Source organism: Flavivirga amylovorans, assembly GCF_030540875.1.
GTDB classification, from domain to species: domain Bacteria; phylum Bacteroidota; class Bacteroidia; order Flavobacteriales; family Flavobacteriaceae; genus Flavivirga; species Flavivirga amylovorans.
In genome coordinates, this window is record NZ_JAUOEM010000006.1 from 288357 (window position 1) to 346027 (window position 57671).

General features: G+C 31.9%; 53 protein-coding genes and 1 tRNA gene (2 of these 54 cut by a window edge). 14 read left to right on the plus strand and 40 right to left on the minus strand.

Translation table 11 applies throughout. From position 1 onward, the window contains the following. On the minus strand, positions 1-1296 hold the 5' portion of the coding sequence (locus Q4Q39_RS17350; RefSeq protein ID WP_303283822.1) for a peptide MFS transporter. Its footprint begins 90 nt before the window's first position; the window shows 1296 of its 1386 coding nt (coding positions 1-1296); its start codon is at positions 1294-1296; its stop codon lies beyond the left edge, outside the window. Between the two features lie 19 nt (positions 1297-1315). Further along, positions 1316-3547, minus strand: a complete 2232-nt coding sequence (locus Q4Q39_RS17355) for a S9 family peptidase (protein ID WP_303283823.1) — start codon at positions 3545-3547, stop codon at positions 1316-1318. A gap of 151 nt (positions 3548-3698) precedes the next feature. Here Q4Q39_RS17355 and Q4Q39_RS17360 point away from each other — a divergent pair, with 151 nt between their 5' ends. Together Q4Q39_RS17360 and Q4Q39_RS17365 are read left to right on the plus strand one after the other, a co-directional pair. Continuing rightward, complete coding sequence (locus tag Q4Q39_RS17360; protein ID WP_303283824.1) at positions 3699-5021, plus strand: hydroxymethylglutaryl-CoA reductase, degradative; 1323 nt, start codon at positions 3699-3701, stop codon at positions 5019-5021. Beyond that, entirely contained in the window at positions 5022-5933 is a 912-nt protein-coding gene (locus Q4Q39_RS17365) for a GYDIA family GHMP kinase (protein WP_303283825.1), read from the plus strand. It begins immediately after the preceding gene. A gap of 391 nt (positions 5934-6324) precedes the next feature. Here the strand turns inward: Q4Q39_RS17365 and Q4Q39_RS17370 are convergent, their stop codons facing one another. From Q4Q39_RS17370 to Q4Q39_RS17400, 7 genes are all read right to left on the minus strand, one after another. After that, complete coding sequence (locus tag Q4Q39_RS17370; RefSeq protein WP_303283826.1) at positions 6325-8448, minus strand: peptidylprolyl isomerase; 2124 nt, start codon at positions 8446-8448, stop codon at positions 6325-6327. Between the two features lie 222 nt (positions 8449-8670). Further along, positions 8671-9960, minus strand: coding sequence for a hemolysin family protein (locus Q4Q39_RS17375; protein ID WP_303283828.1), 1290 nt, complete (start codon positions 9958-9960; stop codon positions 8671-8673). Next, complete coding sequence (locus tag Q4Q39_RS17380; protein ID WP_303283829.1) at positions 9961-10155, minus strand: hypothetical protein; 195 nt, start codon at positions 10153-10155, stop codon at positions 9961-9963. It abuts the gene before it with no gap. Between the two features lie 157 nt (positions 10156-10312). Continuing rightward, positions 10313-10870: an LPS export ABC transporter periplasmic protein LptC gene (lptC, locus tag Q4Q39_RS17385; RefSeq protein WP_303283830.1), complete on the minus strand. Its 558-nt coding sequence runs from the start codon at positions 10868-10870 to the stop codon at positions 10313-10315. Beyond that, a complete protein-coding gene (locus Q4Q39_RS17390) occupies positions 10870-12252 on the minus strand; it encodes a tetratricopeptide repeat protein (protein ID WP_303283831.1) in 1383 nt (460 codons plus the stop codon). Before Q4Q39_RS17390 ends, lptC begins: the two co-directional genes overlap by 1 nt. A gap of 18 nt (positions 12253-12270) precedes the next feature. After that, positions 12271-13590, minus strand: coding sequence for a BamG family beta-barrel-assembly machinery protein (gene bamG / locus Q4Q39_RS17395; RefSeq protein WP_303283832.1), 1320 nt, complete (start codon positions 13588-13590; stop codon positions 12271-12273). After that, on the minus strand, positions 13587-14318 hold the full coding sequence (locus tag Q4Q39_RS17400; protein ID WP_303283833.1) for a type III pantothenate kinase: 732 nt from the start codon (positions 14316-14318) through the stop codon (positions 13587-13589). The genes bamG and Q4Q39_RS17400 overlap by 4 nt, the downstream gene beginning before the upstream one ends. 162 nt (positions 14319-14480) lie before the next feature. On the opposite strand from Q4Q39_RS17400, the gene Q4Q39_RS17405 reads away from it, so the two are divergent. Beyond that, positions 14481-14553 (plus strand) — tRNA-Phe (locus Q4Q39_RS17405). A 108-nt stretch (positions 14554-14661) separates the two neighbouring features. Here Q4Q39_RS17405 and Q4Q39_RS17410 read toward each other — a convergent pair. Further along, positions 14662-14841 carry a hypothetical protein gene (locus Q4Q39_RS17410; RefSeq protein WP_303283834.1) on the minus strand — a complete coding sequence of 60 codons (180 nt, stop codon included), beginning with the start codon at positions 14839-14841 and terminating at the stop codon, positions 14662-14664. Between the two features lie 366 nt (positions 14842-15207). On the opposite strand from Q4Q39_RS17410, the gene Q4Q39_RS17415 reads away from it, so the two are divergent. After that, positions 15208-16113: an ion channel gene (locus tag Q4Q39_RS17415; protein ID WP_303283835.1), complete on the plus strand. Its 906-nt coding sequence runs from the start codon at positions 15208-15210 to the stop codon at positions 16111-16113. A gap of 24 nt (positions 16114-16137) precedes the next feature. Here Q4Q39_RS17415 and Q4Q39_RS17420 read toward each other — a convergent pair whose 3' ends face one another. Beyond that, positions 16138-16839, minus strand: a complete 702-nt coding sequence (locus Q4Q39_RS17420; RefSeq protein WP_303283836.1) for a hypothetical protein — start codon at positions 16837-16839, stop codon at positions 16138-16140. A gap of 105 nt (positions 16840-16944) precedes the next feature. On the opposite strand from Q4Q39_RS17420, the gene Q4Q39_RS17425 reads away from it, so the two are divergent. Then, positions 16945-17196: a helix-turn-helix domain-containing protein gene (locus tag Q4Q39_RS17425; RefSeq protein WP_303283837.1), complete on the plus strand. Its 252-nt coding sequence runs from the start codon at positions 16945-16947 to the stop codon at positions 17194-17196. 48 nt (positions 17197-17244) lie between these two features. Next, on the plus strand, positions 17245-18702 hold the full coding sequence (locus tag Q4Q39_RS17430) for an ApeA N-terminal domain 1-containing protein (RefSeq protein ID WP_303283838.1): 1458 nt from the start codon (positions 17245-17247) through the stop codon (positions 18700-18702). Between the two features lie 14 nt (positions 18703-18716). On the opposite strand, the gene Q4Q39_RS17435 is transcribed toward Q4Q39_RS17430, so the two are convergent. The 4 genes from Q4Q39_RS17435 to Q4Q39_RS17450 all read right to left on the minus strand — a co-directional run bounded on the left by Q4Q39_RS17435 (position 18717) and on the right by Q4Q39_RS17450 (position 22213). Beyond that, complete coding sequence (locus Q4Q39_RS17435; RefSeq protein ID WP_303283839.1) at positions 18717-21086, minus strand: hypothetical protein; 2370 nt, start codon at positions 21084-21086, stop codon at positions 18717-18719. Positions 21087-21152: 66 nt separating this feature from the next. Further along, positions 21153-21314 carry a hypothetical protein gene (locus Q4Q39_RS17440; RefSeq protein ID WP_303283841.1) on the minus strand — a complete coding sequence of 54 codons (162 nt, stop codon included), beginning with the start codon at positions 21312-21314 and terminating at the stop codon, positions 21153-21155. Positions 21315-21516: 202 nt separating this feature from the next. Next, entirely contained in the window at positions 21517-21753 is a 237-nt protein-coding gene (locus Q4Q39_RS17445) for a hypothetical protein (protein WP_303283842.1), read from the minus strand. Between the two features lie 28 nt (positions 21754-21781). Beyond that, entirely contained in the window at positions 21782-22213 is a 432-nt protein-coding gene (locus Q4Q39_RS17450; RefSeq protein WP_303283843.1) for a hypothetical protein, read from the minus strand. Positions 22214-22535: 322 nt separating this feature from the next. Here Q4Q39_RS17450 and Q4Q39_RS17455 point away from each other — a divergent pair, with 322 nt between their 5' ends. Together Q4Q39_RS17455 and Q4Q39_RS17460 are read left to right on the plus strand one after the other, a co-directional pair. Then, positions 22536-22934 carry a hypothetical protein gene (locus Q4Q39_RS17455; protein WP_303283844.1) on the plus strand — a complete coding sequence of 133 codons (399 nt, stop codon included), beginning with the start codon at positions 22536-22538 and terminating at the stop codon, positions 22932-22934. 12 nt (positions 22935-22946) lie between these two features. Further along, positions 22947-24083, plus strand: coding sequence for a capsid protein p24 (locus Q4Q39_RS17460; RefSeq protein WP_303283845.1), 1137 nt, complete (start codon positions 22947-22949; stop codon positions 24081-24083). On the opposite strand, the gene Q4Q39_RS17465 is transcribed toward Q4Q39_RS17460, so the two are convergent. The 25 genes from Q4Q39_RS17465 to Q4Q39_RS17580 all read right to left on the minus strand — a co-directional run bounded on the left by Q4Q39_RS17465 (position 24073) and on the right by Q4Q39_RS17580 (position 54126). Continuing rightward, positions 24073-25002, minus strand: coding sequence for a site-specific integrase (locus Q4Q39_RS17465; protein ID WP_303283846.1), 930 nt, complete (start codon positions 25000-25002; stop codon positions 24073-24075). The two genes, Q4Q39_RS17460 and Q4Q39_RS17465, sit on opposite strands and share 11 nt — an antisense overlap. Before the next feature lie 23 nt (positions 25003-25025). Next, complete coding sequence (locus tag Q4Q39_RS17470) at positions 25026-25544, minus strand: hypothetical protein (RefSeq protein ID WP_303283848.1); 519 nt, start codon at positions 25542-25544, stop codon at positions 25026-25028. Between the two features lie 734 nt (positions 25545-26278). Then, the gene (locus Q4Q39_RS20645) at positions 26279-26359 is read right to left on the minus strand and encodes a hypothetical protein (protein WP_367892721.1); all 81 of its coding nucleotides are present in this window, start codon (positions 26357-26359) and stop codon (positions 26279-26281) included. Between the two features lie 8 nt (positions 26360-26367). Next, on the minus strand, positions 26368-26523 hold the full coding sequence (locus Q4Q39_RS17475; protein WP_303283849.1) for an SDR family oxidoreductase: 156 nt from the start codon (positions 26521-26523) through the stop codon (positions 26368-26370). Beyond that, positions 26508-27032: an SDR family NAD(P)-dependent oxidoreductase gene (locus Q4Q39_RS17480; protein ID WP_303283850.1), complete on the minus strand. Its 525-nt coding sequence runs from the start codon at positions 27030-27032 to the stop codon at positions 26508-26510. Before Q4Q39_RS17480 ends, Q4Q39_RS17475 begins: the two co-directional genes overlap by 16 nt. 65 nt (positions 27033-27097) lie before the next feature. Next, positions 27098-27862 (minus strand): SDR family NAD(P)-dependent oxidoreductase, encoded by a 765-nt coding sequence (locus tag Q4Q39_RS17485; protein WP_303283851.1) that lies wholly within the window; start codon positions 27860-27862, stop codon positions 27098-27100. A 37-nt stretch (positions 27863-27899) separates the two neighbouring features. Then, positions 27900-29198, minus strand: coding sequence for an MFS transporter (locus Q4Q39_RS17490; RefSeq protein ID WP_303283852.1), 1299 nt, complete (start codon positions 29196-29198; stop codon positions 27900-27902). 180 nt (positions 29199-29378) lie between these two features. After that, positions 29379-30080, minus strand: a complete 702-nt coding sequence (locus tag Q4Q39_RS17495) for a FadR/GntR family transcriptional regulator (protein WP_303283853.1) — start codon at positions 30078-30080, stop codon at positions 29379-29381. Between the two features lie 167 nt (positions 30081-30247). Further along, entirely contained in the window at positions 30248-31111 is an 864-nt protein-coding gene (locus tag Q4Q39_RS17500) for a polysaccharide lyase family 7 protein (protein ID WP_303283854.1), read from the minus strand. A 52-nt stretch (positions 31112-31163) separates the two neighbouring features. Continuing rightward, positions 31164-32087: a polysaccharide lyase family 7 protein gene (locus Q4Q39_RS17505; RefSeq protein WP_303283855.1), complete on the minus strand. Its 924-nt coding sequence runs from the start codon at positions 32085-32087 to the stop codon at positions 31164-31166. 9 nt (positions 32088-32096) lie between these two features. Then, positions 32097-33863, minus strand: a complete 1767-nt coding sequence (locus tag Q4Q39_RS17510; RefSeq protein WP_303283856.1) for a PKD domain-containing protein — start codon at positions 33861-33863, stop codon at positions 32097-32099. Positions 33864-33890: 27 nt separating this feature from the next. Continuing rightward, positions 33891-34874, minus strand: coding sequence for a hypothetical protein (locus Q4Q39_RS17515; RefSeq protein ID WP_303283857.1), 984 nt, complete (start codon positions 34872-34874; stop codon positions 33891-33893). A gap of 21 nt (positions 34875-34895) precedes the next feature. After that, positions 34896-36443 carry a RagB/SusD family nutrient uptake outer membrane protein gene (locus tag Q4Q39_RS17520; RefSeq protein WP_303283858.1) on the minus strand — a complete coding sequence of 516 codons (1548 nt, stop codon included), beginning with the start codon at positions 36441-36443 and terminating at the stop codon, positions 34896-34898. A 17-nt stretch (positions 36444-36460) separates the two neighbouring features. After that, entirely contained in the window at positions 36461-39550 is a 3090-nt protein-coding gene (locus Q4Q39_RS17525) for a SusC/RagA family TonB-linked outer membrane protein (protein WP_303283859.1), read from the minus strand. A 389-nt stretch (positions 39551-39939) separates the two neighbouring features. Then, positions 39940-40287 (minus strand): cupin domain-containing protein, encoded by a 348-nt coding sequence (locus Q4Q39_RS17530; RefSeq protein WP_303283860.1) that lies wholly within the window; start codon positions 40285-40287, stop codon positions 39940-39942. A gap of 10 nt (positions 40288-40297) precedes the next feature. After that, the gene (locus tag Q4Q39_RS17535) at positions 40298-42571 is read right to left on the minus strand and encodes a heparinase II/III domain-containing protein (protein ID WP_303283861.1); all 2274 of its coding nucleotides are present in this window, start codon (positions 42569-42571) and stop codon (positions 40298-40300) included. Next, a complete protein-coding gene (locus tag Q4Q39_RS17540) occupies positions 42564-43607 on the minus strand; it encodes a polysaccharide lyase family 7 protein (protein ID WP_303283862.1) in 1044 nt (347 codons plus the stop codon). Before Q4Q39_RS17540 ends, Q4Q39_RS17535 begins: the two co-directional genes overlap by 8 nt. A 73-nt stretch (positions 43608-43680) precedes the next feature. Beyond that, positions 43681-44682, minus strand: coding sequence for a sugar kinase (locus Q4Q39_RS17545; protein WP_303283864.1), 1002 nt, complete (start codon positions 44680-44682; stop codon positions 43681-43683). 4 nt (positions 44683-44686) lie between these two features. Beyond that, on the minus strand, positions 44687-46990 hold the full coding sequence (locus Q4Q39_RS17550) for a chondroitinase-B domain-containing protein (protein WP_303283865.1): 2304 nt from the start codon (positions 46988-46990) through the stop codon (positions 44687-44689). A gap of 964 nt (positions 46991-47954) precedes the next feature. Further along, positions 47955-49361 (minus strand): TolC family protein, encoded by a 1407-nt coding sequence (locus tag Q4Q39_RS17555; RefSeq protein WP_303283866.1) that lies wholly within the window; start codon positions 49359-49361, stop codon positions 47955-47957. 4 nt (positions 49362-49365) lie between these two features. Beyond that, a complete protein-coding gene (locus Q4Q39_RS17560; protein ID WP_303283867.1) occupies positions 49366-50724 on the minus strand; it encodes an HlyD family secretion protein in 1359 nt (452 codons plus the stop codon). Then, positions 50717-52393 (minus strand): peptidase domain-containing ABC transporter, encoded by a 1677-nt coding sequence (locus tag Q4Q39_RS17565; RefSeq protein ID WP_303283868.1) that lies wholly within the window; start codon positions 52391-52393, stop codon positions 50717-50719. Before Q4Q39_RS17565 ends, Q4Q39_RS17560 begins: the two co-directional genes overlap by 8 nt. A 122-nt stretch (positions 52394-52515) precedes the next feature. After that, a complete protein-coding gene (locus Q4Q39_RS17570; protein ID WP_303283869.1) occupies positions 52516-52785 on the minus strand; it encodes a hypothetical protein in 270 nt (89 codons plus the stop codon). A 50-nt stretch (positions 52786-52835) separates the two neighbouring features. Next, the gene (locus Q4Q39_RS17575) at positions 52836-53510 is read right to left on the minus strand and encodes a TetR/AcrR family transcriptional regulator (protein WP_303283870.1); all 675 of its coding nucleotides are present in this window, start codon (positions 53508-53510) and stop codon (positions 52836-52838) included. Positions 53511-53628: 118 nt separating this feature from the next. Next, positions 53629-54126 (minus strand): CIA30 family protein, encoded by a 498-nt coding sequence (locus Q4Q39_RS17580; protein ID WP_303283871.1) that lies wholly within the window; start codon positions 54124-54126, stop codon positions 53629-53631. A gap of 159 nt (positions 54127-54285) precedes the next feature. Between Q4Q39_RS17580 and Q4Q39_RS17585 the strand changes: the two genes are divergently transcribed. The 6 genes in view from Q4Q39_RS17585 to Q4Q39_RS17610 are tightly spaced (at most 25 nt apart) and all read left to right on the plus strand, a layout consistent with a single transcriptional unit that may run on beyond the window. Beyond that, the gene (locus tag Q4Q39_RS17585) at positions 54286-55704 is read left to right on the plus strand and encodes an SDR family oxidoreductase (protein WP_303283872.1); all 1419 of its coding nucleotides are present in this window, start codon (positions 54286-54288) and stop codon (positions 55702-55704) included. A gap of 25 nt (positions 55705-55729) precedes the next feature. Beyond that, positions 55730-56191, plus strand: a complete 462-nt coding sequence (locus Q4Q39_RS17590) for a TspO/MBR family protein (RefSeq protein ID WP_303283873.1) — start codon at positions 55730-55732, stop codon at positions 56189-56191. Positions 56192-56201: 10 nt separating this feature from the next. Then, positions 56202-56378 (plus strand): Lacal_2735 family protein, encoded by a 177-nt coding sequence (locus Q4Q39_RS17595; protein WP_303283874.1) that lies wholly within the window; start codon positions 56202-56204, stop codon positions 56376-56378. A gap of 3 nt (positions 56379-56381) precedes the next feature. Next, on the plus strand, positions 56382-56879 hold the full coding sequence (locus Q4Q39_RS17600; RefSeq protein WP_303283875.1) for an SRPBCC family protein: 498 nt from the start codon (positions 56382-56384) through the stop codon (positions 56877-56879). Continuing rightward, on the plus strand, positions 56880-57569 hold the full coding sequence (locus tag Q4Q39_RS17605; protein WP_303283876.1) for an SDR family NAD(P)-dependent oxidoreductase: 690 nt from the start codon (positions 56880-56882) through the stop codon (positions 57567-57569). Further along, a protein-coding gene (locus tag Q4Q39_RS17610; protein WP_303283877.1) for a cryptochrome/photolyase family protein crosses the window boundary here: on the plus strand, positions 57570-57671 show its 5' portion. It continues 1203 nt past the right edge of the window; only the first 102 of its 1305 coding nucleotides appear in the window; the start codon lies at positions 57570-57572; the stop codon falls past the right edge of the window. It abuts the gene before it with no gap.

A 57671-nucleotide genomic window follows, 5' to 3' on the forward strand; every position in this document is an offset into this window, starting at 1 on the left:
GCGGAATACCATAACTAAACTACCAAATAGTACACAAAAAACAGCAATTCCAGTAAATACTGTAAATTCGCCTAAACCTTCAGCAGACTCCCCTAAAAGTCCTGCTAGTTTATTGCCAAAACCAGTCATAGCAAAATAGACACCCATCATTAATGATGCATATTTAACTGGAGCTAGTTTTGTGATATAAGACAATGCTACTGGCGAAATACATAATTCCCCAACGGTATGAAACAAGTACGCTAAAACTAACCAGTACATAGCAGAAGCTCCTGTGCTATTAAATTCTGATGCTGCTGCAGACATAAAGAAGAATCCTGTCCCCATGATAATTAATCCAATTATCATTTTAAATAAAGACGTAGAGATTTTTCCTTTTAATTTTCTATTTGCCCAATATAATGCTACTGATGTCCCTAAAAATATAATAAACATTGCATTTAATGACTGGAACCAGGAAGCTGGTACTTCCCACCCCATTAACATTCTATTAGTATTCTCCTTAGCATATATATTCATTAAACCACCTGCTTGCTCAAAAGCTCCCCAGAATACAATTACTAGTAAAAAAGATATAAATAACACTACCACTCTATCTTTTTCTATGGCTGTTAAAGGCTTTTTCATGGCTTCCTTTTCTTCTAGATTTTCAGAAGCTCCTAAAAAATTCCCAACGTGTTTCAAATGTTTTTGCCCTACAACATATTGTATTAACCCTAAAGCCATACCTATTCCTGCCAATCCAAAACCATAATGCCAACCATGTACTTCTCCGACATAACCAACTATTAAACTTGATAAAAAAGCACCAACATTAATACCTATATAAAAAATGGTAAACCCTTTATCTCTTCTTATATCTCCTTGCTGGTATAAACCTCCAACCATTGTTGAAATATTTGGTTTTAACATCCCTACTCCGGCAATAATTAAACCTAAACCAGTATAAAACGCCCACATTTCTTCTACCGCTAATATACTATGACCAGCAACTAGAAGTAAACCTCCGTAAAGAACAGATTTTTTTTGACCTAAAAACTTGTCTGCAATCCAACCTCCCGGTATAGACATCACATATACTAACATTGTATAAGTACCATAAAGCGATAAGGCATCACCATTAGTCCATCCTAATCCGGCATTTCCTGATTGAGTTTCTGCCACCAAGTACAGCACCAATATTGCTCGCATTCCATAATACGAGAAACGTTCCCACATTTCAGTAAAAAATAGCACATACAATCCTATCGGATGCCCAAATAATTCCTTTTGCTTTATTGTAGTTGAATTTGACATAAATTTATAATTAGTTAGTTTATCCTTTTATCTTTATTTTTTTTACTTCGTTTTCTTTTTGCTTTTCAATTTTATCACCAAGCTTATCATTGATAAAATTTGTCATTTTTTTAAACAGATGTAGTCTGGTGTTACCTCCATAAATACCATGATTTTTATCTGGATATACCGCCCAATCAAATTGCTTATCTGCTTGAATTAATGCTTCTGCTAAACGCATGGTATTTTGTAGATGGACATTATCATCTCCTGACCCATGTACCAATAAAAAATCCCCTTTTAATTTATCTACATGATTTATTGGGGAATTATCATCATAACCACTTGCATTTTCCTGAGGTGTTGTCATATAACGCTCTGTATAAATAGTATCGTAAAAACGCCAGCTACTTACTGGAGCCACAGCAATAGCCATTTTAAACACATCGTTTCCTTTAAACAAACAATTACTACTCATAAAGCCGCCATAACTCCATCCCCAGATTCCTATTCTGGAAGCATCAATATAAGGGCGTTCCCCTAATTGTTTTGCCGCTGCTATTTGATCCTCTACTTCGTATTTACCAAGTTCGTTTTGAGTTACTTTTTTAAACGCAGCGCCTTTTAAACCTGTTCCACGGCCATCAACACATACAATAACATAGCCTTGTTGTGCTAAATGCTGAAACCAATAATCATTCGCACTATTCCAACTATTCGAAACAGACTGAGAGCCTGGTCCCGAATATTGCGTCATAAATAGTGGATATTGTTTTGATTCATCAAAATCTGCTGGTTTAATCATCCACATATTAAGGTCGTTACCATTGACATGAATCGTACTAAATTCTTTCTTTGATGTCTTATAATCTGAAAGCTTTTGAGATAATACATCATTATCCTTTATACTTTTTATTAAATTTCCAGAAGCTGCACTATTTAAAGTATATTCTGGTGGTGTAGTGGCACTTGAAAATGTGTTAATGAAGTAAGAGAAATCAGCACTAAAAGAGGCTTTATTAGTCCCTTCACTTTTTGTTAATCTTGTTTTATTGCGCCCATTTAATTTAATGGAGTATACATCGCGATTGATGGAACCATTTTCAACCGATTGGTAGAAGATTCTATTCGTATTTTTATCATAACCATAATAGTTAGTAACCTCCCAGTTCCCTTTGGTTATTTGATTGATAAGCTTACCATTTTTATCATAGTGATAAATATGATTAAATCCATCTTTTTCACTTGTCCAAATAAAACTATTGTCCTTTAAAAAAGTTAGATTATCTGTAATGTCAATATAGGCAGCATCTCTTTCTTCTAAAACTAAATTTGCTGTATTTGATTTTGAATTTATCATCCATAAATCCAATTCGTTTTGGTGCCTGTTCATATAATGAGCACTCAAAATATCTGAATTGTTAGTCCATTTTATACGTGGAATATAAACATCCTTATAATCTTTATCTACTTTTACTTCTTTTGTTTCATTTGTACTTAGATCATGAATATGTAATGAGACTATAGAATTGGCTTCTCCAGCTTTAGGATATTTAAACACTTGCTGTGTTTGATAAAGTCCTTCACCATAAACATCCATTGAAAACTCTGGCACATTGGCTTCATCAAATCGTATAAATGCTATTTTATCACTTGCGGCATTCCACTCAAAAGCACGTACAAACGAAAACTCTTCCTCATAAACCCAATCTGTTATTCCATTTATAATAACATTCTTTTTGCCATCAAAAGTTATTTGAGTCGTTTCACCAGATTGTAAATCTTTTACATATAAATTGTTATTCTTCGCAAAGGCAACTTTATTTCCGTCTGGTGAAAATGTAGGCTCTTGAATTTTATCTTCAGTAATTAACGTTAAGGATGCGTCATTTACATTATAAACATAGTAGTTCCCCAAGGTAGAGCGACGAAAAATTGAAGTTTCGTTTGTTGCTAAAATCACTTGATTTTCATCATCACTAAAAGTATAATCGGTAAAATATGCTATGCCATCAAGGGAATCTGAATTCACTAATGTTTTAACTTTTTTCAAAGTCTTATAATCGTAAATATCAATAGTTGTAATTCGTGATTGTCTATCGAAGTTTAAAACGGAGTATTCCTGTCCGTTTTTCATAGAGTGTAAAACATCCATTCTTTCAGTTCTATAGGAACCATTCCAAATGGATTCAAGGGAAATTTCTTTCGTTTGTGCTATTAAAAAAAATGTTGTGAAAAAGCAAACACAAAAAGACAATTTTAGGTATTTCATTAAAAAAAATATTTATTTCATAAAATGATGTCAAGTTTACTAAAAATTCTGCAAAAAACCGTCATTATTAACACTTAAATAACCTTGCATAAATCAAGATATTCAATATTCATACCAAGAGTAGTATCTTTGCATTGTAAATTATCATGTTATGAGTAAATCTATTGCCGGCTTTTCTAAACTATCTAAATCTAAAAAAATCGATTGGATCGTTGAGACTTATTTTTCTAATAAAGAAGATGCAAATCGTATTTTAAAACAATATTGGAATACCGATGAAAAGCTACAACAACTTCACGACGAATTTATTGAAAACACTATAACAAATTATTATTTACCACTTGGTGTAGCTCCTAATTTTTTAATAAATGATACGTTGTATACCATCCCTATGGCTATTGAAGAAAGTTCGGTAGTAGCAGCGGCTAGTAAAGCAGCTAAATTTTGGCTGGAACGAGGTGGTTTTAAAACACGTGTTATTTCTACAACTAAAATTGGTCAGGTTCACTTTATTTACAAAGGAGATTTTAATAAATTAAAACAGTTTTTCGACAAAACAAAGCCCAAGCTCATTAAAGACTCTAAAGCTATTACTGCGAACATGGAAAAACGCGGTGGCGGTATTATTGATATTGAGTTACGGGATAAAACTGATGATATAAAAGACTACTATCAGCTTCATGCTTCTTTTGAAACACTTGATGCTATGGGTGCTAATTTTATAAATTCTTGCTTAGAACAGTTTGCAAAGACTTTTAAAAATGACGCATTGAAATTTGATGTATTCTCTGCTCAAGAGAAACAAATTGATATCGTTATGAGCATTTTGTCTAACTATGTTCCAGATTGTTTAGTACGCGCCGAAGTAAGTTGCAAGGTTGAAGATTTAAGTGATAATGATACTATTTCTGGTGAAGACTTTGCTACTAAGTTTATCCAAGCCGTTAATATTGCTGAAGTAGAACCTTATCGCGCTGTGACTCATAACAAAGGGATCATGAATGGTATTGATGCTGTTGTTTTAGCTACTGGAAATGATTTTAGAGCCGTTGAAGCTGGTGTGCATGCGTATGCATCAAGACATGGCAAATACAGTAGCTTAACGCATGCTAAAATTGAAAATGGCATATTCACTTTTTGGATGGAAATTCCATTAGCATTGGGTACAGTTGGAGGCCTTACTGGCTTGCATCCTTTAGTAAAATTAGCATTAGAGTTATTACATAAACCATCGGCTAAAGCCCTTATGCAAATTGTAGCAGTAGCAGGTTTGGCTCAAAATTTCGCTGCGCTTCGTTCGCTTACCACTACAGGTATTCAACAAGGTCATATGAAAATGCATTTAATGAATATTCTTAATCAGTTTGAAGCTAGTAATGACGAAAAGGAAACTATAACAGAGCATTTTAAAACAAATACTGTGACTCATAGTGCGGTTGTTGAAGCTATTAATAAGCTAAGAGTAAAAAATTAAATGAAGTCTTACTACAGTAACGGAAAACTTTTACTTACGGGGGAATATGTTGTTCTAGACGGAGCGCAATCATTAGCTATTCCTACAAAATATGGACAGTCTTTAGATGTTGAAACTATTCTTGAGCCTAAACTTCTTTGGAGGAGTTTGGATGAAAATGGGACTGTTTGGTTTGAAACTATTTTTGAAATCACAAATAATGAGCTTTCTATCGCTAGTAGAGATGACAACAGCCTTTCTAAAAGGCTTATTCAAATTTTAAATGCAGCTAAGCAGCTCAATACAAATTTTTTAAGCACTGGTAAGGGCTTCAAAGTCACAACCAAGTTAGATTTTCCTCGACAATGGGGTTTAGGCACGTCTTCTACATTAATAAACAACATAGCAGCATGGGCAAATATTGATGCTTATAAATTACTAGAAATTACTTTTGGAGGTAGTGGTTACGATATTGCTTGTGCTCAACATAACACACCTGTTATTTATCGATTAGAGCATGCTAAACCGTTCGTTAAACCAATCGATTTTAACCCGCTTTTTAAAGATGATTTATATTTTGTTTATTTAAACAAAAAGCAAAATAGCAGGGATGGGATTAAGCACTATAATACTACCAAAGGCCACTTAAAAAGTGATATTGAAAACATCAACACTATCACCTCACAAATAGTCACCACAAATTCTTTTGAAGACTTTGAATCCTTAATAACTCAACACGAAGACATTATATCTAAGCTTACCAAGCAAAAGGTCATTAAATCACTTCTGTTTGATGATTTTAAGGGCAGTATTAAAAGTCTTGGAGCTTGGGGTGGTGACTTTATTTTAGTAACCTCAAAGAGCAACCCTAGTTCTTATTTCAGTAAAAAAGGTTTTGAGACTGTTATCCCCTATACTGATATGATTTTATAAGTTGTATTTTACTTCAATCAAATTCCACATATAGACAATCACAATAATTGGTCAAGTATGACTGAAGCTATTAACATAACCTGAGCGACATAAGAATAAAATTATTAATCTGAATTTCAAAAAGTTAAAAATTAATGTCAGGTTGAGCCTTTCGACTCAGCTCAAGACAGGCTAAAGTCGAAACCTATTTAAACATCTAGATTTTAATGACCTTTCGACTGCGCTCAAGGCGACATGTAATATTATTAGTGAACTTATCGTTAGAAATATGCTTGTATTAAATCGAAATCACGTTAACATAAGAAATGATTAGATCTTTTTAATCATTAGATAACAAAAAACAAAAAAGGCCTCGTAAAACGAGACCTTTTAAACTTTATCTTCTTAGTTCTTATTGAACTTGAGTTTCAACTCTATTATCTTCAATGTCTGCAGCCTCCTTTAAGGCGTTATACAATTTAGAATTAACGACGTTTATTTTTTGTTGCTCTACTCTATTAGCAGCAGCTTGGTAATTATCAAGTTCTACAGCTGGTGTTACTTTAACTACCTGAATCATATAAACACCATTTTCTCCATCAATTAATTTTGAAGGTTCTCCTTCTTTCAATCCAAAAGCAGCTCCTACTACTAAAGGTTCTCTTCCTGCTCCTGAGATTGTTGGGCTTTTCATATTTATTGCAGATGCAGACCTAACATTTGTGTTTTCAGCAGCTGCTAAATCTTCAAGTGTTTTAGCAGAGACTCTATCTCTAATCATTTTAGCTTTCTTTTCTTTTCTAACTTTAGGCAACACTTTAGCAGTAGCGTCTTCAACAGACATTAATCCTGCTTTATGCTTTGCTACCAACTGTGCTATTACATACCCATTAGGAATATTAAAACGTTTAACAGCTCCAACTTCTGCATCTTCTTCAAAAGCCCAACGTACAATTGGTCTTTGATTTCCAATACCTGGTATATTTTCATCTAAAACTTTAATACCGTTTACTGGACGTACTGTATAGTTAGCTTCTTTTGATAAGGCTTCAAAATCACCTTCCCCAGCTTTAATTTCAAAGTTAGAAGCGTCTCTAAATATTTTTGCAGTTGTAGCTTCAGAAGGTTCTATCTTTCTAGCTATGGTTCCAACTTGTATTGCTTTAACTTTTTCTTTCTGTCCTTCTATCTCTATAATGTGAAATCCGAAAATTGTTTTTACAACGCCTAAATCTCCTGTTTTTCCTTCAAATTCGAAATCATTAAATTCTGAAACCATTGTATTGTAAGGATGCCAATCGTAACGACCTTCTTTTTCCACACTTCCTTTATCAGAAGAAAACTCTTTTACTAATTCTGGAAATTTAGAACGATTTGATTTTATTACTGTTAATAAGCTATCTGCAGTCACCTTAGCTTCAGCCTCCGTTTGTGTCACTTCAGAAGCTGCACTTTGAGATCCCACAAAAGGAATTAAAATGTGTCTTACTTTTACTGAATCTGGAATTTGTTTAACAGCTACAACTTTAGTTATTTTAAAGTGCCCATTATCTTTATATGGACCATATACACCACCTTCTTCAAGATTGTAAATAGTATCTGCAACTGCTGCTGGTAGGCTTGATTTAAATACAAAACGCTTATCAAATTTTATATCTGAATTTACGTTAATATAATCTTCGTTATCTTTTACTTTTGAAAAAGCAACTATAGTATCTTTTCTTCCTGTTTCATCAACAAATCGGCCATTTAAATACACATTAAGATCTGCCTTAATAGCATTTTCATCTTCAACAGATGCTACTTCATTAAACTGAACAAATTTAATATCCCTTGAAGCTTCTACCTCATACTCTTTCTTATTTTTATTGATATAGTTAGAAATATCCGATTTAGAAACTTCAACTAAAGAATCTTTAATAGACGCATAAGATACTTGTACAAACTTAATGTCTACTTTATTTCCTTCTAATTGATGTTCTAATTTACCTTCAGCTAAAGTTCCTGTTAAACCTGCTTTAACTAAATTAAAATAATTTTGTTGCAAACCGTTTGCTGCAACAGATTTTTCATAATTAACCCAACTAATATATGCTTGTTTGGACGTTTCTTTTAAATTAGCAATGTATTCGTTTAATTTATTTTCATCAAAAAGACCTGCTTCATTTAAAAACTCTGGACTTGTAGCCAAAGATGTTTTCAACAAATCTCTCATTTGATCTTTTTCAACAGAAATACCTAATTCATCGTATTGCGTCTGCATGACAGCTCTTCTAACTTCTTGATCCCATACTCTATTCATTACCTGAGTATTTGTTGCATTTGGTCCGGCTTGCCTTTGAGCAGCTTCTACTTTTTGCATGAAATCTTCACGTGTAATATCTTTACCATTTATAGTAGCAACAATATTTTGTGATTTTGAAGCAAGCGCATCACTGTTCTTAAATAAATCTGCTAATACAAAAGAAAATAACGCTAATGCTATTATTATTATTAAAAATAGTGAACGTTGTCTAATCTTATTTAAAACTGCCATTTGTAATTTAAATTTTTAAACCCCATTGTTAGGGTTTAGCTTATTAACTAGTTGTCAATTTAGTTATAATTGACAAAATATCGTGCGCGAAAATACCATTTTCTATTTAATAATAAAAGTAGAAAGGTGCATTAATTGTATTAAACTCCCAGATTTTTACTTTAATAGGAAAGACACTAGAAATGGAACTCAAGTAGATCGCTTTGGACAATTCTTCTTAAATCAATCTTCCTCTAAACGTTTAAGTTCTATCATATCAATTTTAGTATTTGATACTTCTAATATTGTAAATTGAAACGTTTCAATTTTTACTATATCGTTTTGAGCTGGAATTTCTTCGGTATGATTAACAATAAGCCCGCCCAATGTCTCATAGTTTTCGTTTTCTGGTAAATTTAGTTTATAGGCTTCATTAATATAATCAACTTCTAAACGTGCAGAAAATTTATATGTAGTTTTATCTACTACCTCTTCAATTAAGTCTACTGTGTCATGTTCATCTTCAATTTCACCAAATAGCTCTTCTACAATATCTTCAACAGTCATAATTCCTGATGTCCCTCCGTATTCATCTAAAACAACCGCTATACTTTTTCGCTTTTTCGTTAACACCCCTAATACATCTTTTATAAGCACAGTTTCTGGTACAAATTCAACAGGTAACATCATAGACTTTATACTCTTTGGCTTTTTAAACAATTCGAAAGAATGTACATATCCCAAAATATCGTCCATAGTTTCTTTATAGACTAATATTTTAGTGCAACCTGTTTCAGTAAATAATGCATTAAGTGATTTAATAGAATCACTAATTTCTACAGCTATGATTTCGGTACGAGGTACCATAACTTCTCTTGCTTTTACTTCTGAAAACTCAAGAGCGTTTTGAAAAATTTGTATTTCTGTATCGATCTCTTCATGAGCCTCAACAGATTCCATTTGTTCACTAATATAGTTACCTAGTTCTACTTTTGTAAATGCCAATTGTATTTGATCACCTTCCGTTTTAAAAAAATGTTTAAGCACGAAATCTGAGATCCAAATAACAAAATCTGATATAAAAGTGAATATAATATAAAACACATAGGCAGGGATTGCCAAAAATTTAATTAATGTGTTTGAATAAATTTGAAAAAATACTTTCGGTAAAAATTCTGCAGTTATTAAAATAATAATCGTGGATATTACGGTTTGAGACAGTAGACTTAAATCGGTTAACATGTAGTTTATAAAACTATATGATGTTGGTAATATAGTTTGAAACCAATTGACTAACATGTCTCCCATAAAAAACCCATAAATAACCAATGCTATATTATTACCTATAAGCATTGTTGCTATAAATTTTGAAGGTTTGGCTGTAAGTTTTCTTAAAACTTTAGCAAAAATACCTTCTTGTTTTTTTTCAATTTCTATATGAATTTTATTTGAAGATACATAAGCGATCTCCATACCTGAGAAAAAAGCGGAAAGAATTAATGATGCAATTATAATAATGGCATAAATGCTCATTTAGTTTGAGTTATCTTTATTTTGAAACTTTTTGCTGAACTTGTTTCTAAAGAAAAACATAAAAATAGCTAAAGCTCCAAGCAATATTGAAGGATATTCAATGTTTCCTGTATTTATATACTTAGCAATAGCATCGTATATAAATAGTGCTGCAAAAACTAAATAGGCATATTGAAAAATCTTAGAATATTTCATCTGTTAATATTTATTTTTTTTAAGTCAGATGTAATAAACCATTTAGCATTTTGGTTGGTATCAACTTAATTACTATGGTTTATTTCATAGATTATGAATCGTAAATTAATTAAGACAAAGATAGTAAAATCGAAAAAGAAACTATGGAAAGCGTAGGTTAATCGTCTAGTGAAATAATTCCAGTTACCTCAAGCACTTCTGCATTGGTAAATTTTAAATTAGAGTCGAAGCCATTACCCTTTATAATATCTTGTTTCGTTGTAAACGTTACAGGTACATTAGTAAATAACCATTCTCTTTTTTTATCAAAATACAACTGTTCTGTTTTTAATACATTTCCATCATGTGTCGTAATAACAACATTTCCTTGCAAATCTATGAGACCAGTCTTATCATATGAAATTGCATAATCTGAAATAATTGTGCTTTTTTTATTGTCCTCATCATACACATACAATGTAATACCTCCTACAAACTCATTATAAGGAAAATCTCTATTCGAATAATCGAGCATTTTAGCACTTAAAAGGTTGGCTGTTACCCTACCAGAGTCTGTATGTTTTAAATTTATGTTTTCTGCAACTCCAATAGGTTCATTTTCTGAAACACCCATTTTTTGAATCTTATTAAAGTTGTCACTACATGAAAAAAACATAGCCACAGTAATTATTACTGTGACTATGCTTAATATATTATATATATACTTTTTGTTCATTAAATCTTTGGCACTGTAACCGAAGCTCCAATCCAACATGCTATTTTAATTACCTTTCCTGAGCAGGCACAGCTAAAAATCTCAGATTTTTGCGGTGCTTTAGCTAAATAATTGGCAACAGATTTAGCAGAGTTTTTCTTTTGTGTAGGATCTACACGCGCTGCTTTTCTAGCTTCGTCTGCAGCTAACCAATACACTGCTCTTTTATCAAAGTTAGTTTTCCCACAGTTATTTGCGCTGGCAGCATACATCGCTGCTATTGATAAATATGGACGTCCATTAGATGGATTTAACTTTAAAGCTTTTCTGAAATAGTTTCTAGCTTGACCATATCTTTTTTTCTTTTTAAGAATAAGTCCAATCCTGTTAGCTAATTTAGCCTTTTTAAATCTTTCTGTTTCTAAATCAAAAGACTGTTGAAAATACTTAATAGCCTCGTTTTCTTTGTGATTTTTAAATAAAATAGTCCCAACAAAGTATTTTGTATCTGCAGAAGGTGCTGTCTTATCATAAGACTTTACTAATTTCTCATATAAAGGATCATCTGTACACTCTTTATGGTACATTTTACTTACAGCACGTTTCAACCAAACTGCATTGTCTTTATTCTCTTCATAATCTTTCTTATATAAAGGGATTAAATTTTCACAATTAGCTCTTTCTCCCAATTTTTGATCAACTCCAGCAGAAACTTTATCGAAAGCTTCTAAAATTTGTCCATAGTATTTTTTATACCTTTCTTCTTTTTTAGTCAATGCTGTACCAGCATCTTCCTTTTCGATTAATTTATTAAGCTTTAACGAAGCAATTTTTACTTCATCTTCAATTTTCTCTACAACATCATCATATTTATTAAATAAATCTACAGCTGGCTTCTTTTTTGCGTCATATAAATCTACCATTAAAGAAAAATAGGTATATAGACTTTGAGGGTTAGTAAAAGTAGCTTTATCTAATTTATAAGCGGCGTCATAACACTCATAAAGCTCTTCATCTGTTTTATTTAATATTTTTTTGTTGGTGTACATTAATTGACACGCTTTAGCAGCATACTCTCCTTTTTTAGTTTTGCTGGCAAAATGTACGCCTCTTTGCTCCCATAGCTTCAATAAATCATTTATATAATTTATCTTATCTGCATTTACCGTAGCTTTTTTAATTTTATGGTTTAAAATTTTCTCACCATCTATATAAATAGCATTATTAAATTTTGGGCATTTATTTCTTACCGCCATCCATGGCTCATAAGCTGCATCATAATTTTTAGCTTTCACATATTCATGAAAAATAGAAAGCTTAGTCATACATTCTTCATCTTGCTGTGCAAAGCCTGTATTTAAACCAATTAATAATGTAAATAATAATGTAATTTTTGTTTTCATAATTATAATTTTATGCTGTTAGTCATACTTTCTTTTCTGGAACCATCTATCGTTCAAAGATAAACTTATTCGAAAATTAACAAAATCCTCTTCTATCAAAGCATTATTTGTTGTTCCTCGTTTACCAACCTCAAAACCTAAATTTGCATTAGATAAAAAATTGCCAACTGGTAATCCTACTCCAAAAGATATGCCAAACTCATTTATTGATTCATTATCTATGTTTAATCCCGTTTCTTCATAACGGACTCCAGCTCTATAAACGATACGTTTAAAATAGCTATTATAAGAATTATATTGCGGAATAAAAAATCCTCCAAGAGAAACTGTTGAAGCATCCTCATATATTGTAGGAGTACTTGTACTAGTATATAATTCATTTGAGAAATCACTTATTTTCTGAAATGTATACTCTGCACCAACAAACCATTTTCTTGGTTTACCTATCCCAGCTCCAACTGAAAATCTTGATGGTAATATTAAATCTGTTTCTAACAATCCAAGGGCTTCTAAATCAGCTTCAACAATACTATTAAAATCTACAAATTCCTGACCAGTATCAGTATTTGTTCTTATAGCTGAAAACGATCTTAAATTTTTAGACACCAAATTACTTTCTGGTGTATATGTTATTCCGGAAGAAAGTTCTAAATTCTCTGTTATCATCTTTTTATAAGACAGTCCCAAATTAAAACTTAGACCACTTAAATCTGATCTATTATTTTCACGTGATTGAAATTCAAGCTGTGTACCATCTGCATCATACAAAAATTCAACTGTACTATTTTGAATATTTCCAAAGTTATATTGGGCATCAACACCAATACTTAATCCATCCATTATTTGATATCCTAACCCAAAAAACACTCTATTAAGTCCGCCTTCACCTCTAAACTTATTTTCAGTTCTACCTTCTGTGTTTAACGATTCTAATTTATACCCTACCGACGTGTAAGGTAGCAAGCCAAAGCCAAAGCCAAATTTCCCCATTGGTATAGATAAGGCCAGATAATCAAAAGTAGATGAAGATGTGTTATCTGACCCAGAATCACTTTTTAAGCTTATACTAGAATAGCTCCCTCCAACTGTAAATTTTACAGGTCTGGTTTCATTATTAAAAGCAGCCATGTTTTTACCTGCATAGGAAGCGGGGTTTCGTAAATTAATATGTATACTATCGTTATAGATACTTAATCCTCCCATACTTCTATTTTCTACAGTACCTTTAAATTTAAGGCTTCCAATACCATAGAAAGAATAAGGCGAAGCAGTTCCTTCTTGGCCGTAACTGTGAATTGCAAAAGCTGCAATAAAAACTAATACAAGTTTTTTTATCATTCGTTTGAGTTAAATTGTAAAATATAGTTCAATCCCTCTAAAAGAAAATTAGAATTGGCAAATATGCTACTTTTTAATTGTTTTGACAAAAAATTAGCATCGCCTCCTGTTAAAATTACTGTTAAATCTGAGTATTTTAGATTATATACTTCAATATTACCATCTATTTCTTTTAAAAGACCATGTACTACCCCAGAGTGTATTGAGTCGTTCGTCGAATTTCCAATAATACTCTTTGGGGTTTCTGATTCTAACAACGGTAAATTTGCTGTTAAATTATTTAATGATTCATAACGCATGCGAAGCCCAGGGGAGATGGCCCCTCCAAGGTATTCATTTTTTACTGTTACAAAATCATAAGTAACACAGGTTCCTGCATCAATAATAAGAGCATTGCTATTTGGAAACTGTTCAACAGAAGCACAAACCAATGCAATTCTATCTACCCCCAAAGTATTTGGTGTTTTATAAAGGTTTTTAAATGGCAACTTGGTACTAGAATCTAAAATCGTGATATTAAAAGATTCTTTAATGATCTCAATAGTTTCTTTATCCAATCTTCCTACTGAAGAAATAATAGCCTTTTTTATTGATACATATTTATCTTTTAGACTATTTATACCTTCTAAAACAGAACCTAAAGTTACAGTTCCTTTGTATTTTAGTATGCCTGATTCAAAAACAGCAAGTTTTACATAGGAATTACCGACGTCTATTACTAAGTTCATAACTTTATTAAAAGGTGTAAATTTACAAAATGAGCCATAATAAAGCTTTTATTTAACTTTATATTATGTCTAATCAGACATCTAAAATTAAAGCATACGATTTTTTATAATTTTCTTTGTGTAATTACAAAAATGAATATATATTTGCAACCGCTTTGGCGAGGTACCTTAGCTCAGTTGGTAGAGCAAAGGACTGAAAATCCTTGTGTCCCTGGTTCGATTCCTGGAGGTACCACAACAAATAATTCAAACCCTTGATAATCAATTTATTATCAAGGGTTTATTTTTGTAACGTGGTAAAATACATTGGAAAATTAAATATTGTTACAAAAAAAAGAGGATTCTAAAACCTCTTTTCTTCTCTGAACAAATTCATCACCTCACTTTTTAAGTAATACTTTTTCTTTCCAAATGGTCTATATGGTGTTATTAAACCTTGTTTTTCATACTTTATAAGCGATGTAGATGACTTAATTTTTAATAAACCCATTAACTCTTTTGGGTTTAATATCTCATCTTCCATTATTACATAAGAACTTTACTGGCAATTGTTTATTACAATGTAACTATATAGTTATACTTATGACCCAACCGCACAAAAAATCATGCTAAATAGTTACATCACAAATAATAAACAAAATAATTGAGAAAGTCAACACTTAAAAGACCTATTCGGAATAAAAATAACACCAATATTGCTAATCAATTTTTTTACACCTATTAAACACTCTTTAAACTCTAATTAATTTAGTATTGGCCATGATTTTAGACAATAAAACTTGGTTACAAAATATTATCCAAAAAAGGACTAAAATGAAAAACTAATAATTGAAGAAATAAAAACTTTCTATAAAATTATTTACTACTTTTATTTTGTATGAAAAATCGAATGAAAATTAATTTTAAGTATAGCTATTTTAGCTTTGTACTACTATATATCTTAATACAATTATTTTTTGCAATAATCTATTATAAAATTTATATACATGACAACAATAACTTCTTTTTTTTCAAAGAAATACTAAACTCTCAAAGAAATATTAAAATAGAAGAATTCGAAAAAGAAAAGGAAAAGTTCAAACAAGAAAATGTCAGAGCTTATAAGAATTACTTAGCCTTAACCAACGATACAATTTTAAAGGAAAAATACTTAAACACTGAATTACCATATTTGAAAAAAGTAATTAAAAAAATTCCAGATAAGTATTTCACAAAAACATTAATAAACAGAGCCTTTAACAACAATGATACTGTTATTAGTTTCAACTATGACCATTGGAATTTTCAAAAAAAATATGATAATAAAAATAATAATTTTCCTGTTAATTTAGTTCCTCTATACGACATCAAAAATTTTTATATTAATATTAGCAGTTATACCACATCCAAACCTGATAATTTAATTTTCAGTTATAACTACTTTTTAGATAAGAGGTCATATATATTTGATAAGCACAGTAAAAGTTTTTGGAATTTCAAAAAAGACCTATTAAGTAGTTTAGAAAATCAAGACGAATTAATAAATTTTTATTTCAATACGCATACAAAAGACGTAATATCAAAGTACAAAAACCAGATTAAAGAATACAAACAGTTAGCTAGTGCAACTAAGGACGTGTGGGGATTTTCTGATTTTATTTATTTTAGCGTAACTGTTGTTGGTAATGGAGATATTACACCAAATTCTACTTTATGCCGATTAATGGTAGCATTACAAACCATAGCAAATCTAATATTAACAGTTGTTCTAGCTGATTTCATCCTATCAAAAAAAAATACTATTAAAAAGAATTAAAATTATCTAGGAGATTTAATAAAGTTAAATCTTCCAACCTGTAATTTTAGCACCTAATTCATGGCTTGTTACCTCATCGACTAAATTATTTCTGTGGTCATACACTACTCTAACGTGTATTTTTTTACTATTTTGGGTCGCTCCAAAATAATATAACGAATATGTTAGTAGATTTTTTTGAAATACTTCATTTGGTTTTCCTAATAACTTATCAGCTTCATTTGGGTCTTTGGAATTAATCAATACTCCACGTATTTCTGAATATTTAGGTAAATTATCTTTTTTTGTATTAGTATTTTCTTTTCCTATTACTTTAAAGTAAAAATCTTCATCATAATCAATTAAATCTTGCTCAGCACGTGTACCAAATATTAAATTATCACCCTTCTTATTAGTCCTAGTAATAACTTTTGCTGTCTTATCTATTAAATTAATATCGGTTAAGATAAAGGTCTCTTTTCGCCTACCATCATTTGCACTAAATACTAAAGAGTCTTTAGATACTTCATAAAATGTTATATCATGTATCTTTTTATGAATTGTAAAGAACTTCCCTTCAAGTTCACCTTCTTCACTTCTAATAATATTAAATCCAGCTGGCAAACTTCTGTACTCCGGACTTACAACATAAAAATTTAAAAACTTATTTGTTTTATCAAATGAGTCTTCTTGTCCTTTGCAACCCAATATATTCAAAACTAAAATCAGATAAATCATTTTTTTCATTATAAGAGATACTTTTAATTTTCATCAAATATAATAAAATATGCCGAGCATACAATCCCTATTTTACTTGGATGTATACCTAGCTTTCAGCCACTAATTATCTTTATGATGGCACGAACTAGAAAAACACCAATACCCAAAGTGGTAATTGAATTTGGAAAAAAAATAAATACACTTAGAATAGAAAGAAAAATGTCACAGATGGATTTAGGTGCAGCACTTGGAATAGACAGGGAAAATGTGCGTAAATATGAAAAAGGGCTACAAGAACCAAAACTTTCCACTATTATAAAATTTTCTGAAGTATTTGAAGTCTCTTTTAATGACTTATTGAGCTACAAAAACTCAAAACCCTAACTATATTACTTTAGCGATAGATACTTTTTAATAATCTAATTATCAAAAATGCGTGAAAAAAGAGGTGAATGGTATTTACCAAATTCAGAACTTAAAATACCCGGTAAATTATATATTGATGAAGACAATAAGAAAATCATACTCCATCTTTTCACCTCAACTTATTTAAGTGGCAACGCAATAGAGCGTCAAACTTCAGATGAAGACTGGTATAATGAGATAATATTAGGAACAGGAATAAACAGTCTTACAACTTTGTATTCATGTACATTTTACTCCGATTCTCCTGTAAAAAAAGGTTTTCATGAACTAAAATATGAAGTAGAATATATATTTGATAGAGTACATATAAATAGCAATCAAAATCTTTTATTGAATAACATTTCCATAAGTTTCCCCAATATGAGAACCTTTTTTGATGGTTTTAAATCAATCTCTGGTGATGACATTGAAGAACAATATTACAAACTCGATAGAGAAATCTTAATTAATGAAAATTTCAAAATTATTCTTAGCGACTCAAAACAAAAAATAATATCAACTAGAAAAGATTATAAAATAAAACATTCTAAAAGCGTTGACTTCGTATACCAAAAACCTGTAGACTTTAATATTATAAATAAAGACTGCTATACTTTTCTAAGAATGCTTGAATTCTCTTCAAGAAAAAACCTAGCATTTAAAATAAAACACGCTAGATTGGACATGAAAAATGTCTCCCAATATTCAGAAAACATATATATCCAAAACAATGGCAAAATAGAAAAACCAAAATTCGCTACTACTTTTATTTATAGTAAATTGAATTTTAAAGAGGATATATTCTTAGATACAAAAAAATGGCATCAAAACTTTTTACTTTTTAGCGGATGGAGTGAATCAACTGAAGAATTAGATAGAATAATCAAAAAATGGTATTCAAATGAAAAACTAATGCCGGTATATGATTTTTATATTGATTCTAATAATTGGTTTAGAGGAAAAGTAGCTCTATCTAATGTAATGTTCAACAATAAATTCCTAAATCTTATACAAGGACTTGAAGCTTATTATGATTTTATCGACCCATCGTATACGTACACCAATGAAGAATTTACTAAAACCAGACAAGAAGTTCTTAACAAACTCGGTAATCCTGATTTAAAATCTTGGACTGAAGAACATTTGAGCTATCCAAAAAAATCAACATTAACCTATAAACTATCCCATTTATGCAACAAATACAAAAAAATAATATCACGTTTTTTTTTGGAAGATGATTTTATAAAAAAATACCCAAATGAAGCAAAAGAATTTAGACACAAATTATCTCACGGAAGAATTGACAAAACCTATCAAGGCACTAAAATGGACGATTGTTACAAATTTTCTCAACTTCTTTTATGTATATGCCTTTTAGATTCTTTAGATATGAATTTTGACAGAATTATAGACCGAATAGGAACTAATCCAGATTTAAATCACATGATAGGAGATATAAAAAACAGTATTAAAAACAATAGTTAATTCTTTATTACTTTTTATTCAATACCTTTTTTTTTCTGATGTTTTTTCATCCATGCTTCATTTTGTAATTCTGAACAAGTCCTTAATCCTAGATGTTTTTCACAACTTAAATCTGCTATAGTTTTGACGTAATCAACTCCTGTATAGTTCTTAATAGTATCACTGTATTCTGATAAGCCAAAACCTCCTCGGTTAGGAATCAATTCACTCCCAGTCAATAATAGGACTGGATTAGTTGTATCGAACTCCTTAGTCCTGAAATCATTGACCAACTTTCTTAATAATACTTTTTCATCTTCCAAAAACTCTTCTTTCAATGTTGCAACAACTAAAGTTGTACCCTCCATTTGCTCGCCAAAAAACTTTAAACGAAAATAATCCTTTTCACCTATAGACTTAAAAGTTTTACACTCGCAAACAAATGATTCAACCTTATTTTCATATTTGAAGCTCTTAGACAATACAACCAAATCTACTTCAAAATCATTCTTGTCTTTTTTTGCTTCAAAATCAAAAATAAATGATATACCTTCAGTACCATCAGACATATCAAGTTTAAACAATCTAATAGTTAAAAAAACAGATAACAATCCATCTACTTTATTATTACGACTAAAAGGCCCTAGACCTCTGTAAACATATTTCAAACTACTTTTGGGGTCACTTTTAGGTAACTCAAACGTATTTCTACAAACTGAACACTTAAGTTCGTCATTTAAATCTTGTAGTAAATAAAATGTTCTTTGTTCACATACAGAACATTGAATTTTAACCCCAAATTCAATAATTTGCTTTCTTAAAAGTAGTTCAATAACATCTTTAGGCTTTTTAAACTCCGGGTAAGGTTTATGCTGATTTATTTTTCCAACTAATTCTTCGACAGATACAACATTCCCATTTTCAAAAAGTTCAACGATTTTGATTGCATTACTTGTTGAGAACAAATTAGCTCCATGAATTCCTCCTATATTTTTTAAAACCTCATAACCAAGTTTCCCAGATGCTGTTTGCTTTATAGAAATATCTTTATTCACAAAATACTTAGAAAAAAACTTAAATGATTCAGGCAAATAAAAACTCACATTATCATCTTCATGATTTATATATTTAAAAATTCCGTTTTTACTTACTTTCCATTCATTCCTAAAACTAAAATCTCTAGTAATACCAACCCAGTCTTTAGTAGTAATACCAGAAATTACCTCAGCATACTTACCTTCGTCTTCCCAATAACTTAGAGACAAATTACTCTTTAATAGCCCACTATTTGAAAATCTACTTTTGAATGGCAAAGGAGGTAATTTAAAATTTACATAACCAGCTTCTTCACTTTCAATAGTATCATGTTCACTATCAACAAAAATTTGAGGGCAAAAAACTAAATCACCTCTTAGGATTTCATTATAATCATGCCAAAAACGAGGAAACCAATGTTGATGTAGTAAAGAAACTTTTAGCTTTTCATCTGATATAATTGAGTTAACATAATCCATAATAGGTTTTGGTTTAAAACTGCTCGATATTAATACATCGATTATTTTAAACTTAAATCGTTTTTCCCTAATCTCTAAATCTTTTAAAATTTCAATTATAGCCTCTTTATAAGGCACAGTTTTCATTTTAGATACTGGGACTGGAAATAATTTCCAACCTAAAGCTCTTAAATTCCAATAATCAATAACATCTAAAGTATCAGACGGATTAAGAAAGTACAGAACAGTGTTTTTAGAAATTCCCCTATCATACAATAATCTTGTTTTGTAAATATTGATAAACCTTAAAGAAAGATTATTATTTTCAAAAAACTTATTGAAGGTTTTGTAATTAAAATCTATTTTTTCAATAAATGATTCCTTCAATAAATAATTTTGCACATATTTTATGTTAATGCTATTTAAAAATGTACCCTGCCAAGCATTTAGTAAAAGGTCATCCTTATTAATTTCAGGTATTCTGATTTTTAAATTATCAGTTCTATTATATTTAAATTCTTCTTTTATTAAACTGTTTATTACTAAATCTATGCTTATACCTTTTTCTAAACTAAATCGTTCTAAATCTTCTTTAAACTTTGACAAAGAAATCATTTTCACTTCTACTCCAAAAGCAATTAATTCTTCTTTATCTATATCATCATCATAAACAATAATATCTGGGTCATAATTTTTGATAATATTCCCGTAATAAACTTTACGAGATGCACCCATATTATACCTTAATCTATATTTTTCAGAAAACCTTTTGTAATATGGTATTATAGGAGAATAAATACCACACCAGACCGAAAACAAGCACTTAATAGATTCCAATAAATCTTTTCTATTCGGTTTAATAAAAAAGCAAAACTTAATAGGACTTAATTCTTGACGTAGATTAACTTTCATTTGTAATTAAATTTTTAAAACTAAAAAAGTACATGAAATAACTTATAAAATAAAATCTAATATAAACTATCCCAAAGAAGCTATCCTATTCTTAATAAATTCTATTTCTTTTTTTAAGTTCAAGCGTTTTAATTCCTTTTGTATTTCACTCCTTTTATAAGATTCTTTCTCAATAGCTAATTGTTTTCTTTTTAAAGAAATTTTATTTTCTATGTCTTCTATTTCCATATCAAAAAATTATATTCATTTTATTAATCACTTAGAGTGAAATACCTATTTTATATCATAAACATTATATCTAAATGATTTTACTAGCACTTATAACCGTACGTACAAGTGCCAAATGGTACTCAAAAAAATTATAAAAAAATTTCTTTAATCAATCCAAATATCTATATCAACAGCGCCATTGCCTAGTACATGAGAAAGGTTACAGCTGAAAACTCTCATCTTCCAACCTCATCTGTTCTGTAAGGACACCCCTCCTTTCACATTCAAAAAGGATATCTAGCATAGCATTATTTTTCAGATAGTTATACTCTTGCCATAAGTTATAATCAGAAATATCAGCGTTTTCCTCATAATTATATTTAACATAATCTATCATTAACTTTTTTAAAACAGGATTTTTATCAAAACCTGTTACTTCATATTCGTAATTTTCCATTTTCTCTTATTTTTTTAATTTTATTATTTTAAATCCATCTTTCTGGATATATGATTGCCACCCTGAGTGTTTTAATCAATTTTTTTCTATTAGAACAGTTAGTATACAAGTGAATGTGATTTTGACCGTTAGCCTTCTTCTTTTCGATGGTATAGCTTATTTCAATACCCTTTATGGGAAGCAACTCAACCACATACTCCATAATTATTTTTATCTCGCTTTCCTTATAAGTATAATTTGGGTCAACAGTTAAAGCGTAATACTTTTTACCTCTTATCCTAACCGGTTTAAACTTTGTTATAATCATTCTATGTATTTGCCACCTACCATTTGAATCCTTAATTAATAAGTTCTTATACTTACCACTTTCTTTATAATAAATAATTCTATTTCTAATCTGTTTGCCACTTAACTTCATTCTTTTACTAACTTCTGAAACACTATAATATTCTTTTTCCATAATCACTTTTTTATATACCACATCCATTAACAAGATGCCTTATTTCCCATTACCAATAGGTCTTTATTTTAAATAGTGAGAAATACAAAAAAGTTTAACCTTTTTATAACTTTTCCAGAAAATAATATGTAAGAGATTAATTATTAAATAATTACAATGGTTTTTATTTTATAATTATTATTTTTGATTGTTACTTTGTTATATAACAATCTCCCTATTTTCAATTTTCCCTATGTAATTGATTATTACGCAACATCCTATTCATTGTATGATTTACATTGAATATTTTTTGTATCACGTAACCAATTAAATTTTTTAAAATATGGAAAATTACACAGTAGGCAACAACACCCCAATTAAAGTAAAAACTAGTATTTCAACCGAAGGCACGGCATTTACTTTCGTATCACTAGACAATCCAGAAGAGCCAAATAAATATATTCCTGATATTGCTTATAATCTAACATTTAACTCCAGACGTAAACAAATTGCTGGAGGGAAAAATCTAAAAAACAGAGTAATTCGAATAAAAACCATTGTAGATTTTCTTATCAATTTCAACAATGAAGAAACATTCAATTTAGCTGTTGAACAAGCAAAGAATAGTTATAAAGTAGAAATGTTTGGAGGAACTCCTTCTGAAATTGAGGCAAGCTATGATGTTTATCCAAACTTTGAACTTAACGGAATTGAATTTTTTACAGAAATCTCTTTATCTTAAAAAGCACTAATCATGAAAAAATCACTTACTATAATGCTGATAATTTGCTATTTTACAATTTCAGCACAAGAAAACGGAAAAACAGATATAAAAAGTCTCGCACCACCAAATTCACCAGCTTTCATTTTAATGGATATCAGTCCTTCTAGCATAGTTGTTCCTGATAATATACAAGTACTTGCTGTACAAACCTTGTCTGCTTTTTCTAATGAAAATAATACTGATAGTAATTTTGCTATTGAATTTCAACCTTACTGGTATACAAAAAATAGAGAAGTAGATTTTTTTGAGTATAACAATTACAAATCTTCAAAGTCAAAAAAAAATATAACTAATGCGTTCGATTATGACAGGTATGATATATTTGGAGATATTGGAAAGAAGGCTTCTATATCTATTGCTTATACAACAGGTACTTTTGACGTTTTTGAAGACAATCGCTCTTATATTTCCTTAGGAGCCAAGACTAGACTAATAAAAGTTGTTAGGAAAAATGATTTATTAAATTTTAAACAAGCTTATGATGATTACGAGAATATTAAAACAGACCCGTCAATTATGGCGGCAGTTGCTGCTGCTCAAGCAGGGCAATCACTTCAAGCAATAAAAAAAGAACCTCTTTATAAAGATTTACGTGAGAAATTATGGACTGCAATCAACAAAAGACCATTACTAGCAATTGATATAGCTTCAGCTTTTAGTTATTCAGTAGGAGATGAAAATAACATAAGCGATGATAGTTTTGGAAGATTTGGATTATGGTTATCAGCTGATTTTGCATTTCCAATTACCGAAGACAATAAAAATTACATTCACATTTTTGGGGTAGCAAAATATCTACGTGATGGACTTAATATTAATCCACAAACCAATAGTTCTTTTATTACAACCGCCTACGATTATGGAACTAAAATTGAATTAGAATTGAACAAATTCTCATTTGCTTATGAATATTTAACTCGCAATAATGAAAATTCTGAAGATGAGAATCGTTCTATTGGGACTTTTCGTTATTCAATAAATAACTTGTTCGCAATAACTGGAGGCTTTGGAGAAAACTTCTCAAATGAAAGTGGTAACAACATTGCTTTATTTGGAATACAATTCGGCTTAGACTCAGGTGGAACAATTGGAATTCCTAAACTTTAGAATAAACCTTTGACTGTATTTTATCTAAAGAATTTAAAAACGTAAGTGCTTTGTCTACCATACTTGAGTTGTTATAAACTGCCATCATATTACTTACGTTTTTTTTCTTTGGATGAGTTATTGATTCAACAATATTTTGATTAATACCTTTCAATCCTAAGTTAGTCACAAATGACCTTCTACAATCATGTGTAGTAATTAATTTATACTTCGGAATTTTGAGCGTTTCCAATTTACCATCACGAAAACTAATTTTTGTATGTTCTTCCAAAGAATCAATTTTCAATAAAGCGCAAAGTATTTTAAGGTGCTTATTTACACTTTCTTTGAATACAGGAAACTTACCCATATTCTTATTTAAAACATCTTGTACAGGTTTTAAAAGTGGTATAATTACTTCTGTTTTGGTTTTATTTACATAAACTTTTACTCCTTTGAATGATTTTCCATTATTTGAATACAATTTAGGCTTAAGAGTACATAATGTTGTCATATCTTCAATTCGCAACCCCATTAGGGAAGCTAAAATTAAATACTGTTTAGCATTTAATAACTCTGGTTCATGCACTTCTGTATTAATTATCTTTTCTAGTTCGGATTCGTTTATATATATTTCTTTTTCTGCCGGTGGATTTTCTAACATTAAATTAGAATCTTCTAAATCCAAAGTCATATTATAACCGTCCCTTTTCCCTAAACGCAAAACCCTATGAAGCAGCTTAATGTATTTATTTATCGATTTAACATTATACCCAGTCGGGTCTTTTCGTTGTTTTTTAGTTTGATTAGGATTATCGACTTCTATTTCTCCCCTATATATAGAATCTACCACACCAAAAAATTTCCATTGAAATTGTTTATTATTAAAATCTGAAAAGAATACTTCTTTTTTAGTTGCTATTTGGTAGTTCTCAAACATTCTGGACAATGACACATAAGTTTTTATATGATTTGGTGATAATGCATTTTCTTTCCTTGTTTTGCATCTACTCTATCTGCTTTTATTTTATCATACAAATATTCTAAAACTGACTTTTGTTTTATTACTTCTCCTGCCTTTCTTCCTAGTTCAATTTCTAATAAATCTTTAAATTCTTTAGGTGTAGGATTATGTTTTTTTATATAAAAATGATTAGTTACTTCAATAACAGCATTTTCAATTTGCTCTAATTTAGTTCTAATAGACCTATTAACCCTCGAATATTTATCAAATATCTTTTTATCAAAAGAAAACACCTTTTTACTTCCTTTCTCAATTTGTTTTCCAAAGTTCTCAGGCTTTATTCTACATCCAGTGGCTATCTTTATAGGTTTATATTTTTTACGGTCAGAATTAAAGTTTTTAACAGATTTACCATAATCTATTTCGGAATAGCCAATGCTTATATCTAAAAAGATTTTACGTTCACCATTTCTATTTTCATGACTATCCAAATAGAATCTTAAAAAAGGTTGTTTCATAATACATTCGTAAATTACGTTGTAAAATTATGATATTTTTTGATATAAATTGAAACTAAATGAAATAAACAATTTATAAAAAATCTTATAAACCTTGTTTTTAAAGAGGTTTATGATATATATTGGATAGAACTGATATTAAATGAAATTGTGGTGCTAGAGTGCTGGAGGTACCACTTTTAAAATTCATAAACCCTTGATTATCAGTAGATTTTCAAGATTTTTTTTAGTTACTGCTCTAGAAAATGTTCCGGAATGTTATGAGTTCCTACAAAAGGAACCAGTTAGTTTTGATCTCAACCATATCCTAATACCCAATCTTCACCCAAACCCTAGTACTCCCATTGATCTTACTAAACAAATCCTTGAGATAACTAATCATATTAATCCATATAGTCCATTTTTAGAAATTTCGAAAGTTTTGATGTGGAAAGGAGATTCTATTTTGCTAAGTATTTTTTGGAATATTACGATAATTCTGATTACGGTTCTTATAAAAGAACCGTAATCAGAGAACGGTTTGACAATCCTGAACAAACTTTTTGGGACTCCAATTCAAAAAATTTCACCCCTATTTGTTGCATTGGCAAGATTGGGAGGAAGCCCAATAAATATATTATTGAAAGTGTTATTAAAAGCCCCTCCTATCGCAGGTTCAGAAATCCTACCCCTTCCCTATTGCCACCAATAGAATCTCACCAGAGTATTAATCAAGAGATTCGTTTACCTTTTGTTTAGGAGAATGCTAATCCCCCATTAATATCTATATTATTTCCGGTAATGAATGAAGCTTCATCTGATGCCAAATAAGCCACTAAATCTGCTACTTTTCAGGGTTTCCTTCTCTTTTTAAAGGCGTGCTCCCTGCTACTTTAGTTCTTACCTCATTTTTGGTAAAATCATCATGAAATTTTGTTCCAATCAATCCTGGACAAATAGCATTTACTCGAACCCCTTTAGGCCCTAGTTCTTTCGCCATTGACCTGGTAAATGTAGTGACAGCTCCCTTAGAAGAAGCATATAATGAAGATCCGCCACCACGCCATCTCTTGCAGCTTGTGAAGAAATATTGATGATTGAACTTCCTTTCCTCATTAAAGATTCGAAAGCTTGCATAACAAAAACAGTAGATCTAAAATTAACTCCTAAAACTAAATCATAAAAAGACTCGTCTAGTTCTTGCAATGTTTTTCTAGCAAAAAGACCACCAGCATTATTCACTAAAATATCTATTTTATCTCCAAATGCTTCTACTGCCTTTGCTCTTAAATTCTTAATATCATCTAGTTTTGAGACATCTGCTTTAACTGCAATAGCTTCTCCTCCCATAGATTTTATTTCATCTACAGTAATATTGGCTCCAGATTCAGAGTTATAATAATTTACAATCACCTTAACCCCTTCTTTGGCAAGCTTAATAGATATTGCTTTTCCAATATCTCTAGAACCTCCTGTAACAACTGCTACTTTTCCATTTAATGTACTCATATTATTTGGGTCTCTAATAATTATTTCATTAGGAAACTGCTTCAAATTTAAGCCAAAACCAAATATTATATTCCTAAACCTTGACCACCACCAATTTGGATTGTTTCGGCTGTTATAAAAGAAGCATCTTTACTAGTTAAAAAAGATACAACACCAGCAACCTCTTCTGGTTGGCCTAGTCTACCTAGCATTATGTTGTTTTTCCAAGATGCAAAAACCTCTGGTTTAGTTGATTTAATTTGTTTATGAAAATCAGTATCGATTGTACCAGGTGATACTGCATTAACCCGAATACCATATTCGGCTAAATCTTTTGCCAACGCTCTGGTTATTGTATGTACAGCAGCCTTAGATGTTCCGTAAATTCCTGCTCCAGGCCCACCAGCATTCCATCCGGCATTCGATGTATAATTAATTATTGATGCATTATCGCTTTTTTTAAGAAATGGGATGGCTGCTCTTGAAGCAAAAAATGTTGAGTCTAGGTTTAATGCCATTACAAAACGGTAAAACTCAGTAGTCATATCTTCAAACCTAGATCTACCTCCTAAACCTCCTGCATTGTTTACAAGAACATCAATTTTACCATATTTTTCTCCAATTTTATTAATATTTGAAGTTACTGCTTCTTCATTGGTAACATCAAAACCGTAGTATTCTGCATTAATACCTGCAACTTTCAATTCTTTTACTTTGTCAGCTCCAACTTCGTCCTCTATACCATTTAAAACTACAGTATAGCCATCTTGTCCAAGCCGTTTAGCTACTTGAAAACCTATTCCTCCAGTAGCACCAGTTACTACGGCTACTTTAACATTTGAATTACTCATATCTTTAATTTTATTTTTATTACTTGTTTTTATGTTCTTAATGTCTTCTTACTGGTTCAATTTTTTTGCACAATCCCCAAACACTGAAAAGAGCAATTATGGCCAGAGCAGCCCCAATTATGAAAGCTGGTGTATAATTACCCCCGCTAGTTAACCAAGGTACCAAGGAGGTTAATCCTACCGCACCAAGTTTAGCAGCCATGCCAGAAAATCCAGAAAGGGTACCAACAGTCTTTCCACTAAATAAATCGCTTGGTAAGGTTTGAATATTTCCTATTGCTGTTTGAAAACCAAATAATATTACTGCCATTATTAGAACTGCGGTTACAGGAGCACCAGGGTTTGCCATTGCTAATAATGAGGGAAGCATAATTAAACATCCCAAAGTTATTACTAGCTTTCGTGTTTTATTCACAGTCCAACCTGCCTTTAATCTATTTTGAGCCAATAACCCCCCAAACCAAGCACCTAACATTGCTCCTACATAAGGAACCCATCCATAAATACCAATAGATTTAACATCCATACCATATACTTCATTGAGGTAAATAGGAATCCAGAATACAAATAACCACCATATAGGGTCTATGGCCGCAGAGGCTATAATTACACCCCAGCTTTGTCTATGAGATAGTAATTCTTTTGTATTTGGGACATAGGCTTCTTCGGTAGTATCTTCTTTCTCAAAGCCTTCGTTTTTCTGGCCAGTAAGTATATATTGTCTTTCTTCATCAGTTATCCACGGATGAGATTTTGGTGGTGCTTTAACTAAAATTAACCACGGAATTAGCCATAGTAACCCTACTAAACCCACTAGTATAAATATTGCTTGCCAATTGAAATAAATAGTAAGAAATGCAATTAACGGAATAGAAATAATGCCTCCAATTGCAGCTCCTGAGTTAAAAATACCCTGAGCCAAAGCACGCTCTTTAGTTGGAAACCATTCGGCATTCCCTTTGGTCGCTCCAGGCCAGTTACCTGCTTCGGCAACACCAAGAATCCCTCTAAATATTCCAAAGCTCACTACACCCTTAGCCAAAGCATGAAGTGCTGTAGCTACAGACCATACACCAATGGAGAGTACAAAGCCTAAACGTGTGCCAACCCAGTCGAAAATTTTCCCAAAAATCGCTTGACCAAAAGCATAGGAAAAAACGAAAATAACCGAAATAATAGCGTAAATTGATTTATGCTCATCTGCTGACATTTCTGGATAAAGATCATTAGCAATTGCTGGCCACAGAACGCTTAACGATTGTCTATCTATATAATTGATTATAGTAGCTAAGGCAATTAATCCTACTACCCACCATCTTAAACCTTTAATTTTCATACTATTAGTTTTGTGCATAAAGTGTAGGCACAACATTACTGTTATGTTATAGCTTACAAAAACTCTATACTATTTATTTAATGTGAAGAAATACTATATAAGAATTTCTTCCCTCCTAATATTTTAAAAACAACAACCAAAGCCGTGCATCTTATAGTTGCTATTTGTTTATATATAACTCTAGGAATTATAACAATATTGATATAATAAACTAAAGTGATCTTTCATTTTTTGCTTAGCCAAAACAGGATCTTGGGCTTCAATGGCATTATAAATTTCAGTGTGCTCCTTAATACCCTTAACTGCTTGACCCTTATCACAAACATGATATTTTTCGAAATCCATTATTATTTGGGGCGTAATAGTAAGCATGAACATATTCATGGTGGCATTACCGCTAGCTTTTGCTATAGACAGATGAAATAGCAAGTCTTCTTGTACTGCATCTTCTCCTGAGATTGCCTTTTCTCTATATGCATCTAATGCCTCTTTTATATTCTGTAAATCTTCTTTCGTTCTCCTTAATGAAGCTAATCTTACTGTTTTAAGTTCTAATAAGATTCTTGTTTCTACTAACGATTTAAAATCTGGAGATTCTAAACGCAAAATATCATCAATCATACCATTCATGGCAACCACACCAATATTAGCGACAAATGTTCCACTTTGAGGAATTGATTTTAACAAACCGTAAAATTCTAATTTTTGAATTGCATCACGTACATTACTTCGTGTAACACCAAATTTTTCTGAAAGCATTCTTTCTGATGGGAGTTTATCTCCAGGTTCAAGATTTTTATAATTAATCAATTCTTTTATTTTACCAATAATTATATTTTGACCCTCTTGATTTTCGTTTACCGTAAGTACTTCTAATTTCATTCCTTATTGTGTTTTCTATAACTGGTTAACCAAATAATACTGATAAATTTAAAAAAACTATTTGATTATTCTCTCTTTTTTTGAGGTCAAATTTTGCTGGTTATATTTAACCGGCAAAATCCAACTAAAACTAATTTAAAAAATTACTAAACAAACTAATATTACTATTAATGTGATACTTCTAAATCGTAATACTTTACTTTCGTATATGCATTCTCATCCTGAGTAACTAAATAATTTCCTGCTTTAAAGTAGTTTTCAAAAACATGCCACTTTTCAATGTGAATATTATCATAAACTACTGACTCATTATTATTTAAAATCACTTCCATTCTTCCACTTGTCACTTTAACTTCTAAAGTAAACTTATCGAACCCTACATATTCAGAAAAAGTATGTCCATCATCATCTGTCCATGAATCTGTTTTCAATATATCTGTGTCGGACACATTCAAATCTTTCAACTCTTTGGTCTTCACACGAACATAACCATAATTCCAATATATCTTTAACATAGGAGGTGCATTATTATCATTCTCTCCTATTAAGTCTCTTTGTGCATTGGTTAACCTACCGTGAATTTGCATTATAATTACTCTATGGTATTTATCATTAGAATCCTTACTAGCCTCACTTACCTGAAGTGTTCCTTTCATGTTTCCTCCTTCTTCAAAAGTCCAGTTGGCATTATTACTTCCTGGAACCATTTGCTCTCTTAATTCGGTTCTAGAATAAGAGGAATTTGCCGTAGAAGCTCCTGGATAGGTATAAAATACTAATGCACCATTAATCGAATCGTTATACATGAATGGCTTTAGCATTTCATTAGTACCATAATTTAAAATCTCTGGTGGTTCTACTTCAGTAGGATTACCAATAGGCAATGTCACTTTCCAATTACTTAAATCTATATTTGGTAGTTTATAGTTAACGGGATCTTCGATTTCTTCCTCTTGTTCTTCTTCAATTTCAACAATTGGGGCTTCTTGATTAGATTCTCCTTCACAGTTAACATTTATAAATACTAACATACAGAGAAATAAATTCCAGAATAAAATCGATATATACTGCTTTCTAATCATCTTAATGACTTACTTCTAATTCGTAAAACTTAACTTTAGAGTATGCTCCTTCATCCCTTGACTGAAAATAATTACCAGCTTTAAAATAGTTTTCAAAAACACCCCATCTTCGCATATGAATATTTTCATAAACTTTAAACTCGCTACCATTTAATATAACAACCATTTTCCCCTCTGAAACTTTAACTTCTAAAGTAAACTTTCGAAAACCAACTTCTTGCTCAAAGTTGAAACCTTTATCATTATCCCAAGCTTCTTCATGTAGAAGAGCCATATCTGTAGCATTTGGATTCTTGAGTACTTTGGTCTTAACTCGAATCTTACCTTTATCCCAATAAATTTTCAAAATTGGAGGTGCATTGTTATCGTCTGCTCCAATAAGGTCTCTTTGTTCATTGGTAAGCCTTCCATGTATCTGTAATACTATTGTTCTATGATATTTACCATTAGAATCTCTAGTGGTTTCATCCATAGCTAGTTTTGCTTTAAGTTTTCCACCTTGAGCAAACGTCCAATTAACATTATTCTCTCCCGGCACCATTTGTTCTCTCAACTCAGACCTAGTATACTTAGTATTTCTGGTCTTAGAATCTGTTGGCATTGCATGAAATACTATAGCCCCTTTTGTGGAATCTATATACATGTATGGTTTAGCAACCTCTATACTTGCAAAATCTAAAATTTCAGGAGGACTAATCTCAACAGGCTTGCCTTCTTCATTTGCAACAGGAAGCGTAACCTTCCAATGGCTTAAATCTATATTGGGTAATTTTACTTTTTTCTTCTTCTTTTTTTTCTTTTTACTCTTTTTTTCAACCTTAACATCCGATTCTGTAACGCTACTTTCCTTGTTTTGAGAAGTAGCGTTAGCAGATAGAAAGGCTATGAATGCAATTAGCAATATATTTCTTCGGAAGTTTTTCATGATAATAATTTATTCTACTGGATAAACTTTAACATTATCTACAAAAGCATCTACATCAGTTACTGCGTAAATAAATATAGCAACTTCACCTACAGAATTAGATCTAAACTGAAGTTTCATTGTTGTACCCCCCGAACAAGAATTGTCTGAAAATTTCCCTTTTGCCTCAGTACCAACATGCTTTACCAAAGCATTACTAGCAACAGCATCAGCACTATTACTAAAATGACCATTTAAAATTGATGCAACTACACTATTAGTTTCAGCACCTCCTGTTTTTATGGCATATTCGTACTCAAAAATGTAATCCTCATTAGGGCTTAATGTAACTGCCTGATATGCATATCTAGTATCACCAGGCACAGCAGTACCATCAGGGTTCGCACTTTGACTTCCTGACCATTTTGCTCCTCTTGTTTTAGAACCTAAAGTTCCCTCATAGTCTATACAAGAACCATCAGAACTAGTACCAAATGGGTTACTATTCCCTGTGGTTGATATTTTCCATGCATTTCTAATATTAGTATCATCCGAAGATGCACCTCCTTCACGTTCAAAATCACCTTTAAGAATCTCAGGATTAAGAGGACCAGCTGGTCCACCTACAGTAACTTCTTTTGTAATAGAAGTTGGTTTATTTATAAAATTTGTGGTTGTTAACGTTACCATATAGATCCTTTCCATACCATCATCATTATAACTATATGTTGGATTTGCATCAGTTGAGCTACCTATGCCATCTCCAAAATCCCAACTATAGCTGGTAGCGAGTAAAGAAGCATCTGTAAATGTAACATCATAATCACTAGCTACATCATCAAAAGTAAAATCAGGAACTGAAAGTGGTTCTCTATAAAGATAAATGTTATCTACATTAAGAGTTGCCTCATTATTTGCAGTGCCTCCTGTACCTAATTCTAATGTTATTTCATCTATTTGAGTAATTCCTTCAGAAGCAAAATCAATATCTACACCTGTCCACATATCATTTTCTAAAGTTTGCTCAAAAGTTTTACCTCCCATTGTTATTTTTACTTTATCAACACCTATATCATGAACAGAATGAAGGTCTAAATGAATATAATCAGCAGAAGTGCCCGTTCCAAAAACATCTGCAATAATAATAGCAGGGTCAAAAGTAATAGATGCAGAAATAGTACTGTGAAGTCTTGAATATTGAATTACTTTATTTTTTATATCCCCAACTTCTACTTCATTATACTCTGCATCATCACCATCGAAAATAGAACTTGACAATTTGTTTGTATAGGCAGTAAAAGCGCCATCAATTTCAATACCATCACTGAAAATAGCATATACATTTTCATCAAGTATAGTTGGTGATAAAGGTGCCGAAGATAGCGTAGTAAGTTTATGCTCCACTGTTACATTTCTAGTTTGAACAACATCAGTGAAACCCTTATTGGATTTTGCAGTTATCGTTATAGTATAAGTTTCTTCTTCAATATTATTAGGATAATCATAAGTAGCTGTACCGGCATCTTCTGTAATCGTTATAACATCATCTGTACTATTTGGGTCTCCAAAATCTACTACATAAGAAGTCACCCCTAGACCTTGTGGACGCACAGTAACTATAGTTCCGTCTCCATCCTCAATTTTGACAGTTATAGCATGACTTGGAAATGTAATTTCTGTGAGTCCCGTACCTGCGTTGCCTTCATTAGGAGCTACTATTGTGTCATCATCTTCACATGATGAGACTATAAGTCCTGTTAGTAGTAAGGCAAATATTCCTTTTCTTAATAAATTCATAATTTCTACTTGTTTATTATTATTTTATTATGGTTTTGGATACACTTTAACATTATCTACATATGCATCTTGATCTGTAGAAGCAAAAAAGAATATAGCAATCTCACCACTTGCATTAGAGGTAAATTCCTTTTTAACCGTTGTGAAATTAGTATTACCCAAAATCTCATCATTTACTTCTTCCGTTAAAGGCGTGCTAGCTAAAGCATCAGCAACCTCATCAAAGTGACCATCTAAAATTTGTAAAGTAATATGACTACCTGGTGTAGCAGCAGATTTTATTGAATACTCATACTCAACAATATACTTAACCGTACGATCAGGTATAGTTTCTGATACTTTTAATGGCTGGTAAGCAAATCTTCTACTTCCTGGATTAGTAAGATTTGAAGCTGAAGCTGAAAACTTCATGCCACCCGTTTTAGAACCTGTATCAGCACCATCATAATTTAACCATGAACCATCACTAGATGTATTAGGCGTTGTAGAACTAAAACCAGTAGTCCCTATCTGTCCCCAATTCGTATCAAAAGTTTTATTTTCAAAGTCTCCATTAAGCACTATTGGATCAATAGGCACAAATACATCTCTTACTTCTACTATTTGTGTATTAGTTCCTGATGCATCATTTGCATCAAGCGCTGTGAGTGTTACTTCGTAATCGCCTTCACCTGCATCAAATCTTACAAAAGCAACATCTGTTTCTGTTGAAGTAGATTCTGTACCACAAACAATAACACCATTAGCATCTTCTTCACATACTACGCCTTCACCAAAATCCCATAAATATTTTGTAGATTCATTAGATTCATTGGTAAATGAAACTATTCTAAAATTCTCTGGATTTGGAGTATAGCTAAAATTCGCTTCTGGCAAAGTGAGATCGGGTATTGAACCAGTATCGGGTAAATCAAACTCAAAAGCGTCTTCACAGCTTACCACGAAAGTTATAGCTAATAGAGCTAACACTAAACCCATAGTGTTTTTTAAAGCATTCAATTTCTGTTTCATGTTTTCTAATTTTTTATGTTATTAGTAACCAGGGTTTTGATTTAAAAGCCCTTTACTTAAATTAATTTCTCTAGATGGAATTGGTAACAATAGGGCTCTAGCATTATAGCTAGGATAAACTGTTATATCTTCATCGTTATCTTCTGCAGAATGATTTTGCAATACAGTATCCGCAACTCCAAATCTTAACAAATCGAAGAAACGCTGATTTTCAAAAGCTAATTCTACTCTTCTTTCTAGTAACAATTCCTCTTGCGTTATTACTCCATCAGCATCATTAGCTAAACCAGCACGATTTCTAACAGCGTTGAATGAGCTTAGCGCATCTAGAGTATTAGCAGCACCAGTACCTGCCATAATTGCTTCTACATGCATTAACAATACATCGGCATAACGTAATACGATCCAATCATTCCCCGCAAGACGAGCATTAGTACCGTAAGGGAAATCAGGGTTATCAAAATCAGTGCCTTGAGGTAAAAACTTTGCCACTTCGGCCTCTTGTGGTGCAGGCAATCCTGTATCAGGATCAGTTAATGCTGCATCTTCGCCGAAAGCAATATATGAAACTGCTGTTCTATTCCCTCCGTTCTCATTAAAAGCAGCTACCAAATTAGGGTTAACAATGTTTAACCCATCTTGTCTTCCTTGACGTATAAAAGAGGTGAATTCAGATGAGAACCCTTGACTTTCATTTGGTTCTGCAAACTCATATCGAATAACAAACATAACTTCGCTATTCATTTCATTGTAAAACACATCGTTAAAATCAGTTTGCAAATTAAAACTTCCATCCGCTATAATAGCCTCACATAAATCTTTAGCCCCAATATAGTTAGGTGTTGGTTGCGATAAATACACTTTAGCCAAAATGCCTTGTGCTGCCGCTTTTGAAGCTCTAGCTTTATAGCTATTATCTAAATTAGCAATAGCTTCTTGTAAGTCTGCAACAATTTGTGCATACACTACTGATTTAGCCTCTCTGGTAAAAAGCAGGTCATCTTGATTGGACTCTGCCACGGCAGTTACCAATGGCACACCACCTATAGCATCATTATCACTTCCATACAGTCTAACTAAATTAAAATAAGCATAAGCTCTTAAAAATTTAGCTTCAGCTGTATATTTGGCAATGTTTGCTGGATCTGCAGCGTCAATATAACTAATAACACTATTTGCTCTAAAAATAATTTCATACATAGATTGATAATAATCTTCTGATTGTATGTTGTTTGCATCTGTTACATACCTATGAAAATCAGCTCTTGATCCTTCTAGTGTAGCACTTCTTGTATTGTCTGAGCGATGCTCGGTTAAAAGATACTCAAACTGTACTCCTCTATTGAAAGTTGAGTTATTTGTTGAATTTGGTCTATTTTCATTAACCCCTTGTATGGCATCATAAATTCCATAAATTCCGGCCAATACATCTTCGTCTGATTGAAAGAAACCATCAGCAGCAATAGCTGTATCTGGCAGTGGGTTTAAAAACTCATCTGCATCACAAGAAATAAGCATCATTCCTGTTAATGCAACAATTAAATATTTTATATTTTTTAAATATTTCATGATTATTTCTTTTTTTATTAAAAATTAAGGTTCAAACCAACTGAATAAGTACTAAACAAAGGTGTACCAGCTCTTTGAGAGCCATAAGTTATAGGTGTATTATTATTATCAATATATTCTGGATTAAAACCGTGATAATCATCAGAAGTAATATAAATTAAATTCTGACCAGATGCATATAACCGTAATGATGAAAGACCAAATTTTGATACAACATCCTCTGGTAAGTTATAACCAATATTTACATTTCGTAATGAAAAATATCCTGAATTTTGAACAATATCGTCTGTAAAAATCTTTGGTTGAAGGAAAGAGACATCAGGGATTGTTCCATTAGCAACTAACGCTTCTGGAGCCCCATCTAAAGTAGCACCACTAAAATGATAGAAATATTGATCTCCAACGTTTCTTATTTGTCCTCCTTGACTTCCTTGAACCATAAAAGAAAAATCTAAATTTCCAAATTTAAATTCGTTTGTAAAACTCCAAACGATATCTGGATAAGGATCTCCTAAAATGGTCTTATCATCATCTGTAATTAAACCATCTCCATTTAAATCTTTAACAATAATATCCTCAGCCTGCCCATTAATTCGGTTATAAGGCGTATCCCAATATTCAGTTGATATTTCTGTATCTGCAACAAAACCATAAAAAGAAGAAATTGGATTGCCAACCAAGTTTATCCATTGGGTATTTCTATCAAATCCATCTACTCCAAGGTTTCCATTGTCGTTACCAAAATCAATTAACTCATTTTTATTGGTCGATGCTATTAATGTTGTTGACCATCTAAATTTCTCTGTAGAAATATTATTAGTTCTTAATTCAAGTTCCCATCCTCTATTTTCTACTTTTCCTTTATTTACAATTCCAGCACCAAATCCAGTAACATAAGAAACATCTTGATTTAACAATAAGTTATCACTGGTTTTTACATAGTAATCTAATGACCCTGTTATTCTATTGTTTAAAAAGCCAAAATCTACACCAGGGTTAAGTTGCTCTGAAGCTTCCCATTGTAATAATGCATTAGCAATATTTCTTGGAGAAAAACCTGAAACAATAGCACCGCCATCCGTAATGGCATTGGTACTTTGCAAAAGTGCCAAATAAGGCCAAGTATTAGTTAAACCATCTCCTACGTTAAAGTTTTCTGAACCTGTAAGCCCCCAACTAGCTCTAAACTTTAATTTACTTATAACATTACTATCACTTAAGAAATCTTCATTGTGCGCATTCCACCCCACAGATACTGAAGGGAAATTACCCCATTTAGAATCTATACCAAAAACAGAACTACCATCTCGTCTAATTGAAGCATTAAATAAGTATTTATTATCATAAGCATAAGTTAACCTTCCAAAATAACCAATCTTTCTAATTTTAAGATTGATTTCGCCATCTGCTGGTTTGGTAATAGTTGTCGCTCCTTGTAAGTTTTTAAGCAAATCATTAGAATATCCAGAACCATTAACGGTACTAATTTCATCATTCCTCTTTTGAAATGTAGCACCCGCCAATAGATTAATTTCATGATTGCCTATTTGTTTATTATAAGACAAAGTGTTATCTGAAATCAATCTAGATTTAAATCTATTCCTCAACTCGTAAGCTGCTGGGTTTGAATGATGATGTTTAGTACCATCCCATCTTGTTCTTTTCTCATCTTCCAAAGTAACCCCAAAGCTTGTTTTTGCTGTTAATCCCTCAATAATCTCATAACTTAAATAAGCAGAACCTAATAGTTTCGTCTTATACTCATAATGCTCTCTTTCAACATATTGCGCATAAGGGTTTTGGTCTCCTGAAGTACGAGGGGTTCTAGTACTACCGTCTCCATTTATATCCAATTCATCTAAATGATCTTCTCTAAAATAATCTCCTATCCCAACATTTGGATACGCATCTCTATCTATAAACTGAAGCGTTTCTGCTGTATGATAAATTGGTAACCAAGGCGATTGTCTTATAGGATTATGTATAGAGGTAGGTAATCGTCTTTGTTTTGAATAAGAAGGTGTAGCACTCAATCCAAATTTAAGCTTATCGGTTAATTTGGAATCTACTTTCAATTTTCCAGAATACACCTTGTAGTCATCCGTTATTACAACACCTTCATCGTGAAGATATCTTAAAGCCACACTAAATTTTGTGTCTTTAGTTCCGCCTCTTGCAGAAAGAGAATGACTTGTAATATAGCCTCCATTAAAGAAAACATCTTGCCAATCTCTATCAATACCTGTTACCTCTATTAGTTTTAGTGCGTACAAATTACTATTAGAAATGGAACCAGTCTCAGCCAATTCTTTAGCTGCCCAACCAGTAGCATTTCTCTTATAATCATCACTCCCGAAAGCCTGTTTATAACCTGTGTAAGCGTCATAATTAAATTTCACTTTTCCTTCTTTTCCAGTCTTGGTAGTAATTAGAATAACCCCATTAGCCCCTTCACTACCATAAATAGAAGCAGAAGCTGCATCCTTTAAAATCTCGAAAGATTCTACATCATTCATATCTATATTACCTAGAAAGTCAGAATCTACTATTATACCATCAACCACAACGGCTGGACCTGCTGTCCCAGTAATAGACCCTACACCTCTAATAGTAATGGTAGGAGCCCCACCCGCTTCTGCATTGGTGGATTGAATATTTACACCTGATACCTGACCAATAAGGGCATCATCTACCCTTGCTACCGCTATTTGATCTAAAGTCTCGTTGACAACTTTGGATATTGAACCTGTAATTGTTGATTTTTTCTGAGTACCATAACCAACCACCACCACTTCGTCTAGCTGTGCTAAATCTTCAGCTAAGGCAATATTTATAGTTGTTTGATTTCCTACTATTTTAGTCTGGCTTATAAAACCAACATAAGAGAATTGTATAACCTCTCCTTCATTTACTTGAATTTGATAATTCCCGTCAAAATCGGTAGTGGTTCCCTTTGAAGTATTAACCACAATTACATTTACACCAGGAATAGGAATATTATCTGTTGCAGATACAACTGTACCTTTAACAACCGAACCATTCTGTGCAATCAATGTAATACCAAAGAACAATATTACAATTAGAGTTAGCTTGTTTTTAAAATTCATAATGTTTTATTTATGTTTAAATTGTAAAGATTAATTAGTATTGCTTTATACTAATTCGATGATTAAAGATTTTAATCATCTTAATTACTTCACAAAAAACCTGCTCATCTATTATTTTTTTGTAATTTTGAAGAACAAACAAGGTTGTTGTAAAGCAATAGTTTGTGCTAATTTTACTTCCCTCCTAAAAGAAGTAAATTGTTTTAAAAGGATAGGCGTGCACCTATCCTTTTTTTATTTTTAATCATGATATTTGTGATGGTATTTAGAAAAGTTAGACATTTAGTTAGTTAGTTTTTATCTGGAAAACCAAATTGGTTTACCAGATTGGTTTCCCAAATATATATTAATTTTTTGTTAAAACAAAACATTTTGGAATTTTAACAGCGTTATTCCATGAAATCTTCACGTATAGGACTGAAAACATCAATTAAAATACCAGATTTTGTACATTTTGCTCCATGAAGTACATTAGGCGGAATATATACTGAATCGCCATCTTTTACCGTTTGTGTAATGCCTCCAATGGTGAATTCCCATTCTCCATCAATACAATAGGTTACTTGTGAGTGATAATGTTTATGTTCATAACCAATACCTCCCGCTTCAAAATGAACTTTTACTAGCATGATTTTATCATCATACCCCATAATTTTACGTTTTACACCTTCTCCAACAATCTCCCATTCTTGGGCTTCATCTAATAGAAATTCATTACTTGCTCCAAAACTTTTCATTTCTCTTATTTTATAAGTTTATTAATGTATATGAACCTTTCCAAGTATACTCTATATCATCTATAGAAAGGTTATGCTCTTTATTTGAATCATTATTTTCGTTTGAAATAATGAATATATTTTGTTTACTATGGCTCATTTCAATCTGTACCGCGGTATATTCATTTGAATTATAAATCACAGAAACATTTCTTATGTTACTATAAGCGTTAACAGCAAACTCTGATATAGGACTATAAGTTCCATGTGACTCAACCGTAGATACAAACAAAGCATCTTTAAAGTTCTTTTTTCTAAGAATCAAGGTAGGTTCATTTCGTAGATTAAATTCTGGATCATTGGCTCCTATCCTACCAAAAATAATATCATCATTATTTGAGGTTGTTGCGGTATATGTATAGAATTTATTGTTAAGCAACCAATTAAGTTTAATATTGTCGCCACTTGCGGTTGCACTAGCTTCTTTGTATAAATGTTGATAACCATTTGCTTTTCCTAAAACTTGAGGAGTATCCAGCTTTGAATACTCAAAATTGGTTTGCATAATCTGCCCCAAATAATAAAAAGGTAAATCGTATTGATTTGGAGTTTCGGAAGTTACTCGCATTATATCCAACACATAAGGGTTATCATATTCTTCATCCTTAATTATTACTATGGTTCGGTGAAGTTGTGTCTCAGAGTATGCTTTATTTTCCTTCGCGCTAGCTACTTGAAGATCTATATCATCAACACTAAAAATATATTGCTCTGAATGATGTTTGCTACCAATGTCATATTTCCCTTGAAAATGTGATGTTTTATTTTGAACCAAAGTATTATGAGCAATCGTTTGTTTTGCCCAAGTTTTATTTTCCTTTAAATAGTTTCCACCTCCTTTTTGCTCGATATTTACAAAACGTGCCAATCCGTAATCTTGAACAACCTCTTCGCCGTCATCAAATAATGCATACGATAATTTATCAAAGTGCCCATGACTTAAACCATGCGCCGTATATTTAAACACTAATTCTAAATCACCACTTCGTACAATTCCTACTGCACCTTGATCACCGTTTGGTCCATCGGATAACTCGATAGAGTTTTTATTAAAAGGTTGTGTTTTCCCTTCTCTAATTCCTAAAGCTACCGCTAAACCGGCATCATCTAAAGTTACTTTACCTTGCTTTTGGGCAATACTTAACAACTCTGGATTATTACCCCCAAAATGATACGCAATATCTACAGCAGAAACCAATGACCTTGCATAATAAGACATTCCTTTTTGAGCATCATTTAGTAGAAAAAATTCACCATCAGCATCCGATAAATTGATTAATGCAGTAACACTTTTTAAAAGGACACTGTCTTTATGCTGGAATACTTTTAACTCTGGCTTTTTATTTTGAAGTGCTTGAGCAAAAATTAAAAATGGATACGAAGCATAACGTTGGTAATATGGCCCTTCAGTATAATAACCGTCTGGGGAAAATGGTTCATCTAAATTTGCAAAAAAGCCAACTTTACCATCTCTATTTATATAACCACCATCATTATCTTTCATATTGGGGTTAAGATTTACATCTTTTAAACCATATAGAGCACGTTGCAATAAACTATCATCATCCATAGCAAGAGCCATCATCCCCACTGCTACATTACCCCAAGTACTATGATTATGAACGCGATTAAAAAACTGCGGGTTTCCTTTTGAAATAAAATCTGCAAACGGTTTAAATAAATCATTTTCCAACATATTTCGTTCTTCTCCCGTTAGGTAATCATAAATACAATCATAAGCTTGACTTGTATAAACCATCCAGTTAGAATCATTTAAACATTGCCAAAAAAGTTTTCCTCTGGCATACGAGCGTGGTTTTGGATGCACCGGTAATGTTGGATACATTTTTGCATATTCAAACAGCATATCCTTTACATATTTGGCATACCTTTCATCATTTAAAATCTGATATAATACCCCAGCTTTTTGCATCACCAAAAAGTTTCTCTTATGCCTTTCATGTGTATAACCCCCTGAATAATCTTTAGGAATTGGAACCTCGATGCCATTTTCTATTTCGGTATCTATTTCTGCTTTTGTTTCAGTTAACGATTCATCAAAAATGGGTATAGAGCCCAAATTAACCCTAATGTCTTTAACACCCTGTTTGGTAAGTATCAAATTAGGATGCTCTGACGTAGAATTGACATTCGATAATGTAGTAGAATTTATTTGCTCTTTACATGATATAAAGAACAGAGTCAATATTAATAGGGTTACTAAATAACTTTTAAAACTAATCATTCTCTGTTGTGATTTGAATTCCTTCACCTAAAGTTCCTTCCTTAAACCACACTTCGGCATAACTCCCATTTTCATATTGTTTAGCTATGTCTCCATTATAAGTTTCAGATTTAGTGGATTTTCCGTTCGCTTGATTATAAGCCCCTTGTTTAAAAAACTGCTTTTCTCCAGCATAGGCATTTTCACGCTCAACACCAACCTCTCTTTTTGATGCATATGTTGTCAAAACTTGTTGAGGAATATCTTCTTTTTTTGAAAAGTCTGATTTCAATAAGTTCTTTATGAATTTAACAGTCTTATGACCTACACTAGTGAAGGTTAGATACATAACCCCTTCATACACGTTCACCTCATAACTAAATTCTTCACCTAAAGCGATACCATCTTCAGGTTCTTCAGGATAGATGTCCGGACTTGTTCCAACAACTGATCTATCATAACCCCAAACCGCTGTAGAGAAATCAAATCTACCAGAATTATCCCCTTCAGTATTTATTTCATAATTCCAAAAAACAGAGCCTTTTTTATGACCAGGAAACTTTTTGTAAAAAATTTTTAAAGGTTCGTTTTCATGACCTTCATCACTATGAATTTGACCAACTACAACAGAATATGAAGATGCAACTCTAGCATCGCCTGTAGTAGACACATGCTGTACTTTTAAAGTTCCCGTTAACTTGCCTCCTGTTTCTGGTATCCAACGCTTTTTTTCTCCTAGCTCTGTTCTTGTATTACTTGAATTTGGAGACGTAATACCAGAATTAGGTGTTTTATAAACTACCCAATCCGTATCGCCATCATTTTTAACATAGAAAAAATCACTCTTTTCATAATCTATTAAATCTTTAGAGCGTGTGCCATCTCCTAAAAGAATTTGCCATTTGTCCATAAATGGAATAACATCGCTTGGATAAGTTATCTTTTTTATATCTATGTTATCCGATTTCTTTACTTTATCATGACAACTGTTTATTGTCAATATAAATCCAATCAATAAAAACAGTTGGTATATTGATTTAATAATTTTAGTACTCATATTATTATAGTTAATCATTTATGTTTAGTTAGTCAAAATACTTTCAACAAAGAAACTATACCACCTTTTTTCACTACCTCCGTAAAGCTCCAGAGGTATCTCCTTCCATCAGATTTTGCACGTTTTCAAGTGAAACTATATTAACATCCCCCGGAACGGTATGTTTTAAGGCACATGCTGCTGAAGCAAAGTCTAAGGCCTGTTTATCCTCATAGTGCAACAATCCATATATAAGTCCTGCAGCAAAAGCGTCACCAGTTCCAACACGATCAATAATATGGGTAATATTTAGCATATCAGTTTTTATATACTTTTCTCCATTCCATAATTTACCCTGAATCTGATGGTGCGAAGCACTTATAGTTCTTCTGGTTTTTTTAATTACTTTTTTTACATTAGGGTAAACGTCAATTAACCTTTTTGCTAAAAATTGAAATTTATCCTCAGCTTCCCCCAATCCAAACATTTCGCGAATACCATTACTACTTGTAATCACAACATCACAGTTTTCAACCAAATTTGGTATAACTTCTTGCATGGTTTTTCCGTATTTCCACATATTGCTTCTAGAATTAATATCTCCAGAAACAGTTATACCCATTTTGTTAGCCGTTTTAATAGCATCTAAACAACACCTTGCCGCTCCTTCTGAAATAGCAGGTGTAATACCCGTCCAGTGAAACCAATCGGCATCTTTAAGTACGTCTTCCCAATTCACCATTGAAGGTTCAATTAACGAGAAAGAAGACCCTTCTCTCTCATAAATTACCTGACTAGGTCTATGCACAGCACCTTTCTCTAGGAAATACTTACCAATCATATCATCGCCATAAATAACATGTTCAGTACTTAACCAGTGTTTACGTAAAAACTGTGTTGCAGCTTTTCCAAGAGCATTATTAGGAAAACGGGTAACATGAGCAGCTTTCATTCCCAAATAAGCACAAGAAATAGCAACATTTGCTTCACCTCCGCCATAAACAAGTTCAAAAGAAGATGCTTGTGAAAACTTCTCATAGCCTGGTGGCGATAAACGCATCATTACCTCACCAAATGTTATTACTTTTTTAGTCATAATTCTAGTACATCAACTTCAATTTAAGGTGCTCTTCAACCAATATTTTACCCGAGTTAGAAATAGTGTTGTTTACGTGATAATTGTTTTTAGCACCCCACAATAGAGCTACTAGTTTCACAGGGTTATTTTTAAAAGTATTATTAGAAATATCTACATTAACAATGCCTCTGGTATTAATCAATATTCCATTTTGCTCCTTGGCACCACAATTTATAAAAGAGCTATTTGTAAGGATAAGATTCCCACCAATAGTTGATTCATCGTAACCACCACGATAGTAATCGATAACATTTTGTTTTACGTTTGTGAATTGGCAACTATTAATGGTTAAATATTCGGTGTTATAATCACCTTTATCGTTAGTTTCTTCTGATAACTCTAAACCATTTTCGCAGTTAGATATGGAAGTGTTTTTAAAAGTGATACGTTCTGCAAACGATTGTTTGTATACTTTTAGAGCGAAGTCGAAATCGCTTATTTCACAATTTGTAACAGATAACCCAAAGTGAGTATACATATTCTCTTTTAGTGAAGCAAATGCTTGTTGCGTAGTAGTTCCTTTTAAGTAAACATTTTCCAGAGCTAAAAAACCTTTTGGATGCAGTTGGAACAGTGATGAATTTTCTTCACCTGCATAATACAAAACGGTTTTGGTTTTATTTGAAGATTTAATGGTTAGCCTTTTATTAATAACTAAAGGTTTTGTTATTAAATATTTTCCTTGATTTAGAATAATTATATCACCACTATTAGCTTCATCTATTTTAGATTGAAAACTATCTTTAGCAGAAACTTTAATAGTTTTAGGCTCTTTAGCTTCTACCTCATCAGAATACCAACTTGGGCCATACTTCGTTTTGTCTAAAATATTTGGATCTTTAATTGAAACTATTGCACCAATAATGTTGTTATTTTTTCTTGAATTTCCGAATAAGTCATTGGATATTTTTTCAAATTCAAAACCTTGATAAGGCTCAACATCATTAATGCCTGTTGCCCCAAAAACATGGTCTGATACTTTATTCAATCCGAAAACTTTTGGTTCTAATCCTTTATAAGATACAAACTCGACGTTTTTATTATTGATAATGTTACTTTTAAAAGTTACACCATCAGCTTGATCATGTTCCACAATCGGAGATTTATCACCTACCTCATTATAAAGTAGATTATTTGCCACTAATGTTCTTAAAGGTCTTGAAGAACGAATTTCAGAAGGTGGCAAAACATTTTTTTGATCTAAATTTTGTCCAACACCAAATTGCCATGGCGCATCACAATTTATATAGGTGTTATAGGCAACCACAACATCGGTTACTTGATTGTAACGATTTAATGGCGATTTTGGAATGCCATTCATTACTGCCAGAGGGCTTCTAAAACTCTTTCCTTTTAGGTTATAGAAATAATTATTGGTAACCCAATGCCCCGTATTAATGATTCTTATTCCACCAATATTTTCGTTTTTACCATCTCCAATAAAGTAGTTACCATCTATAGTGCAGTAATTTCCATGCCTTGTTACAAGTGAGCCTTCACTTTTATAAAATACATTATTTCTAAATTCGTTAAAATTGGTCTTACTTGAAATAATCTCGACCTCACCATTACATTCCTCAAAAAGATTATTTGCAACCATAGTATAACTAGGAGACATGGAAGAATAACTATCTCCTATTTGAATGGTTTCTCCACTGGCACCTCCCTTTGGAGGACGCGGGCCAAAATGATTGTTAACTATCTGGTGGTAATTATTAATGTGTTCATTACCTTTTAAATCTATACGAATTGTTGGCCCTCGATTAGTTTTCCCTTTAATATAGCAATTCTTCAGTGTGTTGTGCCTACCCCAAAATTGAATCCAACGGTCGGCATCATCACGACTCATTTTATTAAAATCTTCAATAACACAGTTAGTAACCGTACAATGATTACCTATAGTTTTTTTATCAATTTTAAATTCGATTACAGCATCACTTGGTGAGTAACCATTTCTGAAATGCAATCCATCAATTATTAAATATTTCCCTCCGAACTTCACATTAGAAACACCTTCAATAAAAACTTTTCCAGGAGTTTCTGCTTTAATTGTAATAGGATTATTTTCAACTCCTTCAGCTTTAAACTTAATTTGAACGTTCTTCCATATACCATTTTTTAAAAAAATAACATTACCTGGTTTAGCATTATTAATAGAAGCTTCTAATTCTGAAATATTTTCAACAAAAACACCTGACTTAACAGAATCATTATTACAGGAAACAATAAAAACTCCAATAAAAACATGTACAAAGAACTTTTTCATAAAATCAAGGATTAACAATTAACTTTAAGATAATAAAAGAAAGTCTTTATCTCTACAAAGACTTTCTTTTAAAACTAAACAACTATTCAAAAAACTCTAAACTCAACTATTTACTAATATCAATTATGTTTCTTGGAAAAATAAATTGGTTTACCAGATTGGTTTTCCAAATATATGAATGTTTTTTATATAAACAAATTTTGAATAAAAAAACTTAGCTATATGTCTAATAACTTACAGACCATTATTCAAATTAATAACATGTTACTTTCTAAGAAGCATAGTATTAAGGTTTAGAAACAATTTATTAAATGCTATACTATAGTACTTTCTTTCGCATACTGAATATAGTGAAAATACTTACAAGTATATAAATAGGAAGTGAATTCACTTGTTATTTCACCTAAATGATATAATGTTTTACAAGTAAATATGGCTAAAAGAATACGTATAAATAACAACTTAAATCTTTATTGAACATTAAGTTGTAGTGGTATTCTGTCTAAATTATGCTCTCGAATACTCACCAATACATAGACGCACAGAAGTATATTTTACAATTTAAGATTTACTTGAAATGCATATATAAATATACATTGATGCACACAGTTATAAAACTGGAAGTTTCTAGAGATACCACGAAAAAACCCAAAAACTTTAGTTTACGGGATTTTTTGTTTTTAAAAAGTTTATTTGATTATAAACAAGTCCGAAACCCTTCTCTACTCTAGTAATTGAAAATCATCTTGTGCTACAAACATACCCTCTGTCAATTTTACCGCTTTAATCAATTCTGCCGTATTTAGTCTATCAGAAAAAACAAAACAATAGAATTTCTCTTAGTACTACTAGCTTAAGAAAAAGGTATATATCATTAAGATTTCCGAGAGTTTCTTTTTGAAGTATCATTTAAACCCTTAAATCTCTAAAAAAGAAACATGACTAAACCGAAATGAATTACAATTTATCTAATATTATCTACCGGACTTAAACCAAGGGTGTTAAAAAATTGGATACTGGATTCAAGGCGCTTAATAATAATGTTATTTTCTTTTAATTGAGCATCAATTAAACTACGCTCTCGCGAATTGATAAGAAATAAGGAACTCTCACCTAAAAAGAATTTACGTTCTTCTCCTTTTAATAGTACCTGATAATTGGCAACAACATTATTTACAATACCTTCCTGTTTATCCAGAGACGCCATTTCGTTATTGATAGCGCTAATTTTATTTTTAATGGTGAGCATTTGTGATGTTCTTTCATAATTTACATCCTGTAATTTTAATTTTGCTAGTTTTAAATCACCTCGTTCTTTTCGAAGAAAAAGAGGCACACTAAAATTCAAAAATGCCTTATAGTTGGCGGTATTGAAATTCTGCAATGGTTCATAATCTTCAGATAAAAAATTGTATTGTAAATCGAGTTTAGGTAATAATTTATTCATTTTTAAATTCCTATCGATTTTTAATGCTTTTATCTTGTTTTCTAATGATCTTAATTTAGGATGATTATCTAAAGTTAAGGAATCTATTAAGCTTTGTTCTATCATTAATGACATATTTAAGTCATCTACAGAAGGTTTAGAAGGAAAAATAGTCTCTTCAATTTCTAGTGGGATGCCTTGTATCCATAAATAATTACTGGCTTTTAAGGCCGCCTTAATACGTTTAAGCTTGGCTGCTTCAAAACTCAACTGCCTATTCTGTAAAGCTATTTTTGCTTCTACAGAATCTATAGTTGCTAACTGCCCCGTTTCTGCACTACGTTTTACAGCCAAAAAGCGAGTATTAGCATTCTCTAAAAAGTTAGAAAATATACGCTCTTCATTTGCAGCTTCTAGCCATTCTGTATAGGCCATACCTGCTTCAAACAATACATTATTAACTAATAGATCTCTATCTGCTTTTGATTGCTCTCTAAAAAAGCGTGCTTTTTTAAGTGAAGCCATTCTATCATTAATCAACAACCCCTGTGCCAAAGATACGGACACACCTGCACTATATAAACCATCATCAGGCACCGATAAATCCCGGCTCAAAAAAGCGCCTGAATTTTGCTCAAAATTTGCTTTAAACTCCACACCATACCACGTTGGCACTTTAAAAGTAGCGTTTAGTTCATTATAGTATTCTGTATTCTTAAACTTCTTTCGATTAAAATCAACTTCAACCTTCGGATCGAAGCCTCCTTTAGCTTTTAAAAGGTTCGCCTCTCCTGCATTCAAAGTCAAATTTGCTTGCTTTACCAAAGGATGATGCTGTTTTACATACCCCATATACTCTTGAAACGATAAGGAATCTATTAACGTATCCTGAGCCACTATAGAAAGACTGAAAAAAAATATACAACAGTTAAATAAAATTTTCATCTTTTTATTTTTTTGCGGTTTTATCCTTTGTATTGTTTTGACTTGGCATATAATAATTAGGCGGAAATCCATTTAACTTTCTCCACACTTCAAACCAAATTGATACATCCTCTAATAGAGCTATAGTATAGGCACCAGAACCAACACGAACATTTTGAGGCCACTCATTTTCATTCTCATCAGGAGCAATAAGCACCCTAAATTTTCCATTATCGCTAATAAATGTTTCTACAGCCACTACTTTTCCGCCAAAAGTTCCGAATGCCGCATTGGGCCATCCACTAAAGAAGATCGCTGGCCAGCCATCAAATTGAATTCTTACGCGTTCTCCTTTATGTATCAATGGTAAATCTATAGGCTCTACAAAGGTTTCTACTGCCAGATCGTAATTAGCAGGCATGATGCCAACCAAGGCTTCCCCTTCTTTAAATGTTTCTCCAATACCAGCTCGTAACGCCTTATTTACATAACCATCTTGTGGTGCTGTTACATAATAAAATGCATTTCTAAGCTCGTAATTAGATGTTTGATTGTCTAATTTTGAAGTTTGTGCTTCTGCTTCAAACTGGTTTGATTGTGCTGTGAATTTTTCACTGTTTGTTTTAGCAAACTTATTAGCATATTCTGCCGTTACTCTATTAATTTCAATTCTTGCATTCAATACATCATTTTTACTTGACATCAACTTATTTTCCTGCGAAATCAATTTTGCCTGTGTTTCCTGCATTTTTAATCGCTTCTCTTCAACAGCTGTCATAGGCTTTAAACCTTCTTTTTGAAGTGTCATAATCCGTTTCAATTGTGTTTCAGCGATTTTATAATTTGTCTTCGCTGCTTCTAGATCGATACTATCACTTTTAACCTTTAAATAGGATTGTTTTAATTTATTTTCTGCTTGCGAAAGTTTTAGTCTTCTTTCATTAAAAATAGCATCTATTTGATTTCCAAGTGCCTTTACTTTACCTTTATAAGACTGTACCGAATTACTTTTTGCATCACGCTGAAGCTTCGTTCGTTCTACTAGTTTTGGATCTTGATACTCGGTTTTTATTTCTGAAATATGAAGGATGGTGTCTCCCTTCCTAACAAAATCGCCCTCTTTAACATACCATTGTTCAATTCTTCCCGGTATAGGTGATTGTATCGTTTGCGGTCTTTGATCCGGAGTTAATGTGGTAACATACCCATCTCCAGAAACATTTTGAGTCCAAGGTAAAAACAAGACAATCAGCGCAGCAATCGAAAACCCGCCTAACAGCCTATTAAACAGCTTGTAATGTCTTCTTTGAAATACTTTTTTATGAGATTGATAACCTTCTAAAGTTACCTTTTTATTTATTTGGTTATGAGATATATTAAGCATCTGTATTGTCTTTATTTATTAATATGCCTTTTTCCAATTTCATACTTTTGGTACACTTATCTTTCCATGAAGGGTTTCTACTAGAAATAATGAGTGTCCAATCTCTTTCAGGAGAAATCAAATAATTGATAATTCGATTTACTTCTTTCTCTTCAAAATTCTCTAGCGGGTCTTTAAGTATTAATAATTTTGGGTTCTGAATGATCGCTCTTGCCAATAAAATACGTTTAGAAACAGTAAACGGAATTTGCTGCCCCTCAGGATGCATCATCGTCATTAAACCTTTTGGTTGGGTCTTTATAAAATCTAATAACCCTACTTGTTTTAGTATTTCATGCAACCGTTCCTGCGAAACACTGTCTGCTCCAAACGTTATATTATCAAGTATGGTACCCTCAAAAGGAGTTTGATCTGGTAACACTTGTCCTATAAAAGCTCTATAACGATTTGCCCATACCGCTTTTATCGATACATCGTTTATATACAGATCACCTCTTGTTGGCTCTATTAACCCTGAAATTATTTTAAGCAACGTTGTTTTACCAGAACCAGAAGATCCGTCCAAATGAATTCTATCTTTTGAAGATATCGTAAAATTGATTCCTTTTAGTATTTCCTGTCCTTCAGGAGAACTATACTTTAAATCATCTAATTCAATAGTAAGACTACTCTTGTTCTCAAATGGATCGATACCTTCTTGAGGCTCTAATTCTTTATCAACTACCTGACCTATTTTTTCTAAAGAAGTTAATACATCGTAAAAAGACTCCAATCCTGTAATCACTTTTTCAACAGAACTAATTAAAAGCAGAATAATAATTTCGGCAGCAACAAACTGACCGATATTCATTTGTTGATTTAAAACAAGTAGTCCCCCGATAAGTAACAAACCAGAAGTTACTAGGACTTTAAATCCTATCATTTGAATAAATTGTGTCAATAATATTTTGAAATGACTTTCTCTTGCCGACAAATATTGAGCGGTTAAATCGTCATTTCTATTCATAGCCAGGCCACTATTACCTGATAACTTAAAACTGATTAGAGATCTCGCAATCTCCTGTATCCAATGAGCCACCTTGTATTTACTTTTTGATTCCAAAAGACTGGTTTCAAGACCTCTTCTAGCTGTTGATTTAAAAAGAATATAAACTAAAACTATAAGTAATATACCATATATGATAAAGAACGGGTGATAAAATGACAGCAACAATAGCCCAAATACTATTTGTAGTAATGCTGCTGGGAAATCTATTAATATTTTAGATAAGCCTTTTTGAACTGTTAGTGTATCGAAAAACCTATTTGCCAACTCTGGTGGATAAAAATTTCGTAGTTCACTCATCTTTACCTTAGGAAACCTATACGCAAATTCAAAAGATGATCTTGTAAAAATCTTTTGCTGAATGTTTTCAAGAATCCTAATTTGCATTAATTGTAGTACCCCTTGAAAAGCAACACCTAATGTTACCAAGACGACCAATACAATCCACGAAGTAGATACTTGTGCACCTTGGATAAAATTGATTATTGCCTGTATTCCTAATGGCAACGATAAAGCTACTATACCCGCAAAAATGGCATAATAGAAAATTTGTCTTATATCTTTCTTATCAAGCTGTAATAAGCCCGTAAACCTCCTCCAAGGAGTTAATTGTTTTTGTTCCATATGAATAAATGATACTAAAGAGTAACAACGCTTGTTGGTACTGTTTTTAATTGAAATGTAATATTGAATATAATTACGGTACGTATGTAAGTCTAACCCACGTGATTTACATAAAAAAGGAGTTATACCGAGTCTGGGGGTGGGATTAGAACCTCGAAATTAACTATCATGTCATCCCTTTCTTGATAGTAGGTAAAGTTCTCTTCTATACTTAAAGGCCATAGGTTATACACAAATGGTGTATAGAGTTTTTTATAATCCTCTTTCAATTCCTCAGTATTATCTTTCTTTTCTGAATCTTCGGTAGCTTCTTTTTTAGAGGAAACAATTTCAGTATTCGATTCAATTAAATAATTCTGAATAGAGAACTGCGCTACAAAATATAATGACATGATTGTAGCGATCAAGATGTATAAGGACTTATATGTTTGAAACCTTAAACTCATGATATATGTAATGTTTTAAATACCAAATTTGTATAAAACCTGACAATATTGTTCTTCCCTTTCTCAAAATCTGTTAACGATGGTAAATGCTGCGAAAAATATCGTTGTTGATGCGCACCTTCTATAACAGTTGAAATCAGCATATGCGGAAATTCAAAATCAGGATTACACTCAAGAACTAAATCGCTTACACGTTTTACAACACGTTTATAACACTTAAAATAGCCTTTTTCATTTTCAGCATCAACCGATTTGGTATGGTATGCTTTAGAAGATTCGTCAACTATGATCTTATGCAATAAAATTTCATTTATACTCGAGAAATCATTGTCATCTATAACTTCCTGTACAAGTAAATTTATAGCAATTTCTAACTTATCTTTTGGAGATTCTATATTTTGAATTTTATATGCTAACCTGTATTCCAACCAACTCCAGTACCAGTTTATAAGATAAATAAGAAGCATATGTTTACTCTCAAAATAACGATATATGGAACTTTCGTTTGAAGTTATTTCAACACCCAGTTTCTTAAAGGTAAAATCCTCAAACCCTATATCATGAATCATTTCTATACTCTTAGATACGATACGCTTACCAAGATCGGAAGATTTAGGATCCTTTTTATAAAGCCCCGAATTAATATTTATATGTACAGATATAGTGTTCATAATGATGTTTACAAATATAATAGTATTACTATTAAAAAACAATAGTAATACTATTAATTTAATTTATCATGACATAATAATTCCTGATTCACAACATTATCTTTTGATTTACAAGCCTTTATTGTAAAGTTATTTCGCTAATTTCTAACCTAAAATGCTCTTGTTTTTTATTTCCAATAAGAATAGCAACTTGCTCAATCGTTGATTTTGCAAACGATGGTATATTTAATGTTCTTCCTCTAAATGCTGGTTTAAAATCACTTAGTTTTAATTCTATAGTTTCTTTGTTATTAGATGTATCAAAGGTTTGTACATAAGAATAATAATGCCCTCTATCATCTTTTATTCTAAATTGATATGTTTTACCATCTCCTTTAATCTTCAATACAATTTTTGAATATTTTTTTACATCACTAATGCTACAATTATGTTTTATCATTGTAAAACCGCCATTATTTTTAGTAGATACTTCACCTTCAAAAACACCAAAATGATCACCAGAAAGGGTAAGCTTAGAGCCGGATAGCCCACCCATAACACCATCGTTTACAACATACCATGATGTTAGGTCACTATGGGCATTAAAGGCATAGATAGTTTGAGATGTTGTGTTCATAGTACATATATGTATGAAAATTATTACTAAAATACGCATCATTAAACAATTAATCATTTATCTTACAAATATATAAAATGTTTAACAATTTTAATAAAAGATTAAACAAAATAATATTAATCACTATATTTGTAATGCAAATAGACATTTAAACCAAACATGAAAATATTAGTTACTGGTACTACTGGTTATATTGGCAAGCGACTCATTCCTATATTATTAGAACTTGGACATGAATTGGTATGCTGTGTTCGGGATATAAATCGAGCGCCACAAGCACTAAGAAATCATATAAATGTTTCTATTATCGAGGTCGATTTTCTCAAAGAGGATAGCTTGAACAAAATCCCTAAAGATATCGATCTTGGATATTATTTAATACACTCCATGTCTTCTAGTGTTGAGAAATTTGAATCTTTAGAAAAACAATGCGCTATAAATTTTAGAAAATGTTTAGAACAAACCAAAGTAAAGCAAATCATATACTTAAGTGGTATTGTTAACGACAATCAGTTATCTAAGCATTTACAATCCAGATATAAGGTAGAGCAATTATTACAGTCATCCAAATATGCACTTACTACTTTTAGAGCAGGAATCATTGTTGGCAGTGGCAGTGCCTCTTTCGAAATTATACGAGATATTGTAGAAAAACTCCCTGTAATGGTGACTCCTAAATGGGTAAAGACCAGATGCCAACCCATAGCCATTCGAGATGTCCTTTCTTTTTTATCAAAAGCAATTAATCATCCCAAAGTTATGAATAAATCTTTTGATATAGTAGGACCAGACATCTTATCCTATAAACAAATGATGCTACAATTTGGAGCTGTTAGAAAATTAAAAAGATACATTTTAACTGTTCCCGTGATGACACCAAAGCTATCCTCATATTGGTTGTTTTTTATAACGGCAACATCATACAAATTAGCTATTTCTTTAGTAGATAGTATGAAAGTTGAAGTTATTGGAAACCCTAGCAATATTAATCAATTGCTGAATATAACTCCTATAAATTATACACAGGCAGTACAAAAAGCTTTCCAGAAAATAGAACAGAATAGTATTGTATCTAGTTGGAAAGATTCTTTAGTTAGCGGGCGATTTGATAAAAAGCTCTCTCAATATATAGAAGTTCCTCAGTTTGGTTGTTTCAAGGATATCAAAAAAAGAGACATCAATAATGAAACACAAACTACGAAACGTATTTGGGCCATTGGTGGTCAAAATGGTTGGTATTATGGTACGATCCTTTGGAAAATAAGAGGCTACATCGATAAGGTGGCAGGTGGTATTGGCTTACGGCGCGGCAGAAGGCATCCTAGTGAATTAGAGGCTGGAGATGCTTTAGATTTCTGGCGTGTGCTTTATGTTGATATGGAAGAAAAGCGACTCCTATTGTTTGCTGAAATGCGGCTACCTGGTGAAGCATGGTTAGAATTTAAAATTAATAATAATACCCTTACGCAAACGGCTACTTTTAGACCTAAAGGACTATGGGGACGGTTATATTGGTATGTCGTTTTACCCTTTCACGGTTTAATTTTTAACGGTATGATCAATAAAATTGCTGCCTGATCGCAAGCATTAAAATTTAAAAAAAATGAAAAAAATAATGTTATTCTTCATATTCCTCCTCATCAATTTTGGAGCATTGGGTATTGGTACTTTGCTTATGGAAAACGGACCAACTACAGAGTGGTATATGGATCTAAATAAAGCACCGTGGACGCCTCCTGGGTGGGTATTTGGAACTGCATGGAGTACTATTATGATATGCTTTTCTATTTACATGACCTTCTTGTATGATGCCTTAGCATCAAATAAAATAGCGATACTGTTTGCTATACAATTTTTATTGAATATTAATTGGAATTTTGTGTTTTTCAATCAGCATAGTATCACTTTAGGGTTTATAAATTTAATACTGCTCAGCTTATTGGTTTTTTACTTTTTGATTGCGTTTTATAACGTTATCAAACTCAAAAGCCTATTTATTGTGCCCTATGCCGTTTGGCTTTGTGTGGCAACATCTCTGAACCTTTACATCCTTATGTATAATTAAAACAAACGATATGTTTAATTTTTTTAAGAAAAAATCACCCCTTCAAAAGCTTAATGACACGTACAAAAAGCTATTGGATGACGCTCACAAACTCTCTAAAGTTAATAGAAAAATGAGTGACGAAAAATATGCCGAAGCTGACCAAGTATTTAAAGAAATAGAAAAATTAGTCTCTAAATTAAATTAGCTTATGAAACTCTATCAATTACATTCAAAACAAACATTCCCCATTTCAAAGCAAAAAGCATGGGAGTTTCTATCCAATCCGGCAAACCTAAAAGTCATTACTCCGAACCATATGGGGTTTCATATCTTGTCTGGAGCAGATCGGCCTATGTTTCCAGGACAAATTATTCAGTATAAAGTATCGCCTTTTCCTGGATATACGACCAAATGGGTCACGGAAATTACACATGTAAAAGAAGGGGAGTATTTTGTTGACGAACAGCGCTTTGGTCCGTATGCCTTATGGCATCATAAACATTTTATAAAAGACATTGACGGTGGTATAGAAATGGAAGATATTATTGATTATAAAATACCCTTTGGGATATTGGGGCAACTGGCGCATCCTATACTTGTAAAAAAACAACTAAAACAAATTTTTAGTTATAGAGAAAAAATACTAACGGAGCGCTTTGGTAAAATAGAATCCATTCCAAATGAGCTTACCTTAAAATCTTTTTAAATGAAACATATATTAATTATAGGTGGTACGCGAGGTATCGGAGCTTCCATTGTGAGTAAACTACAAGAAGACCACAAGCTATTTATTGCATCGCGTACCAATGACTCTTTGTCGCATCCAAATGTTGTTCATGTCCCATTTGATGCCACTAAAGATGATTTAAACACATCTAATCTGCCAGAAAGTTTAAATGGTTTTATCTATTGTCCTGGTTCTATTAATTTAAAACCATTTAAAATGATGGATTTAGATACTTTTGAATCGGATATGCAAGTCAATTTTTTTAGTCTAGTCAAAGTAGTCAAAGCCATTATACCTCGAATGTCTGACTCGTCAAGCATGGTCTTTTTTAGTACGATTGCTGTAGGAACTGGCATGCCGTTTCATACCAGTGTAGCAGCAGCTAAAGGTGCTGTAGAAGGTTTTGCTAAGTCTATGGCAGCAGAATACGCTCCTAAAATAAGAATAAATGTGATCGCGCCTTCATTAGTAAACACACCGTTGGCGGGTAGATTACTAAACAATGATAAAAAGAAAGAGGCTATGGGAGATCGCCACCCCTTAAAACGTGTTGGAGAAGCTCATGATATCGCACATATTGCCACCTTTTTATTGAGTGAACAAAGTTCCTGGATTACAGGACAAATTATAGGGGTTGATGGTGGACTCTCAACTTTGAATATCAATTAAATGAAAAAACAAACCGTTTCTGTTTTCTGGTTTAGAAGAGATTTAAGGCTTCATGATAATGCTGGTTTATACAAAGCATTGACATCGGGTACGCCTGTGTTG

Excerpts from the sequence above, each read along its gene's own strand:
- Q4Q39_RS17355 (WP_303283823.1), bottom strand. The coding sequence starts at position 3,547 with ATGAAATACCTAAAATTGTCTTTTTGTGTTTGCTTTTTCACAACATTT.
- Q4Q39_RS17360 (WP_303283824.1), top strand. The coding sequence starts at position 3,699 with ATGAGTAAATCTATTGCCGGCTTTTCTAAACTATCTAAATCTAAAAAA.
- Q4Q39_RS17365 (WP_303283825.1), top strand. The coding sequence starts at position 5,022 with ATGAAGTCTTACTACAGTAACGGAAAACTTTTACTTACGGGGGAATAT.
- Q4Q39_RS17370 (WP_303283826.1), bottom strand. The coding sequence starts at position 8,448 with ATGGCAGTTTTAAATAAGATTAGACAACGTTCACTATTTTTAATAATA.
- Q4Q39_RS17375 (WP_303283828.1), bottom strand. The coding sequence starts at position 9,960 with ATGAGCATTTATGCCATTATTATAATTGCATCATTAATTCTTTCCGCT.
- Q4Q39_RS17380 (WP_303283829.1), bottom strand. The coding sequence starts at position 10,155 with ATGAAATATTCTAAGATTTTTCAATATGCCTATTTAGTTTTTGCAGCA.
- lptC (WP_303283830.1), bottom strand. The coding sequence starts at position 10,870 with ATGAACAAAAAGTATATATATAATATATTAAGCATAGTCACAGTAATA.
- Q4Q39_RS17390 (WP_303283831.1), bottom strand. The coding sequence starts at position 12,252 with ATGAAAACAAAAATTACATTATTATTTACATTATTAATTGGTTTAAAT.
- bamG (WP_303283832.1), bottom strand. The coding sequence starts at position 13,590 with ATGATAAAAAAACTTGTATTAGTTTTTATTGCAGCTTTTGCAATTCAC.
- Q4Q39_RS17400 (WP_303283833.1), bottom strand. The coding sequence starts at position 14,318 with ATGAACTTAGTAATAGACGTCGGTAATTCCTATGTAAAACTTGCTGTT.
- Q4Q39_RS17410 (WP_303283834.1), bottom strand. The coding sequence starts at position 14,841 with ATGGAAGATGAGATATTAAACCCAAAAGAGTTAATGGGTTTATTAAAA.
- Q4Q39_RS17415 (WP_303283835.1), top strand. The coding sequence starts at position 15,208 with ATGAAAATTAATTTTAAGTATAGCTATTTTAGCTTTGTACTACTATAT.
- Q4Q39_RS17420 (WP_303283836.1), bottom strand. The coding sequence starts at position 16,839 with ATGAAAAAAATGATTTATCTGATTTTAGTTTTGAATATATTGGGTTGC.
- Q4Q39_RS17425 (WP_303283837.1), top strand. The coding sequence starts at position 16,945 with ATGATGGCACGAACTAGAAAAACACCAATACCCAAAGTGGTAATTGAA.
- Q4Q39_RS17430 (WP_303283838.1), top strand. The coding sequence starts at position 17,245 with ATGCGTGAAAAAAGAGGTGAATGGTATTTACCAAATTCAGAACTTAAA.
- Q4Q39_RS17435 (WP_303283839.1), bottom strand. The coding sequence starts at position 21,086 with ATGAAAGTTAATCTACGTCAAGAATTAAGTCCTATTAAGTTTTGCTTT.
- Q4Q39_RS17440 (WP_303283841.1), bottom strand. The coding sequence starts at position 21,314 with ATGGAAATAGAAGACATAGAAAATAAAATTTCTTTAAAAAGAAAACAA.
- Q4Q39_RS17445 (WP_303283842.1), bottom strand. The coding sequence starts at position 21,753 with ATGGAAAATTACGAATATGAAGTAACAGGTTTTGATAAAAATCCTGTT.
- Q4Q39_RS17450 (WP_303283843.1), bottom strand. The coding sequence starts at position 22,213 with ATGGAAAAAGAATATTATAGTGTTTCAGAAGTTAGTAAAAGAATGAAG.
- Q4Q39_RS17455 (WP_303283844.1), top strand. The coding sequence starts at position 22,536 with ATGGAAAATTACACAGTAGGCAACAACACCCCAATTAAAGTAAAAACT.
- Q4Q39_RS17460 (WP_303283845.1), top strand. The coding sequence starts at position 22,947 with ATGAAAAAATCACTTACTATAATGCTGATAATTTGCTATTTTACAATT.
- Q4Q39_RS17465 (WP_303283846.1), bottom strand. The coding sequence starts at position 25,002 with ATGTTTGAGAACTACCAAATAGCAACTAAAAAAGAAGTATTCTTTTCA.
- Q4Q39_RS17470 (WP_303283848.1), bottom strand. The coding sequence starts at position 25,544 with ATGAAACAACCTTTTTTAAGATTCTATTTGGATAGTCATGAAAATAGA.
- Q4Q39_RS17475 (WP_303283849.1), bottom strand. The coding sequence starts at position 26,523 with ATGGCGAAAGAACTAGGGCCTAAAGGGGTTCGAGTAAATGCTATTTGT.
- Q4Q39_RS17480 (WP_303283850.1), bottom strand. The coding sequence starts at position 27,032 with ATGAGTACATTAAATGGAAAAGTAGCAGTTGTTACAGGAGGTTCTAGA.
- Q4Q39_RS17485 (WP_303283851.1), bottom strand. The coding sequence starts at position 27,862 with ATGAGTAATTCAAATGTTAAAGTAGCCGTAGTAACTGGTGCTACTGGA.
- Q4Q39_RS17490 (WP_303283852.1), bottom strand. The coding sequence starts at position 29,198 with ATGAAAATTAAAGGTTTAAGATGGTGGGTAGTAGGATTAATTGCCTTA.
- Q4Q39_RS17495 (WP_303283853.1), bottom strand. The coding sequence starts at position 30,080 with ATGAAATTAGAAGTACTTACGGTAAACGAAAATCAAGAGGGTCAAAAT.
- Q4Q39_RS17500 (WP_303283854.1), bottom strand. The coding sequence starts at position 31,111 with ATGTTAGTATTTATAAATGTTAACTGTGAAGGAGAATCTAATCAAGAA.
- Q4Q39_RS17505 (WP_303283855.1), bottom strand. The coding sequence starts at position 32,087 with ATGAAAAACTTCCGAAGAAATATATTGCTAATTGCATTCATAGCCTTT.
- Q4Q39_RS17510 (WP_303283856.1), bottom strand. The coding sequence starts at position 33,863 with ATGAATTTATTAAGAAAAGGAATATTTGCCTTACTACTAACAGGACTT.
- Q4Q39_RS17515 (WP_303283857.1), bottom strand. The coding sequence starts at position 34,874 with ATGAAACAGAAATTGAATGCTTTAAAAAACACTATGGGTTTAGTGTTA.
- Q4Q39_RS17520 (WP_303283858.1), bottom strand. The coding sequence starts at position 36,443 with ATGAAATATTTAAAAAATATAAAATATTTAATTGTTGCATTAACAGGA.
- Q4Q39_RS17525 (WP_303283859.1), bottom strand. The coding sequence starts at position 39,550 with ATGAATTTTAAAAACAAGCTAACTCTAATTGTAATATTGTTCTTTGGT.
- Q4Q39_RS17530 (WP_303283860.1), bottom strand. The coding sequence starts at position 40,287 with ATGAAAAGTTTTGGAGCAAGTAATGAATTTCTATTAGATGAAGCCCAA.
- Q4Q39_RS17535 (WP_303283861.1), bottom strand. The coding sequence starts at position 42,571 with ATGATTAGTTTTAAAAGTTATTTAGTAACCCTATTAATATTGACTCTG.
- Q4Q39_RS17540 (WP_303283862.1), bottom strand. The coding sequence starts at position 43,607 with ATGAGTACTAAAATTATTAAATCAATATACCAACTGTTTTTATTGATT.
- Q4Q39_RS17545 (WP_303283864.1), bottom strand. The coding sequence starts at position 44,682 with ATGACTAAAAAAGTAATAACATTTGGTGAGGTAATGATGCGTTTATCG.
- Q4Q39_RS17550 (WP_303283865.1), bottom strand. The coding sequence starts at position 46,990 with ATGAAAAAGTTCTTTGTACATGTTTTTATTGGAGTTTTTATTGTTTCC.
- Q4Q39_RS17555 (WP_303283866.1), bottom strand. The coding sequence starts at position 49,361 with ATGAAAATTTTATTTAACTGTTGTATATTTTTTTTCAGTCTTTCTATA.
- Q4Q39_RS17560 (WP_303283867.1), bottom strand. The coding sequence starts at position 50,724 with ATGCTTAATATATCTCATAACCAAATAAATAAAAAGGTAACTTTAGAA.
- Q4Q39_RS17565 (WP_303283868.1), bottom strand. The coding sequence starts at position 52,393 with ATGGAACAAAAACAATTAACTCCTTGGAGGAGGTTTACGGGCTTATTA.
- Q4Q39_RS17570 (WP_303283869.1), bottom strand. The coding sequence starts at position 52,785 with ATGTCATTATATTTTGTAGCGCAGTTCTCTATTCAGAATTATTTAATT.
- Q4Q39_RS17575 (WP_303283870.1), bottom strand. The coding sequence starts at position 53,510 with ATGAACACTATATCTGTACATATAAATATTAATTCGGGGCTTTATAAA.
- Q4Q39_RS17580 (WP_303283871.1), bottom strand. The coding sequence starts at position 54,126 with ATGAACACAACATCTCAAACTATCTATGCCTTTAATGCCCATAGTGAC.
- Q4Q39_RS17585 (WP_303283872.1), top strand. The coding sequence starts at position 54,286 with ATGAAAATATTAGTTACTGGTACTACTGGTTATATTGGCAAGCGACTC.
- Q4Q39_RS17590 (WP_303283873.1), top strand. The coding sequence starts at position 55,730 with ATGAAAAAAATAATGTTATTCTTCATATTCCTCCTCATCAATTTTGGA.
- Q4Q39_RS17595 (WP_303283874.1), top strand. The coding sequence starts at position 56,202 with ATGTTTAATTTTTTTAAGAAAAAATCACCCCTTCAAAAGCTTAATGAC.
- Q4Q39_RS17600 (WP_303283875.1), top strand. The coding sequence starts at position 56,382 with ATGAAACTCTATCAATTACATTCAAAACAAACATTCCCCATTTCAAAG.
- Q4Q39_RS17605 (WP_303283876.1), top strand. The coding sequence starts at position 56,880 with ATGAAACATATATTAATTATAGGTGGTACGCGAGGTATCGGAGCTTCC.